Annotated in this window: 46 protein-coding genes and 1 tRNA gene (2 of these 47 cut by a window edge); 29 read left to right on the forward strand and 18 right to left on the reverse strand. The window is 37.8% G+C overall.

Annotation, left to right across the window (positions count from 1 at the left end):
* The 3 genes in view from infB to rimP are tightly spaced (at most 60 nt apart) and all read right to left on the reverse strand, a layout consistent with a single transcriptional unit that may run on beyond the window.
* Positions 1–1,161: the start of a translation initiation factor IF-2 gene (gene infB, locus VZD24_RS02680; RefSeq protein ID WP_342686929.1), read on the reverse strand. The gene continues 1,671 nt to the left of window position 1, outside the view; only the first 1,161 of its 2,832 coding nucleotides appear in the window; its start codon is at positions 1,159–1,161; the stop codon falls past the left edge of the window.
* 60 nt (positions 1,162–1,221) lie between these two features.
* Entirely contained in the window at positions 1,222–2,454 is a 1,233-nt protein-coding gene (gene nusA / locus VZD24_RS02685) for a transcription termination factor NusA (protein ID WP_342686928.1), read from the reverse strand.
* A 10-nt stretch (positions 2,455–2,464) separates the two neighbouring features.
* A complete protein-coding gene (gene rimP, locus VZD24_RS02690) occupies positions 2,465–2,929 on the reverse strand; it encodes a ribosome assembly cofactor RimP (protein ID WP_279449915.1) in 465 nt (154 codons plus the stop codon).
* Positions 2,930–3,078: 149 nt separating this feature from the next.
* Between rimP and VZD24_RS02695 the strand changes: the two genes are divergently transcribed.
* Positions 3,079–3,900: a universal stress protein gene (locus VZD24_RS02695; RefSeq protein ID WP_342686927.1), complete on the forward strand. Its 822-nt coding sequence runs from the start codon at positions 3,079–3,081 to the stop codon at positions 3,898–3,900.
* Positions 3,901–4,491, forward strand: a complete 591-nt coding sequence (locus tag VZD24_RS02700; RefSeq protein WP_342686926.1) for a hypothetical protein — start codon at positions 3,901–3,903, stop codon at positions 4,489–4,491. It begins immediately after the preceding gene.
* A 131-nt stretch (positions 4,492–4,622) separates the two neighbouring features.
* Here the strand turns inward: VZD24_RS02700 and VZD24_RS02705 are convergent.
* A tRNA-Gln gene (locus VZD24_RS02705) sits at positions 4,623–4,695 on the reverse strand.
* A 237-nt stretch (positions 4,696–4,932) separates the two neighbouring features.
* Here VZD24_RS02705 and VZD24_RS02710 point away from each other — a divergent pair.
* Together VZD24_RS02710 and VZD24_RS02715 are read left to right on the forward strand one after the other, a co-directional pair.
* Entirely contained in the window at positions 4,933–8,256 is a 3,324-nt protein-coding gene (locus VZD24_RS02710; protein ID WP_342686925.1) for a protein O-mannosyl-transferase family, read from the forward strand.
* Between the two features lie 27 nt (positions 8,257–8,283).
* Positions 8,284–8,922: a polysaccharide deacetylase family protein gene (locus VZD24_RS02715; protein ID WP_342686924.1), complete on the forward strand. Its 639-nt coding sequence runs from the start codon at positions 8,284–8,286 to the stop codon at positions 8,920–8,922.
* Positions 8,923–8,938: 16 nt separating this feature from the next.
* On the opposite strand, the gene VZD24_RS02720 is transcribed toward VZD24_RS02715, so the two are convergent.
* Positions 8,939–9,235 (reverse strand): thioredoxin family protein, encoded by a 297-nt coding sequence (locus tag VZD24_RS02720; RefSeq protein WP_279449910.1) that lies wholly within the window; start codon positions 9,233–9,235, stop codon positions 8,939–8,941.
* A 149-nt stretch (positions 9,236–9,384) separates the two neighbouring features.
* Positions 9,385–10,605: a metallophosphoesterase gene (locus tag VZD24_RS02725; protein WP_342686923.1), complete on the reverse strand. Its 1,221-nt coding sequence runs from the start codon at positions 10,603–10,605 to the stop codon at positions 9,385–9,387.
* Between the two features lie 101 nt (positions 10,606–10,706).
* On the opposite strand from VZD24_RS02725, the gene VZD24_RS02730 reads away from it, so the two are divergent.
* From VZD24_RS02730 to VZD24_RS02740, 3 genes are read left to right on the forward strand one after another with little or no spacing between them, the layout of a single operon-like run.
* Positions 10,707–13,610, forward strand: a complete 2,904-nt coding sequence (locus VZD24_RS02730) for a GH92 family glycosyl hydrolase (protein ID WP_342686922.1) — start codon at positions 10,707–10,709, stop codon at positions 13,608–13,610.
* Between the two features lie 51 nt (positions 13,611–13,661).
* Complete coding sequence (locus VZD24_RS02735) at positions 13,662–14,660, forward strand: isoaspartyl peptidase/L-asparaginase family protein (protein ID WP_279449907.1); 999 nt, start codon at positions 13,662–13,664, stop codon at positions 14,658–14,660.
* Positions 14,661–14,678: 18 nt separating this feature from the next.
* Positions 14,679–15,995, forward strand: coding sequence for a sugar MFS transporter (locus VZD24_RS02740; protein WP_279449906.1), 1,317 nt, complete (start codon positions 14,679–14,681; stop codon positions 15,993–15,995).
* Between the two features lie 163 nt (positions 15,996–16,158).
* Here VZD24_RS02740 and cphA read toward each other — a convergent pair whose 3' ends face one another.
* Entirely contained in the window at positions 16,159–18,792 is a 2,634-nt protein-coding gene (cphA, locus tag VZD24_RS02745; protein WP_279449905.1) for a cyanophycin synthetase, read from the reverse strand.
* 96 nt (positions 18,793–18,888) lie between these two features.
* Between cphA and VZD24_RS02750 the strand changes: the two genes are divergently transcribed.
* Positions 18,889–19,761 carry a cyanophycinase gene (locus tag VZD24_RS02750; protein WP_342686921.1) on the forward strand — a complete coding sequence of 291 codons (873 nt, stop codon included), beginning with the start codon at positions 18,889–18,891 and terminating at the stop codon, positions 19,759–19,761.
* 53 nt (positions 19,762–19,814) lie between these two features.
* On the opposite strand, the gene VZD24_RS02755 is transcribed toward VZD24_RS02750, so the two are convergent.
* Positions 19,815–20,744, reverse strand: a complete 930-nt coding sequence (locus VZD24_RS02755; protein WP_279449903.1) for an isoaspartyl peptidase/L-asparaginase family protein — start codon at positions 20,742–20,744, stop codon at positions 19,815–19,817.
* Positions 20,745–20,968: 224 nt separating this feature from the next.
* Here VZD24_RS02755 and polA point away from each other — a divergent pair, with 224 nt between their 5' ends.
* Positions 20,969–23,803: a DNA polymerase I gene (gene polA, locus VZD24_RS02760; protein WP_342686920.1), complete on the forward strand. Its 2,835-nt coding sequence runs from the start codon at positions 20,969–20,971 to the stop codon at positions 23,801–23,803.
* Positions 23,804–23,890: 87 nt separating this feature from the next.
* On the opposite strand, the gene VZD24_RS02765 is transcribed toward polA, so the two are convergent.
* Positions 23,891–24,412 (reverse strand): lipocalin family protein, encoded by a 522-nt coding sequence (locus VZD24_RS02765; protein ID WP_279449901.1) that lies wholly within the window; start codon positions 24,410–24,412, stop codon positions 23,891–23,893.
* Between the two features lie 272 nt (positions 24,413–24,684).
* Between VZD24_RS02765 and VZD24_RS02770 the strand changes: the two genes are divergently transcribed.
* The 13 genes from VZD24_RS02770 to tsf all read left to right on the forward strand — a co-directional run bounded on the left by VZD24_RS02770 (position 24,685) and on the right by tsf (position 41,633).
* Positions 24,685–24,990, forward strand: a complete 306-nt coding sequence (locus VZD24_RS02770; RefSeq protein WP_342686919.1) for a DUF6922 domain-containing protein — start codon at positions 24,685–24,687, stop codon at positions 24,988–24,990.
* Positions 24,945–25,556 carry a nucleotidyl transferase AbiEii/AbiGii toxin family protein gene (locus VZD24_RS02775; protein ID WP_279449899.1) on the forward strand — a complete coding sequence of 204 codons (612 nt, stop codon included), beginning with the start codon at positions 24,945–24,947 and terminating at the stop codon, positions 25,554–25,556. Before VZD24_RS02770 ends, VZD24_RS02775 begins: the two co-directional genes overlap by 46 nt.
* Before the next feature lie 190 nt (positions 25,557–25,746).
* Positions 25,747–27,216: a zinc metalloprotease gene (locus tag VZD24_RS02780; RefSeq protein ID WP_279449898.1), complete on the forward strand. Its 1,470-nt coding sequence runs from the start codon at positions 25,747–25,749 to the stop codon at positions 27,214–27,216.
* Between the two features lie 88 nt (positions 27,217–27,304).
* Positions 27,305–28,639: an FG-GAP-like repeat-containing protein gene (locus VZD24_RS02785; RefSeq protein ID WP_279449897.1), complete on the forward strand. Its 1,335-nt coding sequence runs from the start codon at positions 27,305–27,307 to the stop codon at positions 28,637–28,639.
* 76 nt (positions 28,640–28,715) lie between these two features.
* Positions 28,716–30,302, forward strand: coding sequence for a T9SS type A sorting domain-containing protein (locus VZD24_RS02790; protein WP_279449896.1), 1,587 nt, complete (start codon positions 28,716–28,718; stop codon positions 30,300–30,302).
* 68 nt (positions 30,303–30,370) lie between these two features.
* Positions 30,371–31,954: a T9SS type A sorting domain-containing protein gene (locus tag VZD24_RS02795; RefSeq protein ID WP_342686918.1), complete on the forward strand. Its 1,584-nt coding sequence runs from the start codon at positions 30,371–30,373 to the stop codon at positions 31,952–31,954.
* Positions 31,955–32,030: 76 nt separating this feature from the next.
* Positions 32,031–33,575, forward strand: a complete 1,545-nt coding sequence (locus VZD24_RS02800; protein ID WP_342686917.1) for a T9SS type A sorting domain-containing protein — start codon at positions 32,031–32,033, stop codon at positions 33,573–33,575.
* A gap of 139 nt (positions 33,576–33,714) precedes the next feature.
* Complete coding sequence (locus VZD24_RS02805; protein ID WP_279449894.1) at positions 33,715–34,779, forward strand: hypothetical protein; 1,065 nt, start codon at positions 33,715–33,717, stop codon at positions 34,777–34,779.
* 139 nt (positions 34,780–34,918) lie between these two features.
* Positions 34,919–38,371, forward strand: coding sequence for a pyruvate carboxylase (locus VZD24_RS02810; protein WP_279449893.1), 3,453 nt, complete (start codon positions 34,919–34,921; stop codon positions 38,369–38,371).
* 283 nt (positions 38,372–38,654) lie between these two features.
* The gene (gene rplM, locus VZD24_RS02815) at positions 38,655–39,110 is read left to right on the forward strand and encodes a 50S ribosomal protein L13 (RefSeq protein WP_279449892.1); all 456 of its coding nucleotides are present in this window, start codon (positions 38,655–38,657) and stop codon (positions 39,108–39,110) included.
* Complete coding sequence (rpsI, locus tag VZD24_RS02820; RefSeq protein WP_279449891.1) at positions 39,110–39,496, forward strand: 30S ribosomal protein S9; 387 nt, start codon at positions 39,110–39,112, stop codon at positions 39,494–39,496. Before rplM ends, rpsI begins: the two co-directional genes overlap by 1 nt.
* Before the next feature lie 175 nt (positions 39,497–39,671).
* The gene (gene rpsB / locus VZD24_RS02825; protein WP_279449890.1) at positions 39,672–40,562 is read left to right on the forward strand and encodes a 30S ribosomal protein S2; all 891 of its coding nucleotides are present in this window, start codon (positions 39,672–39,674) and stop codon (positions 40,560–40,562) included.
* Between the two features lie 105 nt (positions 40,563–40,667).
* Positions 40,668–41,633, forward strand: a complete 966-nt coding sequence (gene tsf, locus VZD24_RS02830) for a translation elongation factor Ts (RefSeq protein ID WP_279449889.1) — start codon at positions 40,668–40,670, stop codon at positions 41,631–41,633.
* Between the two features lie 94 nt (positions 41,634–41,727).
* Here tsf and VZD24_RS02835 read toward each other — a convergent pair whose 3' ends face one another.
* The 4 genes from VZD24_RS02835 to VZD24_RS02850 all read right to left on the reverse strand — a co-directional run bounded on the left by VZD24_RS02835 (position 41,728) and on the right by VZD24_RS02850 (position 45,900).
* Positions 41,728–42,594, reverse strand: coding sequence for a T9SS type A sorting domain-containing protein (locus VZD24_RS02835; protein WP_279449888.1), 867 nt, complete (start codon positions 42,592–42,594; stop codon positions 41,728–41,730).
* Positions 42,591–43,298 (reverse strand): T9SS type A sorting domain-containing protein, encoded by a 708-nt coding sequence (locus tag VZD24_RS02840; protein ID WP_342686916.1) that lies wholly within the window; start codon positions 43,296–43,298, stop codon positions 42,591–42,593. The genes VZD24_RS02835 and VZD24_RS02840 overlap by 4 nt, the downstream gene beginning before the upstream one ends.
* 186 nt (positions 43,299–43,484) lie before the next feature.
* Entirely contained in the window at positions 43,485–44,198 is a 714-nt protein-coding gene (locus VZD24_RS02845) for a T9SS type A sorting domain-containing protein (protein WP_279449886.1), read from the reverse strand.
* Between the two features lie 307 nt (positions 44,199–44,505).
* Entirely contained in the window at positions 44,506–45,900 is a 1,395-nt protein-coding gene (locus VZD24_RS02850; RefSeq protein ID WP_342686915.1) for a T9SS type A sorting domain-containing protein, read from the reverse strand.
* Between the two features lie 180 nt (positions 45,901–46,080).
* Between VZD24_RS02850 and pyrH the strand changes: the two genes are divergently transcribed.
* From pyrH to VZD24_RS02885, 7 genes are all read left to right on the forward strand, one after another.
* Positions 46,081–46,788, forward strand: a complete 708-nt coding sequence (gene pyrH, locus VZD24_RS02855; protein WP_279449884.1) for a UMP kinase — start codon at positions 46,081–46,083, stop codon at positions 46,786–46,788.
* 139 nt (positions 46,789–46,927) lie between these two features.
* Positions 46,928–47,482: a ribosome recycling factor gene (gene frr, locus VZD24_RS02860; RefSeq protein WP_279449883.1), complete on the forward strand. Its 555-nt coding sequence runs from the start codon at positions 46,928–46,930 to the stop codon at positions 47,480–47,482.
* Between the two features lie 88 nt (positions 47,483–47,570).
* Complete coding sequence (locus tag VZD24_RS02865; protein ID WP_342686914.1) at positions 47,571–48,836, forward strand: DUF5686 family C-terminal domain-containing protein; 1,266 nt, start codon at positions 47,571–47,573, stop codon at positions 48,834–48,836.
* A gap of 197 nt (positions 48,837–49,033) precedes the next feature.
* Positions 49,034–51,421 (forward strand): efflux RND transporter permease subunit, encoded by a 2,388-nt coding sequence (locus tag VZD24_RS02870; protein ID WP_342686913.1) that lies wholly within the window; start codon positions 49,034–49,036, stop codon positions 51,419–51,421.
* Between the two features lie 58 nt (positions 51,422–51,479).
* Complete coding sequence (gene asnS / locus VZD24_RS02875; RefSeq protein WP_279449880.1) at positions 51,480–52,922, forward strand: asparagine--tRNA ligase; 1,443 nt, start codon at positions 51,480–51,482, stop codon at positions 52,920–52,922.
* Positions 52,923–53,011: 89 nt separating this feature from the next.
* The gene (gene rpoN / locus VZD24_RS02880; RefSeq protein WP_279449879.1) at positions 53,012–54,475 is read left to right on the forward strand and encodes an RNA polymerase factor sigma-54; all 1,464 of its coding nucleotides are present in this window, start codon (positions 53,012–53,014) and stop codon (positions 54,473–54,475) included.
* Positions 54,475–55,080 (forward strand): hypothetical protein, encoded by a 606-nt coding sequence (locus tag VZD24_RS02885; RefSeq protein ID WP_279449878.1) that lies wholly within the window; start codon positions 54,475–54,477, stop codon positions 55,078–55,080. The genes rpoN and VZD24_RS02885 overlap by 1 nt, the downstream gene beginning before the upstream one ends.
* On the opposite strand, the gene VZD24_RS02890 is transcribed toward VZD24_RS02885, so the two are convergent.
* From VZD24_RS02890 to VZD24_RS02910, 5 genes are all read right to left on the reverse strand, one after another.
* Positions 55,075–55,719 (reverse strand): outer membrane beta-barrel protein, encoded by a 645-nt coding sequence (locus VZD24_RS02890; RefSeq protein ID WP_279449877.1) that lies wholly within the window; start codon positions 55,717–55,719, stop codon positions 55,075–55,077. The genes VZD24_RS02885 and VZD24_RS02890 overlap by 6 nt on opposite strands.
* A gap of 160 nt (positions 55,720–55,879) precedes the next feature.
* A complete protein-coding gene (locus VZD24_RS02895) occupies positions 55,880–56,353 on the reverse strand; it encodes an ExbD/TolR family protein (RefSeq protein ID WP_279449876.1) in 474 nt (157 codons plus the stop codon).
* Positions 56,354–56,363: 10 nt separating this feature from the next.
* Positions 56,364–56,990, reverse strand: coding sequence for an ExbD/TolR family protein (locus VZD24_RS02900; RefSeq protein ID WP_342686912.1), 627 nt, complete (start codon positions 56,988–56,990; stop codon positions 56,364–56,366).
* Entirely contained in the window at positions 56,990–57,415 is a 426-nt protein-coding gene (locus tag VZD24_RS02905) for a hypothetical protein (RefSeq protein WP_279449874.1), read from the reverse strand. Before VZD24_RS02905 ends, VZD24_RS02900 begins: the two co-directional genes overlap by 1 nt.
* A 12-nt stretch (positions 57,416–57,427) precedes the next feature.
* Positions 57,428–57,671: the 3' portion of a MotA/TolQ/ExbB proton channel family protein gene (locus VZD24_RS02910; protein WP_279449873.1), read on the reverse strand. Its footprint extends 563 nt past the window's final position; the window shows 244 of its 807 coding nt (coding positions 564–807); its start codon lies beyond the right edge, outside the window; the stop codon is at positions 57,428–57,430.

Here is a 57,671-nt window from a genome sequence, read left to right on the forward strand (position 1 = left end):
CGAGATAATTTTGGTAACGGGCACATCCATCATGGTTGCCATTTCACTTGCGGTAACAAATTCGGTAACTTTAATAAGTTTGTTATCGGCTTCTTGTTGTGCAAGCTCATCGGTTTTTTGACGGTGCGTATCTCGTTTTTCACGACGGTATTTAGCACCTTTACCTTTAGAAGACTTTCCTTGCAGTTTTTCTAAAGTTTCGCGAACTTGTTTTTGTACTTCTTCTTCGCTTGGCTCTTCTTTTGGCGTATTGCTTCGTCCTTTTCTGTTTCCAGACCCAGGTCCTGCTCCGCGCTTATCTCTAAAATTATTGCCTCCAGGTTTTGAGGCATCCTTACTTATACGGCGTCTTTTGCCTTTAACGTTTTTCTTATCGTCGCTTTTTGAATCTTTTTTCTTCTCCGGTTTTTTAAACTGGGTAAGGTCTATTTTTTGGCCTGTAAAGTTAGGGCCTTCAAGCTTGCGGTATTGTGTAGTAACGGTATCCGATTCTTTCGGAGATTCGGTTTTTTCCGCTTCTTTTGGGGTTTCAGCTTTTTGGACAGGAGCTTCTTTAGCTGGCTCCTTTTCTATAGCTTTAGCCGTTGTATCTGCTTTCGGTTTTTCTTTTTTACTCTTTTCTTCTTTTGGCGCCTCTACAACTTTTTCTTCCTTTGGCTTCTCTTCCTTTACCTTTTCTTTCGCCGTCTCTTCTTTTACTGGAGATGTTTCCGCAGCTGGTTTTTCAACCTTTTCTGCTTCAACTTTTTCTTCTTTTGCTGCCGCGGGTTTCTCTTCGGCTTTAGGCTCATCTTTTTTGGGTTTTCCAGTTGCAAGGTCAATTTTCCCTACTTGTTTTGGACCGTCCAATTTTGCCCCAGCTCTAATAACGCGCGAAGCTTCTTCCTTTTTTTGCTTTTCTTCTAGCTCGCGCTCGCGCTCAAGGCGTAATTCTTCCTTTTCTTTGCGTTTTTCCTCGCCTACTTCCTTAGATGCTACTTTTTTACTTTTGTCGGTTTCAAACTCTTCAAAAAGAACTTCGTATTCATCACCTGTTATTTTGGTATTGGGACTTGCGTCCACATCGAACCCTTTGGAGCTTAAAAATTCCACGGCACGATCTAACGAGATATTGAATTCACGTAATACCTGACTTAGTCTTTTTGTCTTTACTTCAGCCATAAATGCTTTTTCCTGTTTTGTCTTTTTAAAAAATTTGTATAAAAGTAGTTAAAGTTTCAACTACTCTTCAAATTCTTCTTTTAATATATTTATTACATCGCGAATTGTTTCTTCTTCAAGATCGGTACGTTTTACCAAATCGTTGATGTCGTGTTCCAAGACGCTTTTTGCTGTATCCAGCCCAATTTTATGAAATTCTTGAATAATCCAACCTTCAATTTCGTCAGAGAATTCTGATAACTCTACATCTTCTTCGGCACCTTCGCGAAGCACATCTATTTCGTAACCTGTTAATTGTCCGGCAAGACGAATGTTGTGACCCCCGCGACCAATTGCTTTACTTACTTCTTCTGGGCGAAGAATAACTTCGGCACGTTTTTTTTCTTCATCAATTTTCACCGAGGTAACTTTTGCAGGGCTCAGCGCTCGGGTTATAAACAAGGTAAGGTTGCTGGTGTAGTTTATAACGTCTATATTTTCATTGCCCAATTCGCGTACTATTCCGTGAATTCTGGAACCTTTCATACCTACACAGGCTCCTACGGGATCTATACGATCATCGTATGAATCTACGGCAACTTTTGCTTTTTCTCCTGGGATACGTACTACTTTTTTAACCGTGATTAAACCGTCAAAAACTTCCGGGATTTCCTGCTCGAATAATTTTTCAAGGAAAATTGGCGCTGCGCGGCTCATAATGATTGCAGGCTTGTTTCCTTTTAAATCTACACTTTCAATTATTCCACGAACATTGTCTCCTTTACGAAAGAAATCTGAAGGAATTTGCTTTTCCTTTGGAAGAATAATTTCATTACCATCGTCGTCTAACAAAATAACGGCACGGTGGCGAATATGATGTACCTCTGCGGTGTAAATTTCACCTTCAAGATCTTTAAACTGCTTATATATTATGGTATTGTCGTGCTCGTGAATTTTTGAAATAAGGTTTTGGCGCAGTGCCAATATTGAACGACGGCCAAGATCTATTAATTTTACTTCTTCAGAAACATCTTCACCAATTTCAAAATCTGGCTCAATTTTTCGAGCTTCGCTTAATGAAATTTCCTCGTTTGGATCTTCCACTTCACCATCGGCTACAACTACACGGTTTCTCCATATTTCAAGATCGCCCTTATCTGGGTTTACAATAATATCAAAGTTATCATCGCTTCCGTATTTCTTTTTTAGCGCGTTTCTGAAAACGTCTTCAAGTATCGCCATAAGCGTTACTCTGTCTATTTGTTTGTCGTCTTTAAATTCCGAGAAAGAATCGATTAGTGCTAAGTTTTCCATATCAATTCAATTAAAATGTTATCATCACTTTTGCTTCCATAATATCTTTATAAGGCAATGTTGCCTCTTTTTGAACGGTAATTTTACCTTTTCCAACAGGTTTTGGTTCGCGTGCAGTCCAAGTAAGGGTACAGCTTTCTTCGTTGGCAGTGGTTAATTCGCCTTCAATTTTTTCGTCGTTTTTGGTTCTTATTTTTAGGGTTCTTCCTATATTTTTTTTGTATTGTCGGGGCATGGTTAGGGGCTCTGAAATACCGGCAGACATTACTTCTAAGGAAAAATCGTATTCTTCTCTATCTAAATTGTGCTCAATCTGGCGGCTAACCGCAATACAGTCTTCCACCGTTACACCACTATCGCCGTCAAGGATGACCCGTATTTGGTTGTCTTCAGAAATATTTAGGTCAATCAGAAACAGTGATTTGTTTTCGTCCAGTGCACTTTTAAGCAGTTGTGCTACTTTTTCCCGCATCATTTTTAGCTATAAAAAGAGGGGACTTTAGTCCCCTCAGATATTTTCGTATCAAATTCGGTGCAAATATACTATATTTTTTAATATTATAAAAACCAAGCGCAAAGGATTTATTTTGTAATTTAAGGGTTCTAATAATTAACCAACCTTCTATGAAACGTATCTTAGTACCGACAGATTTTTCCGAACAGGCGGAAAACGCATTAAAAGTGGCCATTACTTTGGCAAAAAAGCACAATAGCGAAATATATGTTCTTCACTCTATGGAAATGCCGCTTCATCTGGCAACTTCGAGCGATTCGGGCAATCTTCCGGAGTCACTTTTCTTTATTAAACTTGCGGAAAAACGATTTAGCGAACTCAGGCAAAAACCCTATTTGCAAGGTATTACGCTGTATGAAACCATAGGCCACGACGAGATTTACGAAGATATTGAAACAACTTGCGCCAAAAACAATATAGATTTAATTGTAATGGGCTCTACTGGTGCAAGCGGTTTTAAAGAAATGTTTGTGGGAAGCAATACCGAAAAGGTAGTTCGCACCTCCAAAATTCCTGTATTGGTTATAAAGAATAATCATCCCGATTTTAAGGTAAACGATTTTATTTTTGCTACAGATTTTTCTGAAGATGGACGGGGCGCGCTAGACAAAGCACAAAAATTTGCTAAAAAAGTGGGTGCCAGAATGCACCTGCTCTTTGTAAACACACCCGGTAACTTTCATACATCTGTTGAAGCCCAAAAAATAATGGAAAACTTTGTTCGCGGAATGGGGGTAGAAAATTACACGCTTAATATTTTTAACGATAGCTCAGTAGAAAAAGGCATCCTAAATTTTGCCAACCACATAAACGCACAACTTATAGGGATGGGCACTCATGGCCGCAAAGGTATATCGCATTTTTTTAACGGCAGCATTAGTGAAGATATGGTAAACCACGCCAATATGCCGGTTATAACTTTTAAAATTTAAATGAAACTACTACCCCTAGGATTTTGTTTAATTTTATTAGGTTGCAATCAAATACCTAAAGATAAAGAACCAAAATTGGTGGTAATACCAGAGAAATCTACTATTGCGGTTGAGGAAAAACCAAATATTCCCGAAAGCGCCCTGAAAGCAGATTTTATAGGGAATACCGATTCTGTTTATGCTTATATTAAAAATATTGACACCACTAAACAAATAACGTTAATTGGTTTTGAGAAATCAAAACTTCCTTCAATACCTATTCCTGAAAGTATAGGAGCAGAGATGAAACTATTAAAACTCACGAATTTTAAGAACGATGTGTTGCTTGTAAATGCTAAATTGAAGGATACCAATTTTAATGAATACTACGTCTTTGTTTATAAAGACTCCGTTTGGAAACAACCCGTTAATCGTTTTGCAATCCACAAAAGCAACATGTCAGACTCCTTAGTGCCAATAACCAATGACGCTAAAGACAGCACGCTATTGCTGCGCTATTATTCGGTTTTTAATATGGACAGAAAGAGCGAAAAAAAATTTACTTGGAAATTAGAGCATGAACGTATTCCTATTTTTAATGATGAAGATTAAGAAGCAAAATAACTTCTTTTGATTTTTGCAATGTAGCTATACTTTGCAACCTTAATTCACACTCGTTCGAACAACCGAATAAAAAAACCCTGTATAACTTCAATTTTACAAGTTATTACAGGGTTTAGAAGTTGGCCCACTAGGGCTCGAACCTAGACTCTTCTGGACCAAAACCAGACGTGTTGCCAGTTACACCATGGGCCAATTTACATAAATATAGACTTGCGTCCACCACGGCTAAAAATATTTTCTAGCTTAGGAGGTGCAAATTTAATACAAACTTTGTCTTGTACAAATATTTCATTAAAAATTTAAGTACATTTTTTTTGCAATTACCTCCATTATTGAAAATAACGTCACTTATTGCACGTTACCTCATTTACATATGTGGGGCTATCTATATTATTAGTAAATTCGTCCCATAAAAATTTTTTAGTGCTTATGGGTTCTTTCAATTTTACTAAATGGAACAAAATTACAGGTTGGCTCGTCTTTGCTATTGCCCTTACAACCTATTGGTTAACCGTTGAACCAACTGCTAGTTTTTGGGATGCCGGCGAATACATAACTACTGCCAGTAATTTGGAGGTCGGACACCCACCGGGAGCTCCTTTATATCAATTGCTGGGTGCTTTTTTCTCCATTTTTGCGGCAGATGCTTCGCAAATTGCACTTACCATAAATTTAATGTCCGTTTTTTCGAGTGCATTTACCATTCTTTTTATGTTTTGGTCGCTCACTATTTTACTGTCCAATTTAATTTCGAAACATCAAGACATAAACAAAACTTCGGCCATGGCAATTATTGGAAGTGCAGCCGTTGGAGCGCTGGCATTTACCTTTACTGATAGTTTTTGGTTTAACGCCGTAGAAGCAGAGGTTTATGCTAGTGCGGCTTTTTTAATGTCTGTTCTATTCTATACTGCCCTGCGTTGGGAACGCGAAATGTTTGAGCCACGTGGCAATCGATGGGTAATTCTTATCGCATTTATTATTGGCTTGTCATTCGGGGTTCACTTTATGGCGCTGCTTACTATTCCGGCAATCGGATTTTTATATTTCTTTAAACACTATAAAACAGTTACGGTTAAAAATTTTATCATAGCCAATATTGTCACTGTTGCAATTTTACTTTTTATCTTTAAATTGTTATTGCCAATGACGATGAAGTTTTTTAGCGCCTCAGAATTATTCTTCGTCAATAACATTGGACTGCCTTTTAACTCGGGAACTATTTTTGCCGCACTTCTCTTTATTGTCCTATTTATTTATGGACTTCGCTATACCCGAAATAAAGGATTTGTTCAGCTCAACACCCTTTTACTCTCCGTTCTCTTTATATTTATTGGGTTTTCAAGTTGGTTAATGCTACCTATTCGGGCAAATGCCGGAACGGTAATTAATGAAAATAATCCAAACAATGCGCGCGAACTCTTGGCGTATTACAACCGCGAGCAATACCCCGAAACACATTTGTTTTACGGACCTCTTTTTACTGAAACCTACGCTGGTTTAGATGAAGACAATCCGTATAAAGATGAAAAACCCAAATATGAAAAAGACGAAGCCACTGGCAAATATATTATTGTAAACAATTACAAAAATGCTGGCCAAAACACCGAAGATTCACAGAAAGCGTTCATGCCTCGTATGTGGAGTACAGAGCACACTGCCAATTATATGGAATTTACGGGCGGTTTAGACTTTTCGGTTAAAAGCGAATATTTAAATGAACCGCGATTGGTTGACGAAGTAAATAAGTTTAAACAAGCTTATAACCAAGGCCTCGTTGATAAAACTGATTACGATAAATTTTTAAAGAATTTCAATCAATTTCTCGATATACAAAAGCCCTCATTTTTCCAGAATATGAAATTTATGCTCGAATTTCAATTTGGATATATGTACTGGCGCTATTTTATGTGGAATTTTACCGGAAGACAAGACGATGTTCAAGGACGCTATACAGATTTACATGGCAATTGGCTAAGCGGCATTAAATTTATAGACGAACTGCGCCTAGGCAATCAAGATATGTTGCCGAGCGATATGAAAGAAAACAAAGCCCGAAATACCTACTATTTCCTACCGCTTATTTTGGGGGTAATTGGTTTGGTATTTCACTTTAAAAACGATCAAAAAAGTTTTTGGGTACTACTTGTGTTTTTTCTGTTCACAGGTTTAGCACTAAAAATTTATTTAAATGAACGCCCTTTTGAACCGCGAGAACGTGACTATGCGTTAGTTGGTAGTTTTTACGTTTTTGCAATGTGGATAGGCTATGGTGTTTATGCGCTTTTTGATTTGGCCAAAGAGTATTTAAAACCTAAAATTGCCTTACCCGTGGTGCTTTTAATTACCACCTTGGCGGCACCCGTTTTGCTCGCCACCCAAAACTGGGATGACCACGACAGAAGCAACCGTTATACCGCACAGTCTATGGGTAAAATGTACCTAGATTCCTGCGATAAAAACGCAATTCTTTTTACAATTGGAGACAACGACACTTTTGCGCTTTGGTATGCACAAAATGTGGAAGGATACAGGCAGGATGTGCGTATTATTAACACAAGCCTATTCCAAACAGATTGGTATATAGACGATATGAAGAAGAAAGCCTTTACTAGCGATCCAATTCCATCACAATTAACACACGAAAAATACCGATGGGGTACACGCGACTTCTTAATCTTTCAAAAAACCAATAAAGATACAATTGATATTAAAACGTGGATGAATTTTGTAGCCAACGATAGCCCGGCTACACAAATGGAACTTCCGAGTGGGCAGGTAGTAAACACCTTCCCTTCCAAGGTAATCCGCATACCGGTAGATAAAGAGGCTGTATTGAAAAATGGCATTGTAGATCCAAAAGATGCAGATCGTATAGTACCATATATAGATATTAACCTTAAAGGCGACATTATTTACAAAAATAGAATGATGATGCTAGATATAATTGCAAACAATAATTGGGAACGACCTATTTATTTTAGCGGTGGAAGTTTTGGAGATGACGATTATTTGTGGATGAAAGATTATCTGCAATTAGAAGGTGTGGTTTATAAATTGGTGCCAATAAAAACGCCATTAGACAAAAGAAGTCCTTTTGATATGGGCCGAATAGACGCCGATAAAATGTACAATATTGTTATGTCTTGGGATTGGGGCAATAGCGGCAGTCCGGATATTTATCACGATACCGAAACCCGTAGAAACGGAATAACCTACCGCAGTAATCTCGCACGTCTTGCCGAAGCGCTTATAAACGAAGGAAAATTAGAAAAAGCCGAAAAAGTGCTCGATTTAGCAATGGAGAAAATGCCGATAGATTATTTTGAATACTATTCGTTATTAGAGCCATTTGTAATTGGATATTACGAACTGAGCAAACCCGAAAAAGCGCGAAAAGTTTATCAAGATGTTTCTGAAAAATATCAGGAGAATCTGCTGTATTACAACAGCCTAAAATTCAATAAACAACGTGCTATTGCTGAAGATATTATAAGCGATATGGAGCGTTATCGCGGTTTGGTTCAGGTTGTCGTGGTATATGATAAAGAAGAATACGGCCGCGCAGAAGCCAAAGAGTTTAATGAGTATTTAAAACTGTTCCGCCACTTCTATTCGCCCGATGAAGCTATGGATTTAGATAAGGATCTTCAAAAAGATTCAACTATTGAAATTCCTATAGATTCAAGTCTTTTGGAAAAAATGCAGCAAGAACCTACCAATGAAATTTTAGAAGAAGCACCCTTAAATTAATTCTAATTGCAACTTAATTTTGTAAAAATGCCCAAATTAATTCAGTGGTTGTACCCTGAACGAATTTGGGCATTTTCGCATACAAAAAACAATATCTATCTTACTTTTGATGATGGCCCCATTCCAGAAATTACGCCTTGGGTCTTAGATACGCTAAAGAAATACAATGCAAAAGCCACATTTTTTTGCATAGGTGAAAACGTTCAAAAAAACCCTGAGATTTTTCAAAGGATAATTGCAGAAAAGCATTCGGTGGGCAACCATACATTTAATCATTTAAATGGCTGGAAAACAAAAACCTCAACGTATATTAAAAACGTTGAGGAAGCCAAAAAACAGATGGCTAATAATGTAAGTGCCAAGCATATTGAAAACCAAATTCAGATTTCAAAATTATTTAGGCCTCCTTACGGGAAAATAACTTTAAAACAGGCAAGCATACTTCAGAAAAAAGGATATAAAATTGTAATGTGGTCTATAATAAGCTATGATTACGACAAATTTGTTTCAGCAGAAAAATGCCTTCAAAATGTTTTAAAAAATATAAAACCGGGAAGTGTAATTGTGTTTCACGATAGTTTAAAAGCAGAAAAAAACCTTCGTTTTGTACTGCCGAAGGTTCTATCGTTTATTTCAGAAAAAGGCTGGAAGTGTTTACCGATATAGTATTTAAAATTTTCACTTAAACGTACTCATTCACAAGCCCAATTAACGTATTGGCATCTTGCTCGCCACTTTGCCGCCATTTCATTTCGCCATTTTTATAAATCATAAGGGTGGGAAGCCCTTTTACGCGCAAGGCATCGGCCAACTCTTTATTTTTTTCAACGTCTATTTTTATAACTCGTGCCTTATCGCCAAGTGCAGCCGCAACATCTCTTAAAATGGGGTGCATTTCTTTGCTAGGTTCGTCCCATTCTGCATAAAAATCTAACAGAACTGGGATTTTTGTTTCAATTAATTCTCCAAATTTTGACATTAGCCTAGTATGTTAGTTGAGTAAGTGTATTACAAATATAATAAAATTAGCGCCCAAAGTACCTAAGTGCTATAAAGTGCCCAAAGTTTTCAAAAATGTTCGTTTTACTTTAGTTTTAAAAATTAAGAACTCGTTCGTTTATTAGTCGTTTAAGCGTTTTTTCTTTTAAGCTGAATAACAGTTATTTCGGGCCAAATACCCACCCTTCCGGGATATCCTAAAAATCCAAAACCGCGATTTACATTTATATATCTCCCTAGCTCTTCATAAATTCCTGCCCAATTTTCATATCTGTATTTTATAGGGCTCCATTTTATAATCCCGGGAATTTCAATTCCAAATTGCATACCGTGGGTGTGCCCACTTAAAGTAAGTTGAAAGTTACGCCCATCCTCCTTTACCTGCGCCTGCCAATGCGATGGATCGTGACTCAATAAAATTTTAAAGTCTGTATCTGAGATTCCTGCAACTGCTTTGTCCAAATCTCCAGCTTGCTTAAATCCGTTAAGGCCCCAATTTTCTACGCCAACAACAGCTATCTTCTGTCCGTCCCTTTCAATATATCTATTTTCATTAAGCAATAAATTCCAGCCCATTTCCTTTTGAATCATTTTCAGTTTTTCAAGATTTTGGGCTTGTTCTTTAGCACTGTTCCACGTTACATAATCGCCGTAATCATGATTTCCCAAAACCGAAAAAACACCCTGCGGTGCCGATAAGGTAGAAAAAAGATTTTTCCACTCGTCCATTTCATCGGCAAGGTTATTTACTAAATCGCCGGTAAACAAAATTACATCGCTCTGCTGTTCGTTTATAAGATTTACAGCATATTCTACTTTGTGATGATTGTCAAAACTACCACTGTGAATGTCGCTAATTTGTGTGAGTGTAAACCCGTCAAAAGCTTCGGGAAGGTCATCAAATTCCAAAGCGTATTTTAAGACTTTATAATTATATTTTCCTTGAAACATGCCATAGAGCAACGATGCAAAAGGAATAGCCGCAATTCCCAGGGCAATAGTGCTTACAAATTTTCTTCGAGAACCCATAAATGGCGCATCACTACTACCTGCCACTTTCATAAAAATTCCAGTAAAAAACCTGACAATATCTTCCCCAAACATAAAAATAACCACGATTAATTTTGGAATAAAAACCGCGATAAAAACACCAAAAACATACATAGCATTTACATCCAATACCCTGCCAGCACCCAAAGTAGAAAGTTGATAAATAAGTGCCGCCAAAACAGCCAATGAAATAAAAACGTACAACCCGTACAACCACGGACTTTTCGTAATAGTTTTTACTGCCTGAAAGGCATAAATATCAACAAGAATGTAAAAGAGAATAAAAATGAACCAACGCATAGTATAAATAGAATTTTTAAAGATAGTATGTTTCAAAAAATTGAAACTACTGTTCACTTTATTTTAACGGTTTTAGTATCTTTTCCCAATATTTTTTTATAATGCGAAACATTTTCTCCCTGCTATTTTTTGTAAGTACTATTTTCTGTTTTTCACAGCAATCTTCTTCTGAAAAACTAATCTCCTTTGTAAATCCATTTATTGGTACGGGTGGGCACGGCCACACTTATCCGGGCGCTTCGATGCCTTACGGAATGATGCAACTGAGCCCCGATACGCGTTTAGAGGGCTGGGACGGATGCAGTGGCTATCATTATAGCGACCAATATATTTACGGATTTTCGCACACTCATTTAAGCGGTACTGGTGTTAGCGATTATGGCGATGTTTTGTTAATGCCTACAAACGCTATTAATTTCAACAATGGTGACGATCGGAAAAAGGGTTATCGCGCACATTTTTCACACGAAAACGAAACTGCCTCCCCAGGTTATTACAGCGTACTTTTAGATGAAACCAATATTGAAGTAAAGCTCACCGTTTCCGAAAGAAGCGGAATGCATCACTATTCCTTCCCGAAAAATTCAAAACAAATAGTAATTCTCGATTTAGATCATCGCGACAAAGTTTTAAGTTCTGAAGTAAAAGTGCTTTCAAATACGGAGATTTCGGGTCATCGGCATTCTGATGCTTGGGCTAAAGATCAACGGCTTTTTTATAACATTCAGTTTTCACGACCCTATAAAAATGTTACTTATTTAAACGCTAAAACCAAAGGCGAGAAAGTAATAGCTGCTTTTGAATTTGACCCTTCCAAAGGAAACGAGTTGGAAATAAAAATAGCAATTTCTGCAGTAGATGAAGCCGGAGCAAAAAAAAATCTCGAAGCTGAAATCGGCAATAAAACTTTTCAGCAAATAAAATCCGAAGCCGAAGCTGCTTGGGAAAACCAACTTGAGAAAATTGAAATCGACACCGAAAACAAAGATCAAAAAACCATTTTTTACACCGCGCTTTATCACACAATGCTAGCGCCAAATTTGTATCAAGATATGGACGGACGCTACCGCGGAATGGATTTAAAAATTCATCAATCCAACGATTTTACAAACTATACCGTTTTTTCACTTTGGGACACGTATCGTGCCACACATCCGCTATATACTATCATTGAGCAAGAGCGCACCAACCATTTTATCAATTCACTTTTAGCAAAGCACGACGAAGGCGGAATTCTTCCCATTTGGCCATTGGCAGCCAATTACACGGGTTGTATGATTGGTTACCACGCCGTGCCCGTCATTGTTGATGCGTATTTAAAAGGTATTCGCGGCTTTAACGCAGATAGCGCTTTCAATGCGATAACGCATAGCGCCATGCAAGATAAATTAGGCTTAAAAAGCTATAAAGAATTCGGATTTATACCGGTGGAAGAAGAAAGCGAATCTGTTTCAAAAACATTGGAATATGCCTACGACGATTGGACGATTGCGCAAATGGCAAAAGCGATGGGCAATATGGTAGAATACCAGATTTATTTGGAAAGAGCGCAGTATTATAAAAATGTTTTCGACCCCGAAACCAAGTTTATGCGCGGCCGTTTCCGCAATACGTGGTTTGCGCCATTTGACCCGTACGAAGTAAATTTCAACTACACCGAAGCCAATTCGTGGCAATACAGTTTCTACGTGCCGCAAGACATTTCGGGTTTGATAAATTTAATGGGAGGAAAAGCCGAATTTGAAAAACAGCTCGATAAACTTTTTACAGCAAAACAAGAAACTTCAGGTCGCCAACAGGCAGATATTACAGGGCTCATTGGTCAATACGCACACGGAAACGAGCCCAGCCACCATATGGCCTATCTCTACAATTTTGTAAATAAACCTGCAAAAACACAGGAAAAAGTACACCGGATTTTAAATGAATTGTACCAAAATACACCCGACGGAATCTCAGGAAACGAAGATTGTGGACAAATGAGCGCTTGGTACATTTTTAGTGCGATGGGTTTTTACCCTGTAACGCCCGCGAGCAACCAATATATTATTGGAACACCTTTGTTCGAAAAAGCAACAATTAATTTGGAAGATGGTAAAATTTTTAAAATTGAGGCTCAGAATATTTCAGACAAGAACAAATATATCGCTTCGGCAACTTTAAATGGAAACCCTTTAAACCAAAGTTTTATCAACCATTCTGAAATTGTAAAGGGTGGGAATTTAGTTTTTAAAATGACTGATAAGCCTTCAGATTGGGCCACAAAAGACAAGGAAATTCCGAAGATGGAAATCACTGAAAATTTAATTGTTCCGGCTCCATTTATTGCAAAAGGCGATGTAGCTTTTAAAAATGAAACCGAAATTTCGTTAGGAATTGCTCCGTCTGAATCCGAAATATTCTATAGTTTAGATGGCTCGGATTTTAAAATTTATATGAAACCGTTTATAATTTCGGAAGAAACTGAATTGAGAACCTACGCTTCCAACGGTTTTGAAAAACAAAGCGAAATTCTCTCAACACATTTTTACAAAATAGACCCAAACCTCAGCATAACTTTAGAAACCCAATACGCAAATCAATACAACGGCGGCGGGAAAAACGCACTTATTGATGGCATTCACGGGGCAAATGATTTTAGAACGGGAACTTGGCAAGGGTATCACGATTTAGATTTAAAAGCGACAGTTAATTTAGGTTCTAAAAAGAAAGTAAAATCTGTTAGCCTAAACTTTTTGAGAGACCAGCGCAGCTGGATATTTTTTCCTACCGAAGTTATCTGTCTGGTTTCAGAAAATGGCACAGACTTTACCCAATTGCCAATCCAAAAACTGAATGCCGCGCAACTTTCCGAAGAAGTAAAAACGAAAACTATTTTATTTGATGTAAATAAAAATGTTCAATTCATAAAAATTACGGCAAAAAACTTCGGCGATTTACCAAAAGAACATTTGGGTTTTGGCGGAAAAGCTTGGCTGTTTGTAGATGAAATAGAAGTGAAATAAATTAGACTCGAGACTAAAGGGAAACGATAATCAAAACTAAACTTAAATGTTATGAAACGCAGAAAATTCATTCAAAATGCTTCGCTTTCCACTTTGGGAATTGCAGTAGGCTCATCAGTTTTCGCTTCGGAAATAAAAACTGAAGTCTCGGAAGAAAAAAATCCTCAAAATAAAGCTTCGGGTTTTCCACTAGTAATAGCAACTTGGAACGTAAATAATAGCACTGCAGAAGCTTGGCGCGTTTTGCAAGAAGGAAATTCTTCGCTCGATGCGGTGGAAAAAGGATGTAGGATTGAAGAAGCCAATGCCGAAGGACAATCTGTTGGTATTGGCGGATTGCCCGATCGCGATGGAAATGTAACCTTGGACGCCTGTATTATGAACAAGAACGGCGATTATGGCGCTGTGGTTTATCTTCAAAATATTATGCATCCCATCTCCGTTGCCCGAAAAGTGATGGAAGACACCCCACATGTAATTTTGGCGGGAAAAGGAGCAGAACAATTTGCGTATGCTAAGGGATTTAAACCAGTAGATTTGCTCACCGACGCTTCAAAAAAAGCTTGGCAAGAATGGAAAAAAACTTCACAATACAAACCAATTATAAATATTGAAAACCACGACACCATCGGGATGCTCGCTATTGACAAAAACGGTGATATTTCAGGCGGGTGCACAACCAGTGGCCTGGCTTATAAAATGGCCGGTCGAGTGGGCGATTCGCCAATAATTGGTTCGGGCCTTTTTATCGATAATGAAATTGGAGGTGCAACCGCAACAGGTCTTGGCGAAGAAGTTTTAAAAACCGTAGGCAGTTTTCTAATTGTTGAATTGATGCGCCAAGGCAAAACGCCACAGCAAGCTTGCGAAGAAGCAATTGGAAGAATAATAAAAAAGAACCCCAATTACAATGACTTTCAAGTGGGATATATTGCAGTGAATAAAAAGGGCGAAACGGGATATTTTGCAATTCACGATGGATTTTGGGTAACGAAATATCAAAACGATAAAAACGAAAACTTTTCCTCGAATTTTTACGATAAGAAGTAATTTTAACAACAAGCAATCATGACCGAAAAAAAATCTTTCCGCTCCGCATTTATCACTGTAACCATCCTCTTTTTTCTTTGGGGCTTTATCACCGTTTTGGTTGATAGCCTAGTACCGCGATTAAAAGATGTTTTTGAGCTGAGTTATTTTCAGGCAGGACTCGTTCAGTTCGCTTTCTTTTTAGCGTATTTGGTAATTTCCGTCCCTGCAGGAGCTTTGCTTTCGCGAATTGGATATCAAAAAGGAATAATTGTGGGTTTGGTTACTATGGCAGTTGGTTGTTTGCTTTTTTATCCCGCAGCTGCCGACAGGCAATTCTGGTTATTTATGGTTGCTTATTTTACGTTGGCTGGCGGAATTACAATTCTGCAAGTTGCTGCAAATCCGTATGTTTCGGTGTTGGGAAGTGAAGATGGCGCTTCCAGCCGTTTAAATTTATCGCAAGCATTCAACTCTTTAGGAACTGCCATTGCTCCCTTAATTGGCGCTTCATTTTTATTGAGCGATACTATAAAATCTTCGGAAGAAATTTTGGTTCTATCAGATACAGAAAAAAGCTCTTATTACATTTCTGAAGCTTCGGCCGTACAAGTGCCGTTTCTGTATATAGCTGCATTTATTGGCTTATTGGCGCTTCTATTTGTGTTTATAAAGTTACCAACTATTTTGGAAAAAAGTCCCGTGGGCGGCTATGGAAAACTGTTAAAAAACAAAATCGTGATGCTCGGGGCTTTGGGTATTTTTCTGTACGTAGGCGCCGAAGTTGCTATTGGCAGTTATTTGGTAAACTATTTTATGAGCATGAATATTTCTGAAATAATCCTGCAAAACGAAACAATGAAATACCTAGCCGAAAGCCTTTTAAACACCGATTTAAATGCCATAGATCCCAAAGCCATTGTGGGAGCCTTCGTTGTATTTTATTGGAGCGGGGCTATGGTAGGTAGGTTTATTGGCGCCTATTTAACTAAAATAATTGCACCGACCAAAGTGCTATCAATTTTTGCGTTTCTGGCGGTATTAATGTTGTTTGTTTCTATGAATACATCGGGCTTACTAGCTATGTGGTCCATTCTTGCAGTAGGACTTTTTAATTCTATAATGTTTCCAACTATTTTTGCCTTAACAATTGACGGATTGGGCGATTTAAAACCACAGGCTTCAGGATTGCTGTGTATGGCAATTGTTGGGGGCGCTGTAATTCCACCCGCTTATGGCTTTCTTACCGATAATATAGGATTTAAACTGGCCTTGCTCTTAGTAATTGCTTGCTACGGTTATATTCTATTATTTGGAATTTTAAAAGGACGAAGTTTAATTTTGAAAAAAATCTAGCACATAAGATTCCATATTAAGCATAAAGCACAGTTGAGACCAAGATTGAGAATTAATGTTCTCGTATTCCCTACTGTGCTTTTGCTAATATAAAATCTAACTTTTTAAACAACCCTAATTTTTTAAATTAAGATTGAATTTTAGAAGTGAAGTCTATTGCATTTTACTGCGCAAAAACTAACTCACCTTTACTTTCCTGCTCCTTAAATTTCGTTACAAGTTCTAAAGCATCAGGGATTACGTCGCTGCAGCAAATTATCAACGAACCCTTTTTCGCGTTTTTAACAGCGTAGGTAATGGCTTCCTTTTCAGAAGGAATAATAGTTGTTTTTTTGTTCGGGTCTTTCATTTTTATGCCATCATTGAGCATTTTAATGAGTGCCTCTTCAGATTTGCCACGTAAATGTTTGTCTTGACGAATTATTATCTCGTCGAACATTTCGGCGGCAATACTTCCCAATTCATTGGTGTCTTCTTCCCTTCTATCGCCCACACCGGCAATTATTCCAACTTTAACGGTTGCTTCAAGATTATCGGTGAAATTTTTAAGCGCACGCATTCCTGCCGGATTATGCGCATAATCGAGTAAGATTGTGAAATTTTCAAACTCGAATAAATTTAATCTTCCAGGTGTTTGGGAAGCTGAAGGAATAAAAGTTTCCAAAGCCATTTTCATATCTTCAATACTAATGCCTCGCACATTGGCTGCAATAATAGCTGGAAGAATATTTTGAATCATAAACGTAGCTTTACCGCCATAGGTTAAGGGAATATTTTCAGCTTTCATAATGCGCATTTTCCACGTGCCGCGGCAAAGTGTAACATATCCGTTTTCATACACAGCTGTAATTCCACCCAATTTTTGAAGTGCCAAAATCCGCGGATTTTCTTCATTCATAGAGAATAGGGCAAGGTTACAGTTTATATTTCTTCGCATTTCATACACCAAATCGTCATCGGCATTTAAAATAGCATATCCATCGGGCAACACTGTTTCTGGAATTACACCTTTAACTTTTGCAAGTTGTTCAACAGTATGTATTCCCTTTAATCCCAAATGATCTGCGGCTACATTGGTAACAATAGCAACATCGCATTTTTTAAAACCTAGCCCAGCGCGCAATAAACCACCTCGGGCACATTCTAAAACGGCAAAATTTACCGTTGGGTCTTTGAGAACAAACTCTGCACTTGCGGGGCCGGTACAATCGCCTTTCATCAACAATCTATTTTGGATGTAAACGCCGTCGCTTGTGGTGTAACCCACTCTATAACCTTTCATTTTTGCCATGTGGGCAATTAACCTCGTAGTCGTAGTTTTTCCATTGGTTCCCGTAGTTGCGATAATCGGGATCCTTCCCGTTGTTCCTTGCGGAAAAAGTTTATCTACAACTGGGGCAGCAACATTTCTGGGCAAGCCGGTTGTTGGTGCCAAATGCATTCTAAAACCTGGGCCGGCATTTACTTCAATTACAGCGCCACCCGTTTCTTCCAGTGGTTTACTTATATCTGTAGTCATGATATCTATTCCACAGATATCGAGATCTATTATTTTTGAAATTCGTTCTACCATGGAAACATTTGAAGGATGCAATATATCTGTAACATCTTCGGCGGTTCCGCCCGTACTCAGGTTTGCTGTGTCTTTTAAAATTACCATTTCACCCTTCGGCGGGATTGAATCTTCAGTATATCCTTTTGCGGCAAGAACGGTTTTCGTTAAATTATTTATCGTAATTTTTGTGAGCACATTTTCGTGCCCGTATCCTCGGCGCGGATCTAAATTAACAACATCAACCAATTCTTTAATTGTAGATTTACCATCGCCCACTACATTGGCGGGAGTGCGTTTTGCGGCTGCCACCAAAATATTGTTGATTACCAACACACGATAATCTTCACCAATTATATATTTTTCGATTATAACTTTAGACGAAACTTCCTTTGCAGCGTGAAATGCAACTAAAGCGTCTTCATAGTTTTTTATGTTAACGGTAATTCCGCGACCGTGATTTCCTCCTACGGGTTTAACAACCAGTGGAAAGCCAACATAGCTACAAGCTTCTTTTAAACTGCTTTCGCGGCCAATAATATCGCCACGCGGCACGAGCACCTCAGCCTGTTCCAATAGGTATTTTGTATCTTCTTTATCGCACGCAAGTTCAACTCCTATACTGCTGGTTTCTGAAGTAACCGTAGCCTGAATTCGTTTTTGATTTGCTCCATACCCCAGTTGGCAAAGGGAGTATTTATTTAGACGAATCCAGGGAATCCCCCTACTTTCAGCTTCTTCCACAATGGATCCTGTGCTTGGCCCCAATCGTTCGTCTTCGCGTATTTCGCGCATTCGCTGAATATCTGGTTCTAAATCGTAATCTTCTCCATCAATTAATGCTTGACAAATGGCTACGGAAACTTTTGCGGCATAACGCCCCACATTTTCTTCAATATAACTGAATACCACATTATATACGCCTTTTTCGCCATAATCGCGCGTTCTTCCGAAACCCGTGTCCATATCTGCCAAGGTTTGAATTTCTAAAGCTATGTGCTCGATAATATGCCCCATCCAAGTGCCGTCATCTACTCTTTGGAAAAATCCACCAGGCTCGCCCACGCTGCAACGATGGCTATACATTGTAGGAAACATGGCTTTTAGCCTATCGCCAAAGCCGGCAATTTTATTGGATGGCAATTCTTCCATTTCCTCCAAATCTAGGACCATTACAATTAATTTATGACGGCGTACAGACCAGTAGTTAGGTCCCCGCATGGCGTTGATTTCTCTAATTCGCATAAGTTGACGGATTTGTTAGTTTCGTATGAATTTGATAAATATATGATTATTTTTTCTAACAATAAGCGTATTTTTGCCCGCAAAACAAATAAATCCATGAGCGTTAAAGGCACCCTAATCCCCATAGGTGGAAATGAAGACAAAGGAAACGGAGAAAACGAAAGATATACACTAGAATATATTGAGAACGGTATTCTATCTCGCGTGGTGCGAGAAAGCGGCGGTATAGATGCAATAATAATTGTAATACCCACCGCATCCAGCATTCCGGTTGAAGTAAGCGAAAATTATCTGGACGCATTTAATAAATTAGGTTGTAAAAATGTTCATGTAATGGACATCAGAGAACGAAAAGACGCCAAAAATCCAGAATTTTTGGAACTGATGAAAAAAGCAGATTGCGTAATGTTCTCAGGTGGCGATCAATCTAAAATAGTAAAATACATTGGCGGCACTCCTTTAGATAAAATTATAAAGAACAAGTACGAGAATGAAGAGTTTGTTATTGCAGGCACCAGTGCTGGAGCCATGTGTATGAGCGAAGAAATGATTACGGGTGGTGGCGTGCAGGAAGCTTTTACCAAAGGTGCTGTACGTATGGGAAAAGGAATGAGCTTTATTCCAAACTTTATTATCGATTCGCATTTTATTCGTCGCGGCCGTTTTGGAAGATTGGCAGAAGCAATGGCCAAATTTCCATTGCGCGTAGGCATTGGCTTAGCCGAAGACACCGGCTTGGTAATTAAAAATCGCAATAATTGCGAAGTAATTGGTTCGGGAATGGTAATTCTTTTTGACCCTCGCAGATTAATTCACAACAATCGCGATGCGGTCCCTGAAGGCTCCCCGATGTCTATAACCAATTTAAAAGTTCACATTTTAGCCAATGGTGATAAATTAGATATAAAAGAAAAGCGAATTCATATTTCTCCCATTCATCTTGAAATGACAGATGCAGAAACGCTGTAACTTCAAAATAAATATAGAGGTACGGTTGGCAGTAAAGGATTAAGAATTTTTATTTATTTATAAATAGAAATCTCCTTTTGTCCTTCGGAAGTTTTATACCCGCGGTACATACCTTCGGTATTAAAAGGCATTGCTATATTGCCCTTGGCATCTACGGCAATTAAACCGCCGTCGCCGCCAATTGCTACAATTCTTTTATTGATGACTTCTTTAGCGGCTTCTTCAACAGACATTCCTTTGTATTCCATTAAACAAGACACATCGTAAGCTACCACACCTCGGATAAAAAATTCGCCACTTCCGGTGCAGCTTACAGCACAGGTTTTGTTGTTGGCGTAATTACCGGCGCCAATCATTGGGCTATCGCCCACGCGCCCCCAACGCTTGTTGGTCATTCCACCAGTTGAAGTTGCTGCAGCAATGTTTCCGTTACTATCGCAGGCCACGGCACCCACCGTTCCAAATTTGCTGTCTTTTTTCGCACTGTGATCTAATTGAAAAGCATCGCTATCTTTTATGTCCTGCCACTGTTGATAGCGCAACTCATCATAAAAGTATTCAGGTTTTTCCAATGCGTAATCCAAGCTTTTCGCAAAACGCATAGCGCCTTCTCCCGCCAGAAAAACGTGTTCTGTTTTATCCAAAATATCCCGGGCTAATGAAATGGGGTTTTTAATTCCGCTAATTAAGGAAACCGCCCCAGCATCTAAAGTTTGGCCATCCATTATTGCCGCATCCATTTCGTGAGTGCCATCATTGGTAAAAACGCTTCCCCGTCCTGCATTAAAAAGTGGCGAATTTTCCAAATGCATTACTGCCGTCTCCACAGCGTCCATAGCCGAACCATTGTTCTCCAAAACAGCATATCCCTTTTCCAAAGCTTCATTTAGAGCAGCTGTATATTGGGTTTCTTTTTCGGGAGTCATTAAGCCTTTTATAAGTGTTCCGGCACCGCCGTGTATTGCAATTGAGTATTTTTTCATCTAAAATATTTTAAGATGGAAAAATACAAATTGCCATTCATAATTATCCACTTCATTTATAATTTTCTTTTTCACATAAAACCCTTCGTTTCTGAAGTGTAATTTTTATTTTTGAAAACAAGATGAATGTCCGTTCGAGCGCCCTAGAGAACTATAAAAAATTTCTATCTTAAAACAACTTCTGTAACTGTGCCTGAGGACATTTTCAGAATAAAATATAAACTATGACCACCCAAAAACGTCTTTTCCTTCTCGATGCATACGCACTAATTTTTCGTGGGTATTACGCACTTATAAAAAATCCGACCATCAATAGCAAAGGGCAAGATACCTCGGCTATTTTAGGTTTTTTAAATTCACTTTTCGATGTAATACGGCGCGAAAGACCCGACCATCTCGCAGTATGTTTTGATAAAGATGGAAGTGCCGAGCGCACCGAATTATTTGCGGAATATAAAGCCAATCGCGATGCTACTCCCGATGTAATAAAGCAATCAATCCCCATAATTCAGGAAATTATAAAAGCTATGCACATTCCGTGTGTTGAACTTTCGGGCTTGGAAGCCGATGATATTATTGGCACTCTCGCCCAACAAGCCGAAAAACAAGGATACCAAGTTTTTATGGTAACTCCCGATAAAGATTTTGCACAATTGGTTACCGAAAATATTTTTATGTACCGCCCCGCCCGAATGGGTAACGCAATAGAAATTTGGGGAATTCCTGAGGTGCAAAAGCGTTTTAGCGTAGAACGCCCCGAACAAGTAATTGATTATTTAGGGATGATGGGCGATGCCAGCGATAATATACCCGGACTGCCAGGGGTAGGCGATAAAACCGCGAAAAAATTTATTGTAGAATTTGGCTCCATGGAAAATCTTTTGGCGAATACAGACCAGCTAAAAGGTAAAATGAAGGAGAAGGTTGAAGCAAATGCCGAACTAGGTATGCTCTCTAAAAAACTCGCTACCATCAATACCCAATGCGACGTTACTTTTAATGAAGCCAATTACGAACTCTCCATGCCCGATGGCGAAAAAGTACAGCAGATTTTTGAAGAGCTTGAATTTAGACGACTAAAAGACCAGTTTTTAAAACTATTTTCAGAAGAAGGCGCGACAGAAAAAGTTACGCAAATTTCAAATTCTGAAACTGCAAAAAGTGCTTCTTCTGCGGGAAGCGGACAGTTTTCATTATTTGGTGGCGGTGGCGAGGCTACTCAAGAAATTAAAGATTACAACTCGCGCGCTACCATTACAAATACCGAACATTTTTACCAAACCGTAAATCCGGGGATGGGTACCAAACTGTTTCTTCAAAATTTAATGGCGCAACAGAGCGTGTGTTTCGACACTGAAACCACAGGGTTAAATCCGCTGGAAGCAGAATTGGTAGGCATTGCTTTTTCTTGGGAAAAAGGAAAGGGTTTTTATATGCCGTTTCCAGAAAGCAAAGAGGAGGCTCAACAATTAATTGAAGCTCTGCGTCCTTTTTTTGAAAATGAATCTATTCAGAAAATTGGTCAGAATTTAAAATACGATATCAAAGTTTTGGCCAAATACAGCATTTCGGTCAGGGGAAAACTCTTTGACACGATGCTCGCGCACTACCTGATAAACCCAGATATGCGGCACAATATGGATGTTTTAAGCGAAACGTATTTAAACTACACCCCCGTTGCCATCACCGAATTAATTGGTAAAAAAGGTAAAAATCAATTAAGTATGCGCGATGTTGAAATTGAAAAACAAACCGAATACGCCGTTGAGGATGCAGACGTAACGTTTCAGCTAAAAGAACATTTCGAAAAAGAATTGGGCGAAGCCAATACCCAAAAACTCTTTGACGAAATTGAAGTGCCCTTACTTCGCGTTCTTGCAGCAATGGAATTGGAAGGCATTAATTTAGATAAAGATTTCCTCAAAAATCTTTCCGAACAATTGGACAAAGACATTCTTCAACTTGAGAAAAATATTTACGAAGAAGCTGGAGAAGAATTTAATATTGCATCCCCGAAACAGTTGGGCGAAATTCTATTCGGAAAAATGAAACTGATAGACAAGCCGAAAAAAACCAAAACAGGGCAATATTCCACAGCCGAAGATGTGCTTTCGTTTTTGGCAAAAGACCATAAAATAATCCGCGATGTTTTGGAATACCGTGGTTTAGCAAAATTAAAAAGCACGTATGTTGATGCGCTGCCCGAACAAGTTGAAAAAGCTACCGGCCGTGTGCATACCGACTATATGCAAACCGTTGCCGCAACTGGACGTTTAAGCAGTAACAATCCAAATTTACAGAACATTCCAATCCGAACCGAACGCGGGCGTGAAGTGCGGAAAGCCTTTATTCCAAGGAATGAAGATTATGTTTTGATGGCAGCAGATTATTCGCAAATAGAACTTCGTATCATTGCCGCTTTAAGCGAAGAAGACAATATGATCGAGGCTTTTAAAAACGGCGAGGATATTCACGCTTCCACCGCGGCAAAAGTTTTCAATGTTCCATTAACTGAAGTTACTCGCGAACAACGAAGCAATGCAAAAACGGTAAACTTCGGAATAATTTATGGCGTTTCGGCTTTCGGCTTAAGCAACCAAACCGACCTTTCACGAACAGAGGCAAAAGAGTTGATAGAAACCTATTATAAAACATATCCTAAACTTCGGAATTATATAAGCGAGCAAATTCAATTTGCCCGAGAAAACGGCTATGTGCAAACCGTTTTGGGCAGAAGACGCTACCTAAAAGACATAAACGGAAGCAACCAAGTAGTACGTGGCGCAGCGGAACGAAATGCCGTAAACGCACCAATACAGGGAAGTGCCGCAGATATCATTAAAATTGCAATGATTAACATTTTCAAAAAATTGGAGGAAGAAAATTATCAAAGTAAAATGCTACTCCAAGTGCATGATGAATTGGTTTTTGACGCCTATAAGCCAGAGCTTGAGAAATTACAAGCAATGGTAAAGCACGAGATGGAGAACGCTTATAAACTCACCGTGCCGTTGGATGTTGATTTGGGTGTTGGGGAGAATTGGTTGGAAGCGCATTAATAAGTTAGCAGTATTCAGTGGCAGTTGGCAGAAAACAAAAGAGCCGAAAGTTTTACTTTCGGCTCTTTTCAATTTAGAAATTTAATCTTACTGTTTTGTAAAAACAAAAGTAATATCTTCAGTTACTGTTGTAGTTGTTCCGTTGTTGTCAACTTCTACGTAAAAACCTTCTTCAAATACGTAGGTAAGTGTATTCCCTGAAAGAGTTACATCTTGGTTAAAACCTCCCATAGTTAGGGTAATTGTATTTCCGTTTTGAGTGTATAAAAACGGAGTAGAATCATCTTCAGAAACACAAGTTACAGTGTACTCATATTCGTCTGTAGTTCCCGCAACCAAAGTTAGTTCAATATCAGCATACGAAGTATTAAAAGCCGTTCCCGTACCATCTGCATTAAAAACAATTGTTTCGTTTTGGTAACAGTTAGTTTCGTCCATAACGCTTGTTGAAGCCGTGCCATCATTGTTTAAGTCGTAGGCATTTTCAGTGTTGAAAGCTGTCATTTTCCAAGTGCCTTCGATAGATGCTTCGTTACTGCTGCTGTCATCATCGCTTGAACATGCAGTAAAAGCAAGAGCTAAAAATAATAATCCAAATAATTTTTTCATAGGTTTTGTTTTTTTGTGGCGCAAAACTAAGGAAATTAATTTTAGTGCGTTTTTTAAAATGTTAAAAAAATATAAATTGTAACACTGCAGAGCTCACAGTTATGTTAGTTGTGGATTTGGATTGTGGCGAGAATTGACTATAGGTGCATTATGCACTCTAACTCCCGCTGGGGAAGGAAATTCCAAAAAAAATAAATTCCAAATTCCAAAGTGGGTCTTATTAATCCTTATTATTTTTGGTATTTTTGAAATGTAAAATCAATATCCTTTAAATGGCCGCTGTTCATTCCATATCCCACTTATCCGAGCATCTTTTTTGGGATGTGGATAAAGCGGAGCTCGATTTTGAAAAATCCAAGGAATTCATTATCCATCGGGTTTTGGAGTATGGATTGATGGAAGATTGGGAGCTTATTAAAGAAATTTACGGACTGGAAACCATCAAACAGATTTCGCTTCAATTTAGGGAATTGGATGCAGTTACGCTTTCTTTCCTTTCGGCTATTTTCAAAATTGACAAAAAAGAATTCAGATGTTATACAAACAAAACGTCGATGCCCAGCTTTTGGAACTCTTAGATAAGCTAATGCGTTCTGAAATTTTTATAGGTTTCGATCTTGTAGGCGGCACGGCATTGGCACTTCAGATTGGGCACCGTCTTTCTGTGGATATTGACATGTTTGGAAATTCTGAAATAAACGAACTGGAATTTAATCGAGAACTTTCCAGATTTGGGAACCCCCTTGTTTTAAAAAAAAGTAAAAACATCATCGTTTATTCCATAAATGGTATAAAAGTGGATTTTGTAAACTATCGTTATCCTCTTTTGAAAAAAACCAAAAAAGTAGATTCAATCCGTTTGCTTTCCTTGGAAGATATTGCCGCAATGAAGCTCAACGCCATTTCGGGACGCGGGAGCAAAAGGGATTTTATTGATTTATATTTTTTACTAAAAACATTTTCCCTAAAAGAAATGATAGGGTTCTACAATAAAAAATATGAAGATGGCTCCCAATTTTTAGTTCTGAAAAGCCTGACCTATTTTGAAGATGCCGAAAAAGAAGAAATGCCGGTAATGACCAAGCCAACAGCTTGGGAAAGTGTAAAAGAAAAAATCCTTCAGGAAACAATAAACCTAAGATAGCCATAGAAGTATTAAGGAATAGGAATCCTTTTTTTAATTTTTTGTGAAATTATACATATATTAATTGCTTAAGGGATATTTACGACAGTTTTAAGGGAAATTATGAGATTTTTCTTTTTAAGGGATTAAACCCTTCCCTTTTAGAAAAATTTCATATCTTCAAGATTAATAGCCACTAACCATTTTTCTTATGAAAACAATCATTTTTAACAAAAGCCGAACAGCCCTTTTTCCCATTTTCCTTTGTTTATTTATTGGATATAACAGTAGTTTGTTCGCTCAAATCAACGATCAAATTGAGCTTAAATGCGCGTCAGACTTTTCATTGAGTACAAATTGGTGCGATGAACAATTCAGCAAATCCGTGGACCAAAATTATTTGGATACTTTTGAACCTGTGGTTTTTAATATTTTCTTTTGGCGAATAGTTCAGGACAATGGTAATCCCGGTCCTGAACACATCAATGAACAGGACGTTCTAAAAGCTGTTGCCAAAATGAACATAATTTTCAATCAATACAATATCTTTTTTAAGTATAGAGGGTTTGATGATATTGAAAGTACGGCCATTTATATTCCTGAAAAACCTTCTGATTTAGCCAATTGGATAGACGAATACCCCGGTCCATCTGAAGATGTAATAAATCCCAACACCTTAAATATGTACATTCCATACGATTTTGTGCAAAATTATGGGGGCTCCGCAACCTTATTTGGAACAAGGAGCATCGTAAAAAGAGAGTTGTTTACAACTTGGGGGATGATCCACGAATTGGGCCACAACATGGGTTTGGTACATACCTTCCAGTTTTATAATGTACCACCAGGAGAAGAAGATGAATGTGAACACGTAACCCGCGTTGAAACCGACCCGGACTATAATGCAGATACCAATGGCGACCGTGTTACCGATACCGCTGCTACGTTGATATTACGGGCATATAATACCGATGATCAGACTTGTGAATATTTGGGTAATGATGCGGATTGTCAAGGAGATCCTTATCAAATTTTTGATGAAGATGTGCGCAACTATATGAATTATGTGCCTGAAGTTTTGGCCTGTGGCCATATATTTTCCGTGGGTCAGGCCATCCGCATGCGTGAGGCCATCGATATTGATTGCTATGGAAAGTATGCGGCCGTAATGACGTATGATGTGGCATCGCTTTATGAACCCTATAAGGGGGATTATTACTTAGTGGGGCCTACCATGCCAACCCACAAACCCTTATTCCAACCGGGCTTTGATTATAGGTTTGTTTCCTGCGAATGCGACTGCCCACAGCCTATTGAATACGGCAATACAAATTTCACCTATAATAATTTCAATATAGTAAGCAGCATAGATGCTGACGAGCCCCGTTACGATATCATTGTGCACCCCAACCACGCTGCCATACGTATTTTGCAATTGGAGGAAAACACCACCCAGCCACAACGATGCTATGACAATAATAACCGAGCCCCAAGTGGCGGGGATATTTTAAAGTTTAACGATGGCATTTTCAACACCAACGTAACGGTTACTCCAAAGGACTCGTTGGGCATTAACGACCCCCAATTAATAAACGATTTGGATCCGGGGCTTTACAATATCATAAAAGAATATGACGATGGCGGAACAGAAGAAACCGTTATATTAAAAAGCAATAATTAAAAAATAAAAAAAGAGGTAGTTCATATTTAACTGCCTCCTTCCTTTTAATATGAGAGATAAACTTAAAATTTTTTTATGGATTTTAATTATGGGAACAAGTTGTCATGCCCAATTTGGGTCCCGACAAATTATAGACCAAAATTCCGGTACGGTACGTATGGTGCGAACTGCGGATTTCGATCAAGATGGAGCCTTGGATGTGGCTGTTTCTTCTTTTGATAGAATTGCATTGTATAAAAACCTCGATGGTTTAGGAACTTTTAGCGCTCCCATTTCCATACAGGAAGGCAAAAAACAGTCTTTTTCCCTGTTCCCAGCAGATATTGACAATGATGGGAAAATAGACCTAGCCGTTAGCTTTTTTGATGATGATGAAGTGGTTTGGTACCGTAATCTTGGAAATGGCACTTTTTCCGCATTACAGTTAATCTCCAATAATTTGCTAAGGGCCGCAGGAATTACTGGAGCGGATTTAGATGGAGACGGCGATCTTGATTTGGTCCTGGGAGTCTCTAACGGGAATGGATTATATTGGGTGGAAAACCTTGACGGAGCGGGAACATTTAGTTCAAGAATTACCATAGATGCAAATATCAGCCAAGCCAGGACCCAGGCAATCGGGGATATAGACGGGGATGGGGATATGGATATTTTGACCAACTCTGTAGGAAGTGCTTATCTCTCTTGGTTTGAAAACGTGGATGGCTTAGGAGATTTTAATGAACAACATATAATTGACCCTATCGGGCTATATGAAAATTCCCTTAGCTTGGTAGATATTGATGGCGATAATGATCTTGACATAGTTTCGCAAAAAACAGATTTGGTAATTTGGAGGGAGAATTTAAATGGTTTGGGGCAGTTCGACTATTATAACATAATAAGCAATGAGGCACTCAATATTTTCGATACTACTAGTGCAGATTTGGATAACGACGGTGATGTTGACGTGCTATCTGCCTCTACAGACGATAATAAAATTGCTTGGTATAGAAACGAGGATGGAATGGGCGGCTTTGGACCCCAAAACATAATCGACCCCAATCTGCAAAGCCCGCGCACGGTCCATGCCGCAGATCTGGACAACGATGGCGATCTGGACATTTTATCTGCGGCCCTTTCCAATCAAAACAGGGAATTGGTATGGTATGAAAATTTAACGATTTTGGGCGTAGAAGGGAGCGAACTTGAAACAAACGTAACCCTCTACCCCAACCCGGTAATAAACACATTGCAACTCAATACCCAAGAGAAAACCATAGACCAAATAAACATTTACACAATCACGGGCAGCAATGTTTTGCAACTGGAGGTTAACACCGTTTCCCCAACCGTGGATGTTTCCAGCTTGGCTGCTGGCGTTTATTATGTGCAGTTGTATTCTGGGAAGAAGGTGGCTTTGAAAAAGTTTATTAAGGAATAATTTTTTGAATCAAAATCGAAAATGAAATCAAAGCTGAAAGGCTTTGGAAAATTTGAAAAAATAAAAACCATTCATTATGAAAAGAAATTTAATTGCAAGTTTAGTTTTAACATTTATTACAGTTTCACTTTATGCTCAGGACCCGAATATTCTTTGGCAACGAACTATTGGGGGGAGTGATGATGAAGAATTAAGGGTTTCAATTAGTACACTAGATGGGGGGTTTTTGATTGCTGGACCGTCAAAATCAAATATTTCAGGAGATAAATCTGAAAACAATATTGGCGAAGATGACTATTGGATTGTAAAATTGAGTTCCACTGGAAATATAGAATGGGATAATACTATTGGAGGAGACGATATTGACAGAGTAGAAACTATAATTCAAGATTCTGATGGAGGATATGTTATTGGAGGATGGTCTGGCTCAAACATTTCGGGAGATAAAAATGAAAATTGTCGAGGTTTTTACGATTATTGGATTGTAAAATTAAACTCTTCAGGCATTATTCAATGGCAAAAAACTATTGGAGGAAGCAACCAGGATATAATGAATACTATCATTCAAACAAATGACGGGGGTTATTTTGTTGGTGGCACCTCAAATTCTAATATTTCTGGAGAAAAATCTGAAGACTCAGTAAACTTCAGTGACGATTATTGGATTTTAAAATTAGATAGCACTGGAAACATTGAATGGCAGAATACAATTGGAGGAAATTCAGAAGACAGATTAAAATCCGTTCTGCAAACTCCTGATGGCGGATTTATCTTAGGAGGATATTCTCGATCAGGTATTTCAGGAGATAAAACTGAAATTAATCAAGGAAATTATGATTATTGGATTGTCAAGTTAAACCCTTCAGGAAATATTGAATGGCAGAATACAATTGGAGGAGATGATGGTGATATTTTAAATAATGTTACGCAGTCTTATGATGGCGGATATATTCTTGTAGGAGAATCCTTTTCAAATATGTCTGGCGATAAAACGGAAAACAATTATGGTGATTCGGATTATTGGATAATTAAACTTGATCAAACAGGAAATATTGAATGGCAAAACACTATTGGCGGAAATGAAGCTGATGGTTGTTTAGATTCATATAGTGATTTTGATGGCTCCTTTTGGATCGTTGGTTTTTCTACATCAAATATATCTGGAGATAAAACTGTCCCATCCAATGGCAGTATTGATATATGGCTATTAAAATTAAATGATTCTGGTGAAATTTTAAATCAATATAGCATAGGCGGAAGCCACGCTGATTATGCAGTATCAATTAATCGAACATCTGAAAATAAAATATTTTTAGGTGGAAATTCAAGATCAGACATATCTGGAGATAAAACAGAAAATTCTATTGGAGAAAATGACTATTGGGTTTTAAAGTTAGATGATTTATTAGGCACAACGGAAAACTTTTTAGCTACAGGAATTACCCTCTACCCCAACCCAGCAAAAAACACACTACAACTCAATACCCAAGACAAAACAATAGATCAAATAAACATTTATACAATTACGGGTAGTAAAGTTTTGCAATTTGATGTTGATACCGTTTCCCCAACCGTAGATGTTTCCAGCTTGGCTTCGGGCATTTATTATATTCAACTGTATTCAGGGAAAAATGTGGCTTTGAAAAAATTTGTGAAGGAATGATATTGAAATCGAAACTGAAATCGAAATCGAAATCGAAAAAAAATTAGTAAAAATAGAAACCCTTTATTATGAAAAGAAATATCCTCGTTAGTTTAGTTTTAGCATTAATAACAATTTCACTTTACGCTCAAGACCCAAATATACTTTGGCAGCGTACTATTGGGGGGAGTGAATACGATTCTTTTACTTCAATGGGAAATACAATGGATGGTGGAATAATAATTGGTGGTTATTCTGAGTCTGATGCTTCAGGAGATAAAACAGAAGATTCAAATGGCAGTATTGATTATTGGATTTTAAAACTTGATAGCGCAGGCAGCATTGAATGGCAAAATACAATTGGTGGTAATTGGGCAGATTGGAATCCCCAAATCTCCCAAACATCAGATGGAGGTTATATTTTGGGAGGCTATTCTGATTCGAATATATCAGGGGATAAAACTGAAGACACAAATGGTTATTATGATTATTGGATCATTAAACTTAATTCAACAGGCAACATTGAATGGCAAAATACTATTGGTGGCAATTACGACGATCAATTAAGAAGTTTTATACAAACTTCTGATGGAGGTTTTTTAGCTGGAGGCAATTCCAACTCAAATATTTCCGGCGATAAGACTGAAGATGCCATAGGATTAAATGATATTTGGATAGTAAAATTAGATTCTATGGGCGAAATTGAATGGCAAAATACAATTGGCGGAGATGATGAAGATTGGGTCGATTCAATAAAACAAACATTAGATGGAGGTTATATTTTAGCTGGGTTTTCATATTCTAATATTTCTGGCGACAAAACCGAAAACTCTCAAGGAAGTAGTGACTGTTGGATTTTAAAGCTTGATTCATTAGGTCAAATACAGTGGCAAAATACAATTGGAGGGAGTAGTGGAGATAGAGCTTCAAGTGTTATCCTTGCCAATGATGGAGGTTATTTAATTGGAGCATCTTCAGATTCAAACATTTCTGGAGATAAAACCGAAGATTCTTTAGGTGGTTCTGATAGTTGGATTATAAAATTAGATGAAAATGGAAATATTCTTTGGCAAAATACTATTGGAGGTGATCAAACTGATGGGCTAACTGCGCTTATTTCCGATTCAAATAATGGTTACCTCATAGGGACATATTCCTATTCAAATATTTCAGGTGATAAATCAGAAAATTCTTTAGGAGAGTCAGACTATTGGATAATAAAAATAAATAATTTAGGTATTATAGAATGGCAAAACACCATTGGAGGAAACAATCCTGATGTTATAATGTCACTAAGCCAAGCAACCAATGGAAGTTTTTTCCTTGGAGGGCGTTCTGCATCAAATATCTCAGGAGATAAAACAGAAAATTCTCGGGGTGGCAATGATTTCTGGATATTAAAACATGCAGAAACATTAGGCCTCGAAGAAAACCCATTTTCAGAAGCAATAACCCTCTACCCCAACCCCGCAAAAAACACATTGCAACTAAACACCCAAGACAAAACCATTGACCAAGTAAACATTTACACAATGACGGGCAGCAAAGTTTTGCAAGTGGATGTTAGCACTGTTTCCCCAACCTTAGATGTTTCTAGCTTGGCTTCGGGTGTTTATTATGTGCAGCTTTATTCTGGGAAAAATGTGGCTTTGAAAAAGTTTATTAAGGAATAATTTTTTGAATCAAAATCGAAAATGAAATCAAAGCTGAAAGGCTTTGGAAAATTTGAAAAAATAAAAACCATTCATTATGAAAAGAAATTTAATTGCAAGTTTAGTTTTAACATTTATTACAGTTTCACTTTATGCTCAGGACCCGAATATCCTTTGGCAGCGGACTATTGGGGGGAGTGATTGGGACCAACCATCTTTTATTTCCAAAACTAATGATGGGGGATTTGTGGTTGGTGGTTTTTCAGAATCTAACATTTCGGGAGAGAAAACCGAAAACTCAAGAGGTGGATATGACTATTGGGTGGTGAAATTTGATAACTCAGGCAATATTCAATGGCAAAAAACCTTAGGGGGCGATCAGGACGATTATTTAAGAAAAATTATCCAAATATCCGATGATGGCTACATTGTATTGGGATATTCCAGTTCCGGGATATCTGGTGATAAAACTGAAAATTCACAGGGAGGCACAGATTACTGGATACTAAAATTGGATGTGTCCGGAAATATAATGTGGCAAAAAACAATAGGAAGTGATGACAATGATACTGTTGCTGACGTTGAACAAGCGGCCGACGGAGGTTTTTTAATTGGCGGCACAGCTTCTTCAGGTGTATCTGGGGATAAAACAGTTGTTGGCGACGTATGGATATTAAAATTGGATGTAAATGGGAATATTCAATGGCAGAAGGGTTACGATTTTTTTGCCAATTCAAATCTAAGCAATGCTCGGTTAACCGATGACGGTGGTTTTATAATAGCTGGCTCGGGTACGGGCGGTATTTTTAGTGATTATGTTGTCTCAAAATTGAATATGAATGGAAACTCCGTGTGGGAAAAAATTTACGGAGGGGACGGAGAAGATTATTTAACAAATTTGATACTTACAGATGACGGTGGATATATGGTCATTGGGCAATCAAATTCTGATGCTTCTGGAGATAAGACGGAAGATTCACAAGGGTATCAGGATTATTGGGTATTAAAATTAGATTCAGCAGGCAATATTGTCTGGCAAAATACCATAGGGGGAGACTCTGGAGATATTCCTCTTACGGTTATAGAATCTTCTGATGGAGGATATTTTATTAGCGGTAGCTCTCTTTCAAATATTTCCGGCGATAAAACAGATAATACTTTTGAAGATTCCCAGAGCTTTTGGATAATGAAGCTTAATTCTGTGGGCATAATTGAATGGCAAAATGATATAGATGGCTCATTGGGGGAAAGACTGCCAAAAGCAATTCAGAATGACGATGGCAGCTTTATGATTTGTGGCCAATCCAGTTCCAATATTTCAGGCGATAAAACAGAAAACAGCAGAGGGGAAGCCGATTTCTGGATAATAAAACACGCTGCAACTTTAGGGTTGGAAGATAATTCATTCCTAAAAGCAATAAGCCTCTACCCCAATCCTACAAAAAACACATTACAACTAAACACCCAAGACAAAACCATAAACCAAATAAACATCTACACAATGACGGGCAGCAAAGTTTTGCAATTGGATGTTGAAACCGTTTCCCCAACCGTGGATGTTTCCAGCCTAGCTTCGGGGGTTTATTATATACAAGTGTATTCAGGAAAAGATGTCGCGTTGAAAAAGTTTTTAAAGGAATAAGCTTTTGAAATCGAAAACGAATTATTATATTTTTAGTCTTTTATCTTAAGTCTTTCAGCTCAGCGGTCTTACATCTTTTCAGCGAAGCGGTCTTACGTCTTTTTTTAAATCCATATCTTTAAAAATTATTACCGCAATTATGGAGCGAAACAAATTAATTTCAAAAAAGAAACCCGCATATCCCGTTTCGGATGCGCTTTTAAAATACTTAACCCGCCACGGAAGAACCATTAAAATTCCTATCTACTACGACGATTTGTTGCGTTTTCACGGCTCGGTGGCCGTATTCGATAAAAACGGAAAAGACACCCTTTGGGTAAGTGTTTATTATTCTGAATTTGAAACCGAAGAAATCAACCAAAGCCTAAAAAAAGTATATTCCATCTTGCATTCCGATGGTAGCGATACTATTTTTCCCTACTTAAATATAGACAGTATAGATTTTTGCACTTTCGGAAATTCAAAACCTTTTCGTATAAAAGTTCGAAATATCCTAAACGACAATTACCTCTATTTGTATATTAAAAAAGCCGATGCTTCCCGTATTTACGGCTTGGAACTGGAAGATTTGCTTTCGCCAAATCACATAAACTTTTTAGTGCGAAAAAACACTTTAATTGAAGAACATATTTCGGGTATTCCCGGCGATGATTTTATAGAAAACCATTTAGAAAATTGCACCCATCGCGATAAAATGGAAATTGCTAAAGAGTTCGTGAAATTTAACGAACGTTGCTTTGTGCGATTATTGGGCGATATGCGTTCGTATAATTACGTAATGGTTTTAACCCACGATTTTGACCGTATTCAGTACCGAATTCGCGCCATAGATTTTGACCAACAGAGTTATGAAGGAAATTCAAAAGTTTACAAACCACAATTTTTGAAGGAAAACAACAAGCTGGTGGCAATGACCACCGAACTTTTACAACAAGCATCCATAGACCAATACATTAATGAAGAAAGATCGCTGTTGGCTAAGCGCGCCACCAGTATGAAAAAACGCTTAAAAGGGCTTATGGCCTGTATGAAGAAAGATAAGATTGCACCACCCGAAAAAATGAAACAATTAAAAATGGAGCTCTTTGAGTTAACTGGCGATATAAAATTTAAAAAAGCACAAAATATGGGCGAGGTATTACAAAGTGCGCTAGATTTTGTTATTCGGAATTATAAAAGTGAAAACCCATATATACTCTCATAGTTTTATATTTTTACACTTTTCTTACTCCCCAAAACTTGATTGTCGTAATAGGTTCTATAGTTATTTATTTATTATTCTTTATACAATTGTGCAATTGCTAACTTTAACGCCTTATTTAAAATTTTAAAAAACCGTATCCATGAAAATTAAAAAAGTGTTGGTTGCTAATCGTGGCGAAATAGCCATTCGAGTTTTACGCGCTTGTTCAGAAATAAATTTAAAAACAGTTGCCGTTTACACTTACGAAGACCGCTATTCGCAACATCGTTACAAAGCTGACGAATCTTACCAAATTGGCGAAAACGACCAACCTTTAAAACCGTATTTAGACGGTAATGCCATAATTGCATTGGCAAAATCTAAAGGCGTAGATGCCATTCATCCCGGATACGGATTTTTATCCGAAAACTCTGAATTTGTCCGAAATTGCGCAAAAAACGGACTGGTATTTATAGGGCCAGACCCGAAGGTTATGGACGCTTTGGGCGATAAAATTACCGCCAAAAAAATTGCCGAAAAATGCAATGTTCCCATTATAAAAAGCAATACAAAAAAACTTACTTCACTTAAAGTTGCACTTTCTGAAGCAGCTACCATTGGCTACCCATTAATGTTGAAAGCGGCTTCCGGTGGTGGTGGACGCGGCATGCGTATTGTTAGAAATAACGACGATCTAAAAAATAATTTTGAATCTGCCCGAAGCGAATCGCTTAACGCATTTGGAGACGACACAATGTTTCTCGAAAAATATGTGGAAGATCCCAAGCATTTAGAAGTGCAAATTGTGGCAGATAACCACGGTACCATTCGCCATTTGTTTGAACGCGATTGCTCTGTACAAAGAAGGCACCAAAAAGTTATTGAAGTTGCACCTTCGTATAACGTTTCAAAAAAAGTAAAAGATGCTCTTTATAAATACGCTTTAAAAATTGCAGAAGAGGTAAAATACAACAATGTAGGTACCGTAGAATTTTTGGTAGATAAAGACGATAATGTGTTCTTTATCGAGGTAAATCCGCGCATTCAAGTAGAACACACAGTTACCGAAATGGTAACGGGAATAGACCTTATAAAAACGCAAATTTTTATTGCCGGCGGGTATAAACTTTCAGACAAACAAATTAAAATTTACGATCAGGAATCGCTTGCAACCTATGGTTTCGCCATGCAATGCCGATTAACTACCGAAGATCCCGAAAACAATTTTACCCCAGATTACGGAACCATTACAACCTACAGAAGTGCTGGCGGAATGGGAATTCGGCTAGATGCCGGAAGTATTTACCAATCGTACAGCGTTAGTCCGTTTTTTGATTCTATGCTCGTTAAAGTTTCGGCGCACGGCAGAACGTTAGACGGCGCGGTACGAAAAATGTCGCGTGCTCTACGCGAATTTCGTATTCGCGGAGTAAAAACAAACATTCACTTTCTTCAAAATGTAATACATAGTGAAACGTTTAAGGACGGAAAAGCGACCGTTAATTTTATTGCCAATACTCCTTCACTTTTCGATATAAAATTACCACAGGATCGCACTTCAAAAATTGTAAATTATTTAGGTGAAGTAATAGTAAATGGTAATCCGGACGTAAAAACTTTTGATAAAAACAGAATTTTTAGAACACCAAAAATTCCAAAGTTTGAAGCCGAGAAAGAATTTCCGAAAGGCACAAAAGATCTGCTCACCGAACTGGGACCAGAGAAATTCTGCCTTTGGTTAAAGGAAGATAAAAAAATTCATTATACAGATACAACCATCCGCGATGCGCATCAATCCCTGCTCGCAACTCGTATGCGCAGTTACGATATGTTGCAAGTTGCAGAAAGTTTTGCTAAAAACCATCCCAACACTTTTAGTATTGAAATGTGGGGCGGCGCTACTTTTGATGTCTGCCTTCGGTTTTTAAATGAAAGTCCGTGGACACGATTACGCGAGCTTCGCAAATTGATGCCGAATATACTTTTCCAAATGTTACTTCGTGGTTCAAATGGCGTGGGTTATAAAGCCTATCCCGATAATTTAATCGAAAAATTTATTGAAACCTCCTGGGAAAACGGAATAGACATTTTCAGAATTTTCGACTCGTTAAACTGGGTAAAAGCCATGGAGCCGAGCATAAATTACGTTCGCAATAAAACGGGCGGCATTGCGCAAGCCGCCATTAGTTATACCGGCGATATTCTCGATCCGAAAGAAACAAAATACACTTTAAAATACTATACCCAACTCGCCAAAGATCTGGAAAATGCAGGCGCGCATATGATTGCCATTAAAGATATGGCGGGTCTTTTAAAACCGTATGCCGCGGCAGAACTTGTTGCAGCGTTAAAAAACACGGTAAAAATTCCGTTGCATTTGCATACGCACGATACTTCCTCCATTCAATCTGCCACCTATTTAAAAGCCATTGAAGCGGGGGTAGATGTAGTAGATGTGGCCTTGGGCGGGCTTTCGGGACTTACCTCCCAACCCAACTTTAATTCAATAGTTGAAATGATGCGCAACCAACCGCGCGAAAATAAATTCGATATTAATAAATTGAACGAATTTTCAAATTATTGGGAAGATGTTCGTGAAAAATATTATCCGTTTGAATCCGGCTTAAAAGCGGGAACTGCTGAGGTTTACCAACATGAAATTCCCGGGGGGCAGTATTCAAATTTACGTCCACAATCCGAAGCCCTCGGTTTGGGTGATCGCTTTCACGAAGTAAAAAAAATGTACGCGCAGGTAAACGAAATGTTCGGAAATCTGGTAAAAGTTACGCCAAGCTCAAAAGTAGTGGGCGATATGGCTATTTTTATGGTAACCAATAACCTTACGCCCGAAGATGTAATGCAGCGCGGCGAAGCCATTTCGTTTCCAGAATCTGTAATTAATTTCTTTAAAGGCGATTTAGGACAACCTTTGGGTGGCTTTCCAAAAGAACTTCAAAAAATAATTCTGAAGAACAACACTTCCTATACCGATAGGCCCAATGCCCATTTGGAGCCGATAGATTTTGATTCAGAATTTAAAGTATTCAGAAAAAAGTTTCAGCAAGGATTTACCCGACCCATAGAATTTGAAGATTTTCTATCGTATAGTTTATATCCCCGTGTTTTTGAAGATGCCCACGAAAAATATAAAAAATACGGCAATGTGGCCATTTTAGCTACTGAAAATTTCTTTTATGGAATGAAGCTTCAGGAGGAAGCTATTATAGAATTGGAACCCGGAAAATCTATTATTGTAAAATTGCTTTCTGTAGGAATTCCCAATGAAGATGGAGTTCGTATTGTATTCTTTTCAGTAAATGGTGAAAACCGTTTTATAGAAATTAAAGACAAATCTATTAAAGTGGAAAAAGAAGTTCACGTAAAAGTAGATCCGCAAGACAGCAATCAATACGGTGCTCCACTACAAGGAAGTTTGTATAAAATTTTGGTGAAAAAAGGGCAGGAAATAAAAAAGAACGATCACCTTTTTATTATTGAAGCCATGAAAATGGAAAGCACAATTACGGCGAACAAAGCTGGAAAAGTAAAATCAATTTCTTTAAAACCGGGAACGATGGTAATGAAGGATGATTTGATTGTGACTTTGGAGTAAGAGGGAAATCGAAATCGAAACTGAAATCGAAATCGACTCATCACCTTTTAGCTCCAAATTCATAACTCTGCATTCATTATTCTGTATTCATAATTCTTTTTTTTATTAGTCATATGTCTTTTGTCTTTCAGCACAGCGGTCTTGAGTCATTTTTCAAAAGAAAAATTAATTGTCACCCCTTGCTTTTCAAATAAATAACACTACATTTGCACCCCTCTTAGACAAAATACGTTTTGTTCTAGGGTGAGAAAACAATGATTTATTAACAATTGACAAAGACTAAATGGATACATTAAGTTACAAAACAGTATCTGCCAATAAGGCAACCGTTGTAAAGGAATGGTTACTGGTAGATGCGGACGGGCAAGCATTGGGTCGTCTTGCAAGCGAAGTTGCTAAATTACTTCGCGGTAAGCACAAACCAAGTTTCACCCCACACGTAGATTGCGGTGACAACGTAATTATTATTAACGCTGGTAAAATTAACCTTACTGGTAACAAATGGGCCGATAAAACCTACATTCGCCACACAGGTTATCCTGGTGGGCAGCGAAGTCTTACCGCTACAGAAATGTACAAAAAAGACCCTGCAAGGCTTGTTGAAAAAGCAGTAAAAGGAATGCTTCCTAAAAACAAACTGGGCGCAGATATCTTCAGAAACTTAAAAGTTTATGCAGATGCAAACCACGGACAAGAGGCACAAAAACCTAGAGCTATTAACTTTAACGACAACAAGTAATGGAGACAATTCACAAAATAGGAAGAAGAAAAACCGCTGTTGCACGTGTTTACCTTAAAGAAGGTAAAGGAAACATTAGCATCAACAAGCGTGAGTTGGAAAACTATTTTCCAACTGGAACACTTCAATATAAAGTAAAACAACCTTTAGTACTTACAGATAACGAAACTACTTTCGACATTAGTGTAAATGTATTTGGCGGTGGAATTACAGGCCAAGCAGAAGCAATTCGTCTTGCTATTTCTCGCGCTATGTGCACACTTAACGACGAAAATCGCGGCATCTTAAAACCAGAAGGTTTACTTACAAGAGATCCAAGAATGGTAGAGCGTAAGAAATTCGGACAGAAGAAAGCTCGTAAGAAATTCCAGTTCTCTAAACGTTAATATTTTAAATTACTTGTCGTACCGCACTAATTGCGGTACGACATTTTATAAGTTCATATTCATTATTAATTAAAAAAGCTGTTATCCGTCTTTGGCGGAGTTAGTTTAGCATCTAAACCAAATTCAATTTTAGAAGCGGTTGCTATCCTTTCACAGAACGTAAACTAAAACAAAAATGGCAAAAAAAGTAGAAGTAAAAGACTTACTTGAAGCTGGTGTGCACTTTGGCCACCTAACCCGCAAATGGAACCCAAACATGGCACCGTATATTTATATGGAGCGCAACGGGATCCACATCATCAATCTTTACAAAACTGCTGCAAAAATAGACGAGGCAAGTGAAGCCCTTAAAAAAATTGCAGCCAGTGGACGCAAAATTCTTTTTGTAGCCACCAAAAAACAAGCAAAGGACATTGTTGCTGAAAAAGCAAAAACCGCTAACATGCCGTACATCACCGAAAGATGGCCAGGTGGTATGTTAACCAACTTTGTAACTATCCGTAAAGCCGTTAAGAAAATGGCTTCTATTGATAGAATGAAGCAAGACGGAACCTTTAACACCCTTTCTAAAAAAGAACGTTTGGCCGTAGATCGTCTTCGCGCAAAATTAGAGAAAAACTTAGGTTCTATTTCAGATATGAGCCGTCTTCCAGCTGCGCTATTTGTTGTAGATACAACCCGTGAGCACATTGCAGTTGCCGAAGCCTTAAAGCTAAAAATTCCAATCTTTGCTATGGTAGATACGAACAGTGACCCTCGCGTTATTGACTACGTAATTCCATCTAACGACGATGCTTCAAAATCTATTGAAAGCATTATGAGCATTGTTTCTGAAGCAGTAATCGAAGGACTTTCCGAAAGAAAATCTGGAAAAGAAGACGACGACGATGAAGCGGGAATGGCCAAAAAAGCAAAAGCACCTAAAAAGGACAAAGAAGCTAAGCCAGTAAAAAAAGCTAAAGCCGAAGTTCCTTCAACAGACGAAGAAGACGTTGAAGCAATGAAAGAAGCAAAGCAGCCTGTACGTCAAAAATCTAAGAAGCAGGTTTTAAACGAAGAAGAATAATTCGTTTAAAGACGCACCACAATGCGCCTTGACCGCCCTCAATATCAATAATCATAAAAAGTAAAGACGCAATGCATCGCGTCTCAACATAAAAATCTTATAAAAATGGCAAAAATAACAGCCGCAGAAGTAAATAAGCTAAGACAAGCTACCGGAGCTGGAATGATGGACTGTAAAAAGGCATTAGTTGAAGCAGAAGGAAATATGGAAGAAGCGATTTCAATCCTTAGAAAAAAAGGACAAAAAGTTGCAGAAAAAAGAGCAGACCGCGAATCTAGTGAAGGTGTTGCTACTGTAAAAGTAAATTCAGACAATACAAAAGGCGTGGCAATATCGTTAAATTGCGAAACCGACTTTGTTGCCAAAAACGATTCTTTCGTTGAAATGGCAAACAAAATGGCCGAAATCGCATTAGGCACCTCTTCAAAAGACGAGCTATTAGCTTCAGATTTTGACGGAATGACCATTGCTGAAAAATTAACCGAGCAAACTGGTGTTATTGGCGAGAAAATAGAAATTGGTGGTTACGAAATACTGGAAGCTCCATTTGTAGGTTCTTATGTACACGTAAATAAAATTGCTGCGTTAACTGGCCTTTCAAAAGCAGTTGATAACGCAGAGGAGTTAGCAAAGGACGTATCAATGCAGGTTGCTTCTATGGGAGCCACTACACTATCTTATAAAGATTTTGATCCAGAATTTGTTGCTTCTGAAACTGAAGCTCGAATCGCCGTTATTGAAAAAGATAACATCGAGTTAGGTCGTTTGGGCAAAACGCTTAAAAACGTTCCTAAGTACATTTCTAGAGCACAATTAACTCCTGAAGTTTTAGCACAAGCTGAAGAAGACGCAAAAGCCGATTTAAAAGCGGAAGGCAAGCCAGAGCAAATCTGGGACAAGATTCTTCCAGGTAAAATTGAGCGTTTCATTAGTGATAACACTACACTTGACCACGAAAAAGCATTACTTGACCAAAACTTTATTAAAGACGACAAAAAAAGCGTTGCAGATTACGTAAAATCGTATGGTGATGTTGAAGTAGTTGGTTTTAAAAGAGTTTCTTTAGCATAAGCTTTTAAACACATTTAATAAAAACCAAAAGAGGCTGATTAATTTCAGCCTCTTTTTTTGTGAAATGTCTGTTCGATTGCAGTCGAGAACTCATCTATTCTTTTACAAACTTTTTAATAATTGTAATGCCGTTTTCATCTTCTATATTTAGAAAGTAGATGCCGCTTGTTAAGCTTGAAACATCTATGGAGGTTTTATTTGCAACTTCTAAAGTTTGGGTGCTTAATAGTTTGCCCTCTATATTAAAGATTTTTACTTTTAGGTTTCCTGCTGTGTTCTGTGCAGTAATAAAGAGTTCGTTTTTTGCGGGGTTGGGGTGGATGGAATATGTAGAAGAGTTATTCTCAGAGACTCCTAAAATACAATCTTCGGAATAAACAAAATTTGCTGCCAAATACCAGCCATTGTATGGGGGTTCGTTATTGTTTGCGGCTAATTCATCATCTACTTTTACACAGTCAAGCTCTGTAAGTTGGCAGGGCTCTCCCTCAAACTCGCAGGGGAGCGTAATATTGAGTATGCCATTGTTTCCGTTTTTTGCATCAAGGGATTCCAAAAAGATTAAATTTTCACCATATAAAATTTCTAAATTGGTATTATTGGTTAAATCTAAAGAACTAACCGGCATATTAAACCCTGCCGAATCACTACTACAATAGAGTTCCTTTAACTGGAGATTATTGCTAACATCCAAAACCAATAGGTAGTTTCCGGTGACATCTAAAATTTCCAGTGCTGCAAAGTCTTCAATGCCTGTTATGTCATCTATACCTTTATGATTAAGATTAAGTGATATGACTGTTTCTACATCACTTGTAAGCACCTGGCCGTTAACGATGCCATCACTGTCGATACCAAGGTCAATAAGGGCCTGTTCAAAAACAGGATCTGGAATTTGGGTTATTTGTGCAAAAGCGTTTGTGCTAAGGGCCAGGATGAATATGGTTATAAAGGTTTTCACTGCTTTATGAATTTTTTGGTAGTGGTGTTGCCGTTTTCATCTTCTATGTTTAGAAAGTAGATGCCGCTTGTTAAGCTTGAAACATCTATGGAGGTTTTATTTGCAACTTCTAAAGTTTGGGTGCTTAATAGTTTGCCTTCAATGTTGAAGATTTTTAGGGTTAGGGTTCCTGATGTGTATTTTGAAGTTAAGAACAATTCGTTTTTAGCGGGGTTTGGAAGGATTGCGAATTGAGAACTGTAAAAATCTTGACTAGATAAAATGTGATCGCCGTAAATGGCTTGGTCGTTAGAAGAGTTTGTTATTGTCAGTATTTTTTCGTCATTTCCATCTATTTCAATAAAATAATTAAAATCATCATTTAGATGAGCCTCAAAAAAATTATCTAAATATAAAATTTCAAAATCTGTATTCGCTTGAATTTGACAATCGTCAAAAGTCGAGCCTGCATTAAAAAGGTTAAACTGATCTAAACCAGTGAAGTTGACATCTGCAGATAAAACATCACAAACCATCGTTTCCATTTGATCTGGTTCAAAGAAATTTAAAGAAACAAAATTAACTTCATCATTAGATGGGGGTATATAATTATTACCTCCAATAGAAAGATTATGTAGATTCCAGATATTGTCAAAAAGCTTTATATCTTGAGCAAAACTTGACTGAAAAAAAGGTATTGTGAGAAATAAAATTATATGTTTCATGATTGTGGGTCTTTACTATTGTTTTGCCAAAGTTTTTGATTGTTGAATCTGTCCGTTACAGACCAATGCTACTGAATATAGCCCCATGGGATAAGAGGAAATGTCCAAAGTTTGGATCTGGGATGTTCGTTACTTGTGCAAAAGCGGTTGTGCTAAGGGCCCATATGAGTATGGTTATAAGAGTTTTCATTGTTTAATAAACTTTTTGGTGGTGGTGTTGCCGTTTTCTTCTTCAATATTTAGAAAATAGATGCCGCTGACAAGTTGGGAGACATCTATTGCTTTTTGGTCTGGAAGCGTTATGTTTTGGGTGCTTACTAGTTTGCCTTCTATGTTGAAGATTTTGATTTTTAGATTTTCTGTGGTGTTTTGTGCTGTAATAAAGAGTTCGTTTTGGGCGGGGTTGGGGTGGATGGAGAATTTGGAAATCTCAAAATTATTCATCGATAATAACTGATTACTATATATTGCTTCATCGCCACTTGAGGAAGTTATAACCAAAGTTTTACTGTTGCTCTCGTCAATAATATTATAATTGAAGGGATCGTCAACATTACCAACAAAAAAAGTGTCAAGATAAATACCCTGGAAAAGGGTGTTTTCTTGTGCAAATGGTCCAAAACAACCACCAAGAGTCATGCTCCAACCATTAACTAAAAATTCAGAATTAGTATAAATTACTGTGCCTTCTAATGCATCACATACATAAGTGCTAATAAAAAAATTATTTTGAATAAAGGTGATAGTAATAAAAGGCACATCATCATTTGAGGGTGGAAAATTATCTTGTCCGTCAATTATTACGTTTTGAAGATACCAGTCATTTTCAAAAAGTTGTGGGTCTTGGGCAAAAGCGTTTGTGCTAAGGGCCAGGATGAATATGGTTATAAAGGTTTTCATTGCTTTATGAAAATTCAATGACTGTAAGTGAAGCCTTGTGGCGTGTGGGCGTGTGTTTTCATACTTTGGTCGATTAAAGTTAGTTGAATTCCTAAAATTATCCTAAAATTATTACATATAAAACAGGATTTTCCCTGTTTATTACACAGGGTTTTCCTGTACTGTTGCATTATTTTTCCTACAAAAAAGAAAACCTTTGGAAGAAGTATCTACCAAAGGTTTTAATGTGTTTTAAAATAAAAAGGTCTCGACTCTAGGTTACCCTGAGCGAAGTGGAAGGACTCGACCGGACATTTTTTTCAGAAATTTATTCCTTCACGATTTTTCTAACCGTTTTTTTCCCTTCGGAAGAAATAATGGCTAGGTACATGCCCGTTTTTAGGGATGCTATGTTTAGCTCGGCATTTTTAGCTAAAGGAGCGGTTTCCACTACTTTTTTTCCCAAGAGGTCATAAAGAATAATACTTTCAATTTGTGAATTGGCTTTAATATATAATTGGTTGGCTGTAGGGTTTGGGTATATTGAAATATTTGAACGATCCAACTCTTCAATACCCAAATTTGTATTCACTCCAAAAATAGTTTCATAGGTGTTTCCTCCAAATTCAGCAGTAATGGTATAGACACCATCTGGCCAGCTGCCATCTACCGGGTATTCCCATTGGGCATAGGCACCTGTGTAAAAAGGCCAAGGCGATGTAAATACATAATCATAAAGTACTGAATTATCCGGTCTTTTTACTATAATATGGGTATCGCTATCTGTTTGTAGGTCTCGGTAAAAAATTCGAAAATAAACCGTTTCTCCAGGTTCAAAATTAAGTTCTTCATAGGTATTCTCTACCACGCCACATTCATCATCAAAGTTGGTGGAATTATGGGTGGAAAGTTTATTAATTTCGGGAACGTAATAGTCTGGCTGATCTACAAACCAACTCTCGGCATTCATACTGTTACAGGGGCCTTCATAAGGGTCTATTAAGTTATTGTTTGCATCATAAATTTCAAAATGCAAATGTGGAATGGTACTGCTGCCGGAGCTACCCGCAGCGCCCAAATATTCACCTTCTGCAACGGTGTCGCCAATATTTTTTGACGTAATAGCACCGTCCTTAAAATGCCAATACCAGGCTTGCGAACCATCGGAATGTTCTATAATGATGCCATTCCAGTTAGGGTTGCCGTTGTTTACACAGTTCAAGTCAAAATGGCCATCACGTTTGTCAATAATGGTTCCTGGGGCGGCGGCAACTATTTCCATAATTTCTTCTTGCATCCGCTTCCAGGGGTAGGGCCAAAGTACATAGTCTGTACCTTCATGATTACCGTTTCCCCAATCATACGTACGATCGCCACATTCATAATCCAATAGGTTTCCATTTGGGGTCAAATTGTGATCTACTTGGTTATTGATTATGTAATAACCATAATCATCAAAACCAGCTTTGGGTCTAATGGGCAGTATAAATAAAGGATGTCCACCCCGATGTTGAAATGCATTTGGGTTTTTCTGGAGTATTGCTTGCCTATTTAAGGCAATTTGTTGTCGTACTACTTGTCTTTGTGAATCGGTGATACATTCGGTCTTTTCAATATTGGCAGGATGAAATGAAGGATTTAATGGAGGTAATAGCTTTTCTGAATTTTGGGAAATCATCAATGTAGAAATTCCAAAAAAAATGTAAAATAATTTTGTCTTCATAGTGTGAAACTTAAAGGATTAAACAGTCAATTATTTATATATCGAGACCAAGCGGAAAATGTCATCACAAAACGCAAAAAGACTTTTGATTTAACGATTTATTCATTGGTGTAACTACTTTCTTCAAATCTTTCCACCGCATCAATAATTTTCTTTATTTTTGCGCTGTAAAAATTCACTATGCACTACAAGAGAATACTTCTAAAACTTTCCGGGGAAGCCTTGATGGGCGAACAGCAATACGGCATTGACCCTGTTCGTCTTAAAGAATACGCACAAGAAATAAAACAAATTACTGAAATAGGTGTAGAAGTAGCCATCGTTATTGGCGGTGGAAATATTTTTAGAGGTTTGGCTGGAGCCAGCAGCGGGATGGACCGCGTACAAGGCGACCACATGGGGATGCTTGCAACTGTAATAAACGGACTCGCACTGCAGAGTGCTCTAGAAAACGAAGGTGTGGCAACTAGGTTGCAAAGCGCCATTAACATTAATGAGGTAGCCGAACCATTTATTCGCAGAAAGGCAATTCGGCATTTGGAAAAAGGTCGTGTAGTTATTTTTGGCGGTGGAACAGGAAATCCTTATTTTACAACAGATTCCGCGGCCGTTTTAAGAGCTATTGAAATAAGTGCCGATGTTATTTTAAAAGGTACCCGCGTAGATGGAATTTACACTAGCGATCCCGAAAAAGACAAGCTGGCAACAAAATTTGATTTTATCAGTTTTGAAGATGTATTACAAAAAGGCCTAAAAGTAATGGATACCACTGCTTTTACCCTGAGTCAGGAAAATGAATTGCCAATAATTGTATTCGATATGAATACCAAAGGAAATTTGCTAAAAGTTGTTTCCGGCGAAAAGATTGGGACTAAAGTAAATTTGTAGCTCCTTAGTGCCGCCCAAAAGGGAAAGAAATAAAAAATATTGAACTTTGAATTTTAAATCTTTAATTTTGGATCAATTCAATTTTCATCAACAATAACATTAATAATTAACTATCGCGGTTATCGAGCGAAGTCGAGATATGGAAGACGAAATAGATTTTATAATAGACGGAACGCGCGAAGCTATGAATGGCGCGCTAAAACATTTAGAAAAAGAATTGGCTAATATTCGTGCCGGAAAAGCTTCTCCTTCTATGGTAGGCAGCGTTATGGTAGATTATTACGGCAGTCCAACTCCGTTGAGCCAAGTAGCTAACGTTAGTACTCCAGATGGGATGACCATTAGTATACAGCCGTGGGAAAAAAGCATGATTTCGGCAATTGAACGTGGTATTCACTTGGCTAACATTGGCTTTAACCCGATGAATAATGGCGAAAGCGTAATTATAAGTGTTCCTCCCTTAACCGAGGAACGCAGAAGAGATTTAGCAAAACAAGCCAAAGCAGCTGCCGAGGAAGCCAAAATTGGTGTACGCAACGACCGAAAAAATGCGAATAACGATTTAAAAGGTTTAGACATTTCCGAAGATTTAAAAAAGGGACTTGAAGAAGACATTCAAGAAATGACCGATACCCACATCAAGAAAATTGATGAAATGTTTGCGGCCAAAGAAAAAGAAATAATGACCGTGTAGTACACGTGCGACGTTAAACTAAATACAATAAAGCGGCTTAATAGCCGCTTTATTTTTACATTTAACCCGCTTAATACTAAAACTGCAAATGCAAAAAATCTTTTTTCTTATCTTCTTTGGTATTGCTTTTTACGCCACTGCTCAAGTGCCGGCAATACAAACAGGAAAGGATTCTATTGCAAGTATTCAAGATAAAAAAGAACATCCGCTTTCCTCAGGTTACTATCCCATTGGTTTTTTCGACATAGATTTAAAAACACTTATAAAACTGAATAATTACGAAGGTTTCCGACTTGGAATTGGCGGATTAACAAACGACAAACTTTTTGAAAACTATAAATTTGGTGGGTATTACGCCTATGGATTTAAAGACAAAACTTCAAAATATAGTTTGGGTGCCAGTGCCCGTATTAATAAAGAAAGAAAAGCGTGGGTTAGTATTTATTACGCAGATGATGTAAAGGAAATTGGCGCTTTCGATTATTTAACCGATGCGCGCGTCTATTCTATATTTGAACCGCGACTTGTTAATATCACTCAATTTTACAAATACAGAAAATGGTTCGCGAATATTGCCAGCGAGCTTTCTCCAAAATTTTTGGGCGAATTTAGGGTAGCGCACAGTAACGTAACCAATATTGAAAACTATTATTTTATAAACAACAACATTCCCCTATCAAATTATCGCCTGGCAGAAGCGACGGTATCTGTTAGAATAAGCCCGAAGACCAATTTTTTTACAAATGAAGATGGCACTAAAGAATATTTTGATGGCTTTCCAAAAATTAGTGCACAAATTACAAAGGGATTTAAAGGAGTGTTTGACAGCGATTTCAACTATACCAAATTTGGGCTGAAGTTAGATTATTATATTAAACGTACAGATCTATCCTCTACAAACGTTCTTTTAGAAGGGTCATTAGCAACGGGCGACGTTCCGCTTACTCATTTGTTTCACTCCTACCCAAATCAGCCTACCAAAGATGAAGTATTGCAGCGCTTTTCGGTGGCGGGGGTCCAGAGTTTTGAAACTATGTACTTTGGCGAATTTTTTTCAGATAAATTAACAACGCTGCAAGTAAAACACAGTTTACGTAGGTTTAAGCTCACCGAAAAATGGAAACCGGAATTGGTATTAATTACCCGACATGCACTGGGCGATATGAAAAATACCGAAAACCATTTTGGCATTCCATTTAACACCTTAGACAAACTGTATAACGAAACTGGGTTTGAAATAAATAAGATTCTTTTCGGCTTTGGGTTAAGTGCAGCGTACCGTTACGGGTACTACAACCTTCCAAAATTCTCAGATAACATTTCGTTTAAATTTACTTTCTATTTGCAGATTTAAAACTGTTATCGGCTATTTGTTTAGAGTACACGGGCGGGATGCCCGCACCAGTGATTTAATGTATAATCTTCATTTTTCAGGTTGAAGTATTTTTACAAAATGGTATTCAAAATCCTTCAACATTCCAAAATACCCCTCAAAATTAATCTCCCACTTATAGCAAATAGTTACCTTTGCTAATTCTTTAAAAAATTGCTTTGAACAAACTTTTTAGCATCGGATTTTGGAGCTGGGTGGCCCGTTTTATATTGCGGAACCGCACCTGGATTTTAATAGTTATTGCAGCCATAACTGTGCTGCTTGCACTGCAATGGAAGAATATGCGCTTCACCTACACCGAAGCCAATTTGTTGCCAGACGACCATCCGGTTAATCTTGAGTACGAACAGTTTCTTTCGCACTTTGGTGAAGAAGGCAACTTAATTGTTATGGGCGTAAAAGACTCAAGTATTTTCACGCCCGAAAAATTTAAAGCCTGGAATCAACTTACCCAAGATATTGGTAAATTTAATGAAGTAGAACTAACCCTTTCCGTTGGTAACCTTCAAAAACTGGTAAAAAAATCTGATACTACAGGGTTTGAACTGGTGCCTTTTATAAAAGATTCGGTTTTTACAAACACCAATCTTGCCACTTACAAAGACGAACTTTTTAATAAACTGCCATTTTACGATGGTCTTATTTACAGTCCCGATAAGCAAAGTATCCGCTCTGCTATCTATCTTAAAAAAGATATTGTAAATACACCCGCGCGAAAAGATTTTGTAATCAAAGATCTAATTCCGCTAATAAACAAATTTGAAGCAGAGACGGGTATAGATGTGCACACCTCGGGAATGCCGTACATTCGCACCCTCAATTCACAAAATATTATTGATGAAATTGGGTTGTTTATCGGGGCGGCACTTTTTGTTACTTCGCTTATATTTTTCTTCTTTTTCCGTTCTTGGCGCGCCACATTTATTTCTATGTGTACCGTTATTATCGGAGTAATGTGGGCCTTCGGCTTTTTGGGGTTAATGCATTATGAAATTACTGTACTTACGGCTTTAATACCGCCCTTAATAATTGTTATAGGTATTCCCAACTGTATTTTTCTCATTAATAAATATCAACAGGAAATAAAACTACACGGAAACCAAGCCAAATCGTTACAACGGGTAATTGCAAAGGTTGGTAATGCAACCTTGATGACCAATTTAACAACCGCTTCGGGGTTTGCCACCTTTATTTTAGTAAAGAGCGAGCTGTTGAGCGAGTTTGGTATTGTAGCGTCTATTAATATTGTTGCCATATTTTTATTGAGCTTGCTCATCATTCCTATCACCTACAGTTATATGGCGGTGCCAAAATACAAGCACTTAAAACATTTAAACAAAACGTGGATAAACTCATTTGTTCTCTGGATTGAACGTATGGTAAAAGAGCGCCGAATAACCATTTACATTCTGGCGGTTTTATTATTATGCACCAGTATAATTGGCATTTACAATATTAAAATTTCGGGAAGCTTAATAGAAGACATGCCCAAAAATACCGGCTTTTTTGACGACATTCGTTTTTTTGAAAAGGAATATGAAGGCATAATGCCTTTAGAAATAATGGTAGATACAAAAAAGAAAAAAGGTGTGATGAGCCTTTCTACCCTAAAACGAATTGACGAACTGCAAGACCATATTAAAGAAATTCCGGAATTTGCAATACCACTATCCGTAGTAGAATTAGTTAAGTACTCTAAACAGGCGTATTACAACGGAAATCCAGAATATTATCAGTTGCCAAACAGCCAGGAAAGAACCTTTATTCTCTCCTACGCAAAAAGCAGTAACACCAACACCAATTTACTGAATAGTTACGTGGACAGTACAGGGCAATTTGCCCGTATTACCACCTTTATGAAAGATACAGATCCAGATAGGTTCAATAGGATAGAAGAGGATCTCAATGCCGAAATAGCAAAGGTATTTCCCGAAGAACGCTACAATGTTTCGGTAACAGGAAAAGCGCTAGTATTTCAAAAAGGAACCCATTATTTGGTGAACAACTTAATACTATCGCTCTCGCTCGCCATTTTCTTGATCGCACTATTTATGGCGTGGATGTTCCGAAGTTTCAAAATGATTTTAATTTCCTTAATACCAAACTTATTGCCTTTAATTATTACTGCGGGCGTTATGGGCTTTGTGGGAGTACCTATAAAGCCATCCACAATTTTGGTGTTTAGTATTGCCTTCGGAATTTCGGTGGACGATACCATTCACTTCCTCGCAAAATACAGGCAGGAATTAATAGTAAATAATTGGAAAATAAAGAAATCCGTTTTTGCTGCATTGCGCGAAACAACGGTTAGTATGTTCTATACATCAATCGTGCTGTTTTTCGGGTTTTCGGTGTTTACCATTTCAAGCTTTGGAGGCACAGTAGCATTGGGCGCCTTAGTGTCTATAACCCTGCTTTTTGCCATGTTGTCTAATTTAATTTTGTTGCCAACGCTCCTACTTTCATTAGAAAGAAGCATTGCCAATAAACAAACAATGAAAAAACCTGCATTAGAAATTTTAACCGATGATAAAGAAGATGTTTAATGCCCCATTGAACAATCAGAATTAAAAAAATTATATTTGCTTCCCTTAAATTAATACTATGCAAAACAAAACAATAGCAGAATTATTGAAAAGTGAACCGAGCCATCACGAAGTTACGGTTCGCGGTTGGGTACGTTCTTTCCGAAGTAACCGTTTTATTGCTTTAAATGATGGATCTACCATACATACGCTTCAATGCGTTGTTAATTTTGAAAATACCGAAGAAGAAATTCTTAAAAAAGTAACGATTGGCGCCGCTATTGAAGTCCATGGCTTGCTAGTAGAAAGCCAAGGGCAAGGACAAAATGTAGAAATTCAAGTTTCAAAATTAACCGTTTTAGGCGAAGCCAATCCCGAAGATGTAAAGCGTACAATTCTTTCGCCAAAACGACATTCGCTCGAAACCTTACGCGAGCAAGCACATTTAAGAATTAGAACAAATACCTTTGGCGCCGTAATGCGCACGCGTTCCAAATTGGCGTTTGCCGTTCATGAATATTTTCAGAAAAACGGGTTTAACTATATGCACTCGCCCATAATTACCGGTAGCGATGCCGAAGGCGCTGGCGAAATGTTTCGCGTTACAAATTTAGATGCCAAAAATCCACCTTTGGATGAAAACGGAAATGTAGATTTCAAAAATGATTTTTTCGAAAAAGAAACCAATCTTACCGTTAGTGGCCAATTAGAAGCCGAAACATATGCAATGGCACTGGGAAAAGTATATACCTTTGGCCCGACATTTAGAGCAGAAAATTCCAATACCAGTCGCCATCTGGCCGAATTTTGGATGATAGAGCCCGAAGTTGCCTTTAACGATTTGGCCGCCAATATGGATTTGGCAGAAGATTTCATAAAATACGTTGTAAAATACGCTTTAGACAATTGTGCCGACGATCTGGAATTTCTAGAAAATCGTTTATTGGAGGAAGAAAAGAGTAAGCCTCAAGATGAACGAAGTGACATGAAGCTTCGCGAAAAACTTCGTTTTATTTTAGACAATAATTTTAAAAGAGTAAGTTATACCGAAGCCATTGATATTTTAAAACGATCAAAACCAAATCAAAAGAAAAAATTTAAATATCTTATTGAAGAGTGGGGCGCCGATCTACAAAGTGAGCACGAACGATTTTTAGTTGAAAAACACTTTAAAAGCCCGGTAATTCTTTTTGATTACCCGGCAACGATAAAAGCATTTTATATGCGGCTTAACGACGACGGAAAAACGGTACGCGCCATGGATGTACTTTTCCCAGGAATTGGCGAGATTGTTGGTGGTTCGCAACGAGAAGAACGTTACGACGTTTTAAAACAAAAAATGGAAGCTATGGATATTAGCACCGAGGAACTAAATTGGTATTTAGACCTTCGTAAATTCGGAACGGCTGTTCACAGTGGTTTCGGACTCGGTTTTGAACGTTTAGTCCAGTTTACTACGGGAATGGGTAACATTCGCGATGTAATCCCCTACCCGAGAACTCCGGGCAACGCAGAATTCTAATTATAAAAGCATAAGATTGTATTAAAACTGGCTACTTCCCTATTTTAGTAGCTGGTTTTTTTTAACTTTATGATATCGTAAAATAAGTCATGTTAAAACAACAATTAAGCTTTAAACTATCCCAGAAATTATCGCCTCAACAAATACAGTTGATGAAGATGATTCAACTGCCTACGCAAGCTTTCGAGCAACGAATATTTCAGGAATTAGAGGAAAATCCAGCCCTAGAGAGCGGTAAAGAAGATAGCGACACCTTAGAAGACGAATTTACAAACGACGAATTTAACGACGATTACGATGAAGGAAACGAAGTAATTGAAACCGATATAAACGTTGACGATTATTTAAGCGATGACGAAGTACCTAGCTATAAACTATCGGCCAACAATTACAGTGCAGACGATGAGGAGCGGCAAATGCCCTATGCAGCAGGCACATCGTTTACGCAATATTTAATGCAGCAACTTAACACCTATCGTTTAAACGATGAAGAAAAGGATATTGCATATTTTTTGGTAGGCAGCGTTGATGAAAGTGGTTACATACGGCGCGAACTTCAGGATATTGTAGACGATTTGGCTTTTACACAGAATGTTTACACCACAGAAGAAAAAGTTGAAAAAGTACTTAATATAGTACAAGAGTTGGATCCAGCTGGAGTGGCGGCACGAAATCTTCAAGAGTGCTTATTGCTTCAATTGGAGCGTAAAGAAACAAAGTTATCTGTAGCATTGGCTATTGATATTATAGATGATTCCTTTGACCTTTTTACGAAGAAACACTACAAAAAATTAATTCAAAAATTAGATATAACTGAAGACCAACTTCGGGAAGCAATTCACGAAATTGAAGGTTTAAACCCAAAACCCGGTGGAAATTATTCCGGAAATAATAGAATCGTAGAACACGTAGTTCCCGATTTTGCCATACGCATTGTAGATGGGGAGTTAGAACTCACCTTAAATGGAAGAAATGCCCCTGAGCTTCACGTAAGCCACGATTACACCAATATGCTTAAAGGCTATAAAGAGTCTAAAGAAAAATCTAAGGCACAGAAAGACGCCGTAATGTTCATTAAACAAAAACTAGATGCTGCCAAGTGGTTTATCGATGCCATTAAGCAAAGGCAGCAAACACTTTTTATAACCATGAACGCTATTATGCACCATCAAAAAGAATATTTTTTAAGCGGTGATGAACGTAAGCTTAAGCCTATGATTTTAAAAGATATTGCAGACAAGATTAATATGGATGTATCTACTGTATCGCGTGTTGCAAATAGCAAATACGTAGATACTCCTTACGGCACAAAATTGATTAAGGAATATTTTAGCGAGTCGATGAAAAACGATCAAGGGGAGGATGTTTCTACAAGGGAAATTAAGAAAATCCTTGAAATAACTATTTCGGAAGAAAACAAAAGAAAGCCATATACCGATGATAAACTCGCAAAAATTTTATTGGAAAAAGGATATCCCATTGCAAGACGAACCATAGCCAAATACCGCGAACAATTGGATTTACCAGTGGCGCGATTAAGAAAGGAAATTTAATGAAGTTTTTTCTAAAAACCGCTTCGTATATTTTTCATCCTTTATTGATGCCGCTTCTTGGCACCATTCTTTATTTTGTTGTTACCCCAAGATATTTAGACCCTGTAATAATGCGCGCCAATCTTTTTGGCATTGCTATTATCACACTATTAATACCCATTGTTGTATTCTTTTTGCTAAAAAATCTGGGGGTTGTAGAAACTATTTATTTAAAAGATGTACGGGAACGTAAGTTTCCGTTAATGATTCAGTGCATTTTACTGTTGCTAATAATTAAAATGATTTTTGATCCCTATGAAGATCCCGAATTGTATTATTTTTTTGTGGGGCTATTATTTTCGGCTTTTAGTGCCCTGATCATGGTTCTATTCAAAATAAAGATTAGTTTACACCAGATGGGCGTTGCTGGCATTTTAATGTTTCTGGTGGGACTGAGCGCTCACTTTAAAATAAATTTATTGGTCACCATTAGTTTCTTTTTGTTCGTAAATGGCTGGGTGGCGTCTTCGCGTCTAAATAGCGATGCACACACGTATTCTGAACTTGGCTTCGGTTTAGTTTTGGGAGCATTACCGCAATTAATTCTTTTCAGTTTTTGGTTATAGGATGTAAAACATTAACCCTACTTTTAATGTTCTAAAATCTACAATTTCCCCATTTACAGTTTCTGCATCTTTAAAAAAAGGATTAATACTATACGACGCGAAAAAGTTAAATGTATTGTAACCTAAACTAATAGTAGCCGCCAACCTTACTGGATCAAACTCTGGAATTTTAGTTTGGGTTACCGTATTTCCCGGTTGTTTAAAAGTGGCTTTATACCAATAGGCATATCCTACTCTGAAACCTACATAAACCCTCCAAAAGTTATAGCTAGCTGGAGTAGATGTTCGCCATCTAATTTCTATGGGAGCTTCAATGACCGCTGTATTAAAACGGTTTCGGGTATAATCTACTTGCTCGTTTAAAACTCTAAAGATAGTTTCTTCGCTACTCGTTTCCCCAATAAAAAGATTTTGTCCAAATTGGTCTAAAGCCAAACCGCCACCTATGGCAATAGCCAAATTTCGACGTTTATTAATTGGCATATCTCTTAAAAACCCAAATTGAATCCCACCTGAAAGCCCTCGGATATTTCCTCCACTCGGCAAGCTCATAGGTAAGTTATAAGTTACCCCAATGTAAAATTGATCTTCGCGGTACAACGAATCTACATTAGCCAGAACAATGGTGTCCTGGGCCATAGTTTGAATTGAAACTAATACCAGAAACGAAGTTAGAAGGGTTTTAATAGCATTTGGCATAACCCAAAGATACTTGTATTTTCAAGAATATACGACACAAAAAAATGCCTTAGACCGATTAACGCGGCGCAAGGCATTTTTAAAATTAATATCAATGAATTTAGTTGCTTAATTCATTACCGGGAGTGGTAATATATATTAGTTTTAGCATATTTAATTCACGTAATTCCTGCTTTATATCTGTAACCATACCTGTATTGGTTTGCTCATCTACTTTTAAAGCTACCATTACCTTATCCTGAAGTTCAGGAAGTAACTTTTGGCGCATTTCGGTTAGAGCAAATTTAATATTGGTAATATCGGTGTATTTATCACCTATCTGAATTTTAGCTTCCGTACCAAACTTGTCTTGGTAGCGTGAACTTGGTTTTCCAGCATAAATATAAACGGAACGGTCCTTTTTCAATTTTTCAACTTGATCTGCTTTTGGCAACTTGTTCTGAACAAGTAGATTATCATCTCGCAATACTGTTACTACCATAAAAAAGAATAATAACATAAAGACGATATCGGGCAGAGAAGCGGTACTTACTGGCGGTAATTCGTTACTTTTTTTCTTTCTAAACTTTGACATAGTTGTATTATTATTGTCCAGATTTTTTAGGTTCTGCCTCCGATAATTTCATAGGAAATAGCTTTTGCACAGTTTCCAATTTTTCTTGGAGTGCTTCTTGAGCCGCCTCACCTTTTATCTTTCCTTCATCAAGTTCTTTGGTCATTTCGGTAAACTTCCATCCATAAAGTCTTTGAGACTCTCTATCTCTTAAAAAATTGTATGCTGCCACCAATTCATTTTGAACGGCAATGTACATTTTATAAGAGGTAAGCCTGTCATTCTGAACAGAAATTACGGCTTTATCTGGATTATCCGAAGACTCCGGATTTTTTTGTCCTTTGCAATAGTTGCAATATTCTGGGCTACCAGAAGGGGCTCCACCATTATCGAGAAAAGCTATTGCTGCTTGGCGTAAATCTTTGAGCTCCATTAGTTTCTCTTCAACTAATAGTTGGTCGTTTCTATTTACATTAACAATAAATAAGTTCTTCTCTTTAATTTTAGGCGGGTCAACAATTTCTTCAATGGGCGGTAACTGCCTCGCTATACCGCTGTCCTTCTCAATAGTAGTAGTTACTAAGAAAAAGATAAGCAGTAGGAAAGCGATGTCTGCCATCGATCCTGCATTTACTTCAGGTGTTGCTCTTCTTGCCATTATTTTGTTACTTTTTTAATTCCGCCGAAAACCATGGATCCTACAGCGATTATAGCTAAGATATAAAAAGCATATAATCCTGTACCCACCCATTTAGAACCGCTTTCGGAAAGCATTCCGCCGTCTTGAGTAGGCAATTGATTGCTATCTGCAAGTACATATGAAATAACTACAATTAGCAAAAATGCTCCTACAGACATAAGTGTATTCTTAATGTTGCCTGCAAAAATTCCTTTTATTACAAAGAGCAGAACAAAAGCAACTGTAATAGCAAATGTAATATAAGCAACATACAAGAAGCCATCTACTCCTTCGCCAGATTCAACGATAGCAGTATCACCTTTTGCGATGATCATTGCAAGAAAAATAATTCCTGCAACGCTTAAAAGCAATGCTACAATTTTTAAAATTTTATGTAATGCCATCTTGTGGTTTGTTTAGATTTTATTTTTGGTTTTGTAATCGAATAACATATCGATTAAAGTAATAGAAGCATCTTCCATGCTGTTTACAATACTATCAATCTTAGCGATAATATAGTTGTAGAAAACTTGAAGGATAATAGCCACGATTAGACCGAATACAGTTGTTAAAAGTGCAACTTTAATACCTCCAGCAACTAACGATGGGTTCATATCTCCAGCAGCTTGAATTTTATCGAATGCATCAATCATACCAATT

The organism is Aequorivita flava (genome assembly GCF_038742595.1).
Lineage (GTDB): Bacteria > Bacteroidota > Bacteroidia > Flavobacteriales > Flavobacteriaceae > Aequorivita > Aequorivita marisscotiae.

Excerpts from the sequence above, each read along its gene's own strand:
- VZD24_RS02715 (WP_342686924.1), top strand. The coding sequence starts at position 8,284 with ATGCCCAAATTAATTCAGTGGTTGTACCCTGAACGAATTTGGGCATTT.
- VZD24_RS02895 (WP_279449876.1), bottom strand. The coding sequence starts at position 56,353 with ATGTCAAAGTTTAGAAAGAAAAAAAGTAACGAATTACCGCCAGTAAGT.
- VZD24_RS02885 (WP_279449878.1), top strand. The coding sequence starts at position 54,475 with ATGAAGTTTTTTCTAAAAACCGCTTCGTATATTTTTCATCCTTTATTG.
- VZD24_RS02750 (WP_342686921.1), top strand. The coding sequence starts at position 18,889 with ATGAGCGTTAAAGGCACCCTAATCCCCATAGGTGGAAATGAAGACAAA.
- VZD24_RS02755 (WP_279449903.1), bottom strand. The coding sequence starts at position 20,744 with ATGAAAAAATACTCAATTGCAATACACGGCGGTGCCGGAACACTTATA.
- tsf (WP_279449889.1), top strand. The coding sequence starts at position 40,668 with ATGGCAAAAATAACAGCCGCAGAAGTAAATAAGCTAAGACAAGCTACC.
- cphA (WP_279449905.1), bottom strand. The coding sequence starts at position 18,792 with ATGCGAATTAGAGAAATCAACGCCATGCGGGGACCTAACTACTGGTCT.
- VZD24_RS02770 (WP_342686919.1), top strand. The coding sequence starts at position 24,685 with ATGGCCGCTGTTCATTCCATATCCCACTTATCCGAGCATCTTTTTTGG.
- VZD24_RS02785 (WP_279449897.1), top strand. The coding sequence starts at position 27,305 with ATGGGAACAAGTTGTCATGCCCAATTTGGGTCCCGACAAATTATAGAC.
- VZD24_RS02890 (WP_279449877.1), bottom strand. The coding sequence starts at position 55,719 with ATGGCCCAGGACACCATTGTTCTGGCTAATGTAGATTCGTTGTACCGC.
- VZD24_RS02725 (WP_342686923.1), bottom strand. The coding sequence starts at position 10,605 with ATGCGTTGGTTCATTTTTATTCTCTTTTACATTCTTGTTGATATTTAT.
- asnS (WP_279449880.1), top strand. The coding sequence starts at position 51,480 with ATGCAAAACAAAACAATAGCAGAATTATTGAAAAGTGAACCGAGCCAT.
- VZD24_RS02905 (WP_279449874.1), bottom strand. The coding sequence starts at position 57,415 with ATGGCATTACATAAAATTTTAAAAATTGTAGCATTGCTTTTAAGCGTT.
- frr (WP_279449883.1), top strand. The coding sequence starts at position 46,928 with ATGGAAGACGAAATAGATTTTATAATAGACGGAACGCGCGAAGCTATG.
- rpoN (WP_279449879.1), top strand. The coding sequence starts at position 53,012 with ATGTTAAAACAACAATTAAGCTTTAAACTATCCCAGAAATTATCGCCT.
- VZD24_RS02740 (WP_279449906.1), top strand. The coding sequence starts at position 14,679 with ATGACCGAAAAAAAATCTTTCCGCTCCGCATTTATCACTGTAACCATC.
- rpsI (WP_279449891.1), top strand. The coding sequence starts at position 39,110 with ATGGAGACAATTCACAAAATAGGAAGAAGAAAAACCGCTGTTGCACGT.
- VZD24_RS02800 (WP_342686917.1), top strand. The coding sequence starts at position 32,031 with ATGAAAAGAAATTTAATTGCAAGTTTAGTTTTAACATTTATTACAGTT.
- VZD24_RS02720 (WP_279449910.1), bottom strand. The coding sequence starts at position 9,235 with ATGTCAAAATTTGGAGAATTAATTGAAACAAAAATCCCAGTTCTGTTA.
- rplM (WP_279449892.1), top strand. The coding sequence starts at position 38,655 with ATGGATACATTAAGTTACAAAACAGTATCTGCCAATAAGGCAACCGTT.
- VZD24_RS02900 (WP_342686912.1), bottom strand. The coding sequence starts at position 56,990 with ATGGCAAGAAGAGCAACACCTGAAGTAAATGCAGGATCGATGGCAGAC.
- rimP (WP_279449915.1), bottom strand. The coding sequence starts at position 2,929 with ATGATGCGGGAAAAAGTAGCACAACTGCTTAAAAGTGCACTGGACGAA.
- nusA (WP_342686928.1), bottom strand. The coding sequence starts at position 2,454 with ATGGAAAACTTAGCACTAATCGATTCTTTCTCGGAATTTAAAGACGAC.
- VZD24_RS02710 (WP_342686925.1), top strand. The coding sequence starts at position 4,933 with ATGGGTTCTTTCAATTTTACTAAATGGAACAAAATTACAGGTTGGCTC.
- VZD24_RS02695 (WP_342686927.1), top strand. The coding sequence starts at position 3,079 with ATGAAACGTATCTTAGTACCGACAGATTTTTCCGAACAGGCGGAAAAC.
- VZD24_RS02730 (WP_342686922.1), top strand. The coding sequence starts at position 10,707 with ATGCGAAACATTTTCTCCCTGCTATTTTTTGTAAGTACTATTTTCTGT.
- VZD24_RS02805 (WP_279449894.1), top strand. The coding sequence starts at position 33,715 with ATGGAGCGAAACAAATTAATTTCAAAAAAGAAACCCGCATATCCCGTT.
- VZD24_RS02840 (WP_342686916.1), bottom strand. The coding sequence starts at position 43,298 with ATGAAACATATAATTTTATTTCTCACAATACCTTTTTTTCAGTCAAGT.
- polA (WP_342686920.1), top strand. The coding sequence starts at position 20,969 with ATGACCACCCAAAAACGTCTTTTCCTTCTCGATGCATACGCACTAATT.
- VZD24_RS02735 (WP_279449907.1), top strand. The coding sequence starts at position 13,662 with ATGAAACGCAGAAAATTCATTCAAAATGCTTCGCTTTCCACTTTGGGA.
- VZD24_RS02795 (WP_342686918.1), top strand. The coding sequence starts at position 30,371 with ATGAAAAGAAATATCCTCGTTAGTTTAGTTTTAGCATTAATAACAATT.
- VZD24_RS02845 (WP_279449886.1), bottom strand. The coding sequence starts at position 44,198 with ATGAAAACCTTTATAACCATATTCATCCTGGCCCTTAGCACAAACGCT.
- pyrH (WP_279449884.1), top strand. The coding sequence starts at position 46,081 with ATGCACTACAAGAGAATACTTCTAAAACTTTCCGGGGAAGCCTTGATG.
- VZD24_RS02810 (WP_279449893.1), top strand. The coding sequence starts at position 34,919 with ATGAAAATTAAAAAAGTGTTGGTTGCTAATCGTGGCGAAATAGCCATT.
- VZD24_RS02765 (WP_279449901.1), bottom strand. The coding sequence starts at position 24,412 with ATGAAAAAATTATTTGGATTATTATTTTTAGCTCTTGCTTTTACTGCA.
- VZD24_RS02775 (WP_279449899.1), top strand. The coding sequence starts at position 24,945 with ATGTTATACAAACAAAACGTCGATGCCCAGCTTTTGGAACTCTTAGAT.
- VZD24_RS02865 (WP_342686914.1), top strand. The coding sequence starts at position 47,571 with ATGCAAAAAATCTTTTTTCTTATCTTCTTTGGTATTGCTTTTTACGCC.
- VZD24_RS02780 (WP_279449898.1), top strand. The coding sequence starts at position 25,747 with ATGAAAACAATCATTTTTAACAAAAGCCGAACAGCCCTTTTTCCCATT.
- VZD24_RS02850 (WP_342686915.1), bottom strand. The coding sequence starts at position 45,900 with ATGAAGACAAAATTATTTTACATTTTTTTTGGAATTTCTACATTGATG.
- VZD24_RS02700 (WP_342686926.1), top strand. The coding sequence starts at position 3,901 with ATGAAACTACTACCCCTAGGATTTTGTTTAATTTTATTAGGTTGCAAT.
- rpsB (WP_279449890.1), top strand. The coding sequence starts at position 39,672 with ATGGCAAAAAAAGTAGAAGTAAAAGACTTACTTGAAGCTGGTGTGCAC.
- VZD24_RS02790 (WP_279449896.1), top strand. The coding sequence starts at position 28,716 with ATGAAAAGAAATTTAATTGCAAGTTTAGTTTTAACATTTATTACAGTT.